Source organism: Psychromarinibacter sp. S121 (genome assembly GCF_049801035.1).
Lineage (GTDB): Bacteria > Pseudomonadota > Alphaproteobacteria > Rhodobacterales > Rhodobacteraceae > Psychromarinibacter.
The window spans coordinates 164,886-220,384 of the sequence record NZ_JBNAGE010000003.1; the positions used below are offsets into that span (position 1 = coordinate 164,886).

A 55,499-nucleotide genomic window follows, 5' to 3' on the forward strand; every position below is an offset into this window, starting at 1 on the left:
ACAAGATGATCCGCCACCCCGACTCGCCCAAGGGTCTGTTCTGGCTGTTCTGGGACACCCTGAAGAAGGGAGAGACGATTGGCGCATACGTCAAGAACCGCGCGCGTGACGGCTTGCACTATTGGGTGTTCGCCGTGGCGATGCCCTGTGCCGGCGGCTATCTGTCGGCCCGGATCAAGCCGACCAGCCCGATGCTGGAAACCATCGACAAGCTGTACACCGAACTGCGTCTGCTTGAGCAGAAAGAAGGGCTGAGCCCGGAAGACAGCGCGCAGTGGCTCCTCAAGAAGGTGCGCGGCCTCGGGTTCGAAGACTACGCCTCTTTCGCGACACATGCGCTAAGCGAGGAACTTCTTGCGCGGGACGACGGCCTGGACCTGCCGGTCGACGAACACATCGCGGGCTTCCGGAAGATGCGCAAGGCGGCCGACGCCCTGAAGGAAGAGACCGAGAAACTGGTCCGCGAATTCGAAATGACAGAGATCATTCCGCACAACATGCGGGTCATCGCCTCTCGGCTGGAACCCAACGGCGGCCCGATCTCGACGCTCTCGACCAACTACGGCGGCATGTCGCGCGAGATGTCGAGCTGGTTCGAAACTCACGTCGTGGGCGAGAACAGCAACTTCTCGAAGATCGGCATCACGGTGGGGCAAAGCATGTTCATCGAGTGCATGACGCGCATCCTGCGGGAATGCGCGCAGCAGCTGGATTCCGAACGGCGTCAGCTTGGCAGCGTCGATCTGGATCAAGAGCGGGGCTACCTGACCCAGCTTGTGTCCGAGTATCAGCGCATGTCCCGGCAGGGACAGGACCAGGTGTCAGAGGAAACATACCGTATCCTCGACGCCTGCAAGAAGATGAACCGCCACATCCTTGGCCTGTCGACCACGCGGGTCATGTGCAAGATCGAAGGCGCTCGGCTGACCGAAGGGCGCGAAAGCCTGACCGACATCATCGGCGAGTTGAACGGCATCCAGCAGCGCATCCGCGCCAACCTTGCCCGGATCGAAGATCTAAGCGGAACGATCCGGTCGCTGCTGACCTGATCGCCAGCCGGGTCAAAGCCCGGCCCGTCCCGGCGGCAAACTGCCCGAATTTGCAGCCGCCGCCCGGACATTCGGCGGCATGCACTGTCCCCCTGCGGCTCGGCTGGTATAACCCTGCGCGAACCCCTTCGTTCCGACACGCCGCAAGAGTGATTCCCGTCGATGGATACCTTCCTGTTCCAGGCCACGATCTATCTGGCCACGACCGTGATCGCGGTGCCGATCGCGGCGCGGCTGGGGCTGGGATCGGTTCTGGGATACCTGTTGGCGGGTCTGCTGATCGGGCCAATCCTAGGGCTGGTGGGCGCGAACGCGGACCTGCAGCATTTCGCCGAATTCGGCGTGGTGATGATGCTGTTCCTGATCGGGCTGGAACTGGAACCCCGCGCGCTTTGGGACATGCGGACAAAGCTGATCGGGCTGGGGGTATCGCAGATCGTGCTCACCATGGCGCTGATCGCCGGCGGCGCGATGCTGCTGGGCCAGCCCCCCGCCGCCGCGCTGGCCATCGGCATGATCTTCGCGCTGTCCTCGACCGCCATCGTGCTTCAGACCCTGTCCGAGAAGGGATTGATGCAAACCGCGGGTGGACGGTCGGCCTTTTCGGTTCTGCTGAGCCAGGACATCGCGGTGATCCCGATGCTGATCGTCCTGCCGCTGCTGCAAGGCGAGATGCGGACCGTGTTCAACCCCGATGGTTCGGTCAGTCGCCCGATCGATCAGGCCGTCCACGCCGCCGAGGATCATGGCCACGACGTCGCCCTGTCGCTGATCGAGGGGTTGCCGGGCTGGGGCGCGATGCTGGTGACACTCGCGGTGATCGCGGCGGTCATCCTGATCGGCGTCTACCTGATCCGCCCGTTGTTCCACTTCATCCACGCCACGCGTCTCAGCGAGCTGTACACCGCCTTCGCGCTGCTGATCGTGGTCGGCGTCGCCTTCCTGATGACCCTGGTCGGCCTGTCACCGGCGCTTGGGTCGTTCCTTGCCGGCGTGGTCCTGGCGAACTCGGAGCTGCGGCACGAACTGGAATCCAGCATCGAGCCGTTCAAGGGCATGCTGCTGGGCCTGTTCTTCATCACGGTGGGCGCGGGCATCGACATCGGGCTGGTGCTGGGCCAGCCGTTCCTGCTGCTTGGCCTGACGCTGGCGGTCATGGCGATCAAGGGCCTTGTGCTGTTCGGACTGGGCCGCCTGTTCCGCCTGAAGACCCGCGACCAATGGCTGTTCACGCTGGGTCTCGCGCAGGCGGGCGAATTCGGCTTCGTGCTCCTGTCCTTCTCGGCGCAGCAGGGCGTGCTTGCGCCGCAGACCTCGCAGAACCTGCTGATGGTCATCGCCCTGTCGATGCTTCTGACGCCCTTGTTCTTCCTGGCGCAGGATTACCTGTCGAAACGCGGTCGCGAGGCAGAGGTTCAGCATACGCCGGACGAGATCGGCGCAGAGGGGCCGATCATCATCGCCGGGATGGGGCGGTTCGGGCAGGCGGTGAATCGGATGGTGCAGATGGCCGGGTTCCGGACCACCGTGCTGGACAACAACCTCGCCACGATCCAGCTGATGCGCAAGTTCGGGTACAAGGGCTTCTTCGGCGATCCGACCCGCCCCGAGGTGCTGCGCGCCGCCGGGCTGAAGGAAGCGCGCGTATTGGTGGTGGCAATGGATGGGCGCGACGACGTCACCCGTCTGGTCGCCTTCGCGCGGCGCGAGCGGCCCGATCTGCACATCGTCGCCCGGGCGCGGGACCGGGTGCACGTCTACCAGCTGTATCGCGCAGGGGCGAATGACATCGTCCGCGAGATGTTCGATTCCAGCCTGCGGGCCGGGCGCTATGTTCTTGAGAACATGGGGCTGACCGACTTCGAAGCGGCCGAGATGGAGCGGACCTATTTCCAGTACGACCGTGCCGCGGTCCTGGCGCTGGCCGAGGTCTGGAAGCCCGGAGTGCCGGTCGACCAGAACCCCGACTATGTCGCGCGCACTCATGAACTGAACGCCGAACTGGAATCGGCGCTGCTGAAGCAATTCGCCGAGAACGAGAAGCGGAAGACCGACTAGCCTTCGGACACGCCCGCCTCGGCGAAGGTCGCCATGCCCGAGTGGCACGCGATGGCCCCCTTCAGCACGCCGATCGCCAATGCGGCGCCGGTGCCTTCGCCCAGCCTGAGGCCCAGCGACAACAGCGGCTCTAGCCCGAACTGGCCCAGCAGCCGCCCGTGCGCCGCCTCAGCCGAGCGGTGGCCCGCGACGCAGTGGTCAAGCCCGCCGTCCGCCATCCGGTGCAGCACCCCTGCGGCAGCGCAGCAGGGGAAACCGTCCAGCAGGACAGGCACGCCGTAGTGACGTGCCGCTAGGATCGCGCCGGTCATCGCGGCCAGTTCGCGCCCGCCAAGGCGACGCAGGCATTCGAGCGGATCCGACAGCGCCTTGGCATGAAGGGCCAGCGCCTCGTCCACCACCTGCGCCTTCAGCGTCAGCCCGGCGTCGTCGACCCCGGTTCCGCGCCCGACCCAGTCTGCGCCGGTGCCGCCGTACAGCCCGGCGGACAACGCGGCGGCGGCCGTGGTGTTGGCGATGCCCATCTCGCCCACGACCAGCAGATCCGCCTGCGGGTCCAGCGCGGTCCAGCCGGTGTGAAGCGCATCGTAAAGCTCGTCTTCGGTCATCGCGGCACCGGCGGTGAAGTCGGCGGTCGGCGTGTCCAGCGACAGCGCGTGCACGTCGATGGATGCGCCGAAGCAGTCGGCAAGCTGGTTGATCGCGGCGCCGCCCGCGCGGAAGTTGGCGACCATCTGCACCGTCACCTCGGGCGGGAAGGCCGATACACCGCGCGCCGCGACGCCGTGGTTGCCAGCGAAGACGATCACCTGCGGGCGGTCGACCGAGGGCCGCGCATCGCCGCGCCAGCCTGCGTACCATTGCGCCAGATCCTCCAGCCGACCCAGCGCGGCGGGGGGCTTCGTCAGTTGCGCATTGCGCGCGGCGGCTCCGGCGCGGGCGGCGGCGTCAGGCCCCGGCAGGTCGGTCATCGCGGTGCGGAAGGCGGGCAGGTCGGCAGGGCAGTGGGCGGCCATTCTTCTCTCTCGTTGCGGGATCTGCCCGTTGTCTCTATCCGGGAGGGCATGGAGAGAACAGACGGAATTGCGGGCGACATCGTCGCGGCGCTGGGCCTGCTGACGCGGCTGCCGTTGCCGGTCCGCGGGGTGGATCGCGGCGCAGGGGCGGCCTGGGCCTGGCCACTGGCGGGGCTGGTGGTGGCGTTGCTGGCGGTCGTGATCGCAGGCGTGGCGCACTGGGCCGGTCTGCCGGTGGTGCTGAGCGCGGGCCTTCTCGTGGCCTCTGCCGTAGTGATGACCGGCGCGCTGCACGAGGACGGGCTGGCCGATGTCGCGGACGGGTTCTGGGGCGGCTACACCGTCGCGCGGCGTCTGGAGATCATGAAGGACAGCCGGATCGGCAGCTATGGCGTGATTGCGCTGGTGCTGTCGCTGGGCCTGCGCTGGCAGGCGGTGGCGGTGCTGATGAGCGGCGCATGGGTCGGCCCGGTGCTGGCGGCGGCGCTGCTGTCGCGGGCGCCGATGGCCGTGCTGTCGCAAGAGATGGCGAACGCGCGCGGGTCGGGCCTGTCGCAATCGGTCGGGCGGCCGGGACAGGCCGTCGCGGCGACGGGTCTGCTGGTGGCGCTTGGTCTGTCGGTGCTGGTGGCGGGGCCGGGTGCGATCTGGGTGGCGCTGCTTGTGGCAGGGGCCGCGCTATGCGCGGCGGGCCTGGCGCGCGCCAAGATCGGCGGGCAGACCGGCGACGTTCTGGGAGCGACGCAGCAGGTGTGCGAGATCGTCGCGCTGTGCGCCTTCGCGGCCATGGTCTAAGCCGGGCAGGGCGCTACCAGGGCACACGAAAAGAAACCGCCGCCCGAAGGCGGCGGTGACTGTCCGAAATGTCCCGAAAGATCAGGCGGCGCGGCTGATCAGCACGTCGTCGACCTGCTTCTGGGCCGCGGTCTCGTCGGCACCGGAAACGGCGGCGACTTCGCGGGTCAGGCGTTCCAGCGCAGCTTCGTAAAGCTGACGTTCGGAATAGGACTGTTCGCGCTGATCGTCGGTGCGGTGCAGGTCGCGCACCACCTCGGCAATCGCGATCAGGTCGCCCGAGTTGATCTTCTGTTCGTATTCCTGGGCTCGGCGCGACCACATGGCGCGCTTTACCTTGGCCTTGCCCTTCAGCGTCTTCATCGCCTGAGACACGATATCGGGCGTCGACAGCGAACGAAGCCCGGCCTCAGAGGCCTTGTGGGTCGGGACCCGCAGCGTCATCTTGTCCTTCTCGAAGGAGATCACGAAGAGCTCCAGCTTGATGCCTGCGATCTCCTGCTCCTCGATCGACACGATCTGGCCGACGCCATGCGCCGGGTACACCACGTAGTCGTTCGGGCGGAATTCCATTTTCTTGGTCTTAGTCATGCAGCGTCCTTCCTCGAAGGTCCGAACGGACCTGAGACGGGCTCCCCGGGGCCACCGGCACCCCCAGGTCCCGGAATTTGGCGCCAAAAAAGCCAACCTCAGGAACGGGTCCCTGCGGACGGCTTCGGGTTTCCGGCGTCGATATCGCACCAATATAGCATCAAAAGCCCCCATTTGGAAGCTCGATGCGATTGGCAGCGCTGAAAAAGCCGCTAAAACAGCGACTTGACGCCGTCGATTTTACCTAATTCGGTTAACCCGACGTAACGTCATTCGTACGAAACCTACGAATCGCGCCTTAGCCGCCTTCGCCCGGTTTCTCAGAGAAGTACTTTTCCAACTTTCCAGGCTCACCATCCCGCTCGGCCGCGTCGGGCAGAGGATCTTTCTTGGTGATGATCACCGGCCAGATTTCCGAGTACTTGCGGTTGAACTCGACCCATTTCTCGGTGTCAGGCTCGGTGTCCGGCAAGATCGCCTCGGCCGGGCACTCGGGTTCGCAAACGCCGCAGTCGATGCATTCGTCCGGGTGAATCACCAGGAAGTTTTCGCCCTCGTAGAAACAGTCGACGGGGCAGACTTCCACGCAGTCGGTGTATTTGCAGGCGATGCAGTTGTCGGTGACGACGTAGGTCATGTGTAGTGATCCGGATCTTGGCTCGGGCCCGTAGCTAGCTTGACCTGCCGGATCATTCAAGGCCGTGTTGGCGCATCGCGTCGGACTTGCGGCGGTCTTTCTTGGTCGGACGGCCGCCGCCTTCGAATTTCGGCGCCGGTGCCGGACGGTCCGCCGGCTCTGGGGCAGGAGGCGAGAGGTCTTCGTACAGCGCCTGCGCCTCGGGCGCGGGGCCGCGCCGGGTGCCGGGCGCAAGGATGCGCACGACGCGGATCCTTTTCGCCTGCGGGAAGGTCAAAGTGTCGCCCGGGCCGACTGCCTGCGCGGGCTTGGACACCCGGGCCGAGTTGACCCGGACGTGCCCGGCCGAGACGGTTTTTGCCGCAAGGCCGCGCGTCTTGAAGAAACGCGCGTACCACAACCACTTGTCCAGCCGGATGGTGGCGCGGGGCTCGGTCAAGTCACTGCTTGTCCTTCAGCCCCATCAGCGCGGCGGCGAAGGGGTTGTCGGGGTCGATCTTGTCCTTCTTGGGCGGACGCGATTCATAGGTGCGGCTCTGGTTGCCGCCGCCCTTGTTGCCGGCATTCTGGCGCTTGCCCTTGCCGCCGCCCTTGCCTGATTTCGGCTTGCCTCCGCGCGGCTTGCCCTGACCCTTCTGGCCACGGTTGCCCGCGCCGCCACCCTCGCGGCGGCGGCCAAAGCCTGCCCACGTAAACGTGTAGAAGGTCTCGATCTCGGGGCCGGCGACATCCGCGTCGGGCGCGGTGCCCTGCGGTGTCTCGTCGTCAGAGGTCTGTGGGATGCCATCGTCGATTTTCTCGACATTGTCGGCGGTCTCGTCGACCGGCGCGATGCCTTCGTCCGCAATAGCCTCGACCTCGGCAGCCGGTGCGGGTTCCTCGGCGGGGGCAGGGGTCTCGGGCGCCTCGACGATGCCGCCTTCGGGCGGCGTGTCGGCGTCCATCACAGGCGTGTCCGCAGCGGGGGCGTCACCTTCGGCTTCCGGCACCACCTCGGTCACCGGCTTGACCTTCTCGCGCTCGCCCTTCTCGGCCTTGTAGCCAAGGCCTTCCATCAGGCCGGCGAACTGGTCCAGCGTCATGCCGGTGATCGACAGCATGTCGGCGGTCGCTTCGAACCCGCCACGGCTGTCTTCCGAGCGCAGCATGTCGGCCAGACGTTCCAGCATGTCGATGCGGATCGCGCGGTCGCCCGCTTTCCGGTAGCCGGCCATCGTGTGATAGGTCTCTGGCGCGGTCGGATCGGACGGAATGGTCACAAGACCCGGGGGCGGGCTTTCGGGGAATTCCTGCAGGTTCTGAGCCAGCGACCACAGCACCAGCCGCAGACGGGTCGGCGCGGGCTTCAGCAGCAGCGGCATGAAGATGGTGAACTGGCCGAAGCGGATGCCGTGTTTGCGCAGCGCGCCGCGCGCGTCCTGATCGAGATCCTTGACCTCTTGCGTGACCTGATCACGGGGTAGGACACCCATCGACTCGACCATGCGGAAGGCGAAGCCACGGGCAAGGCCGGTCATGGCCTCGTCGCGGGACATGGCCAGAAGCGGTTCGAACAGGGTCGCGATCTTGCGGTCGATGAAGTGCTGCAGGCGGCGCTGCACCTTCTGCGCGACATCGTGGCCGGCTTCCTCGTCGACGAAGGCCTGCGCTTCGGGTTTCAGAGGCTCGGAGCCGGCGACCAGCTTGCCGATCGCATGTTCGCCCCACATCAGGCCGCCCTGATCGGTAAAGTCGATCTCGGTATCGGGCGCGTTGTAGAACCGGTCGGCGCGCAGATGGAACTCGGGCTTGAGGGCCTGCAAAGAGGCCTGGCGCAATGTCTTCGCCTCGTCGGGGCTTGCCGCCTTGTCCTGACTGAAGCGGAATCCCTCCAGCCGGCCAATAAACTGGCCCTCAACCGTCACTTCGCCCTTGTCGTTCACCTCGGCCACAAGGCTCTCCTTCTGCTTGAGCCGCCGCAGCAATACGCTGGTGCGCCGGTCCACAAATCTTTGCGTCAGACGCTCGTGCAGGGCGTCCGACAGTCGGTCTTCTACCGCGCGGGTCGCCCCACGCCAATGGCTTTCGTCATCGAGCCAGCCGGCTCGCTGTGCGACATATGTCCATGTACGGATATAGGCCAGTCTTTTGGAAAGGGCGTCGATTTCGCCATCGGTGCGGTCGATCCGGCGGACCTGTGCCGACAGCCAGTCGTCCGGCACCCGCCCGAACTCGTGCAGATAGCCGAAGATCTTCTCCAGCAGGCCCGCGTGCTCGGCGTGACTGATGCCGCGGAAATCGGGGATGCGGCAGACATCCCACAGAAGCTTGACCGACTTCGGGTCGGTGGCGCGGTGGCGGATGCCGTCGACGGCGGACAGCAGTTTCAGCGCCATCAGGTCGTCCGCCTCGCGGCCACGGGTCAGCCACTCGTCGTCGGTGCGTTCCTCGAGCGAGGCGATCAGCCGGTCGGTCGTGCCGAAGTCCAGCCGCGAGTTGCGCCACTGAAGCTTGCGGATCGGGGCAAACCGGTGCTCTTGGATCGCCTCCGCCATGCCCTCGTCCAGCGCCGGCGCTTCGCCCGTGACGCCAAAGGTGCCGTCCTTGGTATAGCGGCCCGCACGGCCCGCGATCTGCGCCAGTTCGTTCGGCATCAGGTATCGCATCCGGCGGCCATCGAACTTGGACAACGACGAGAACGCCACGTGGTCGATGTCGAGGTTCAGACCCATCCCGATGGCGTCGGTCGCCACGAGATAGTCGACGTCGCCGTTCTGGTACAGATCCACCTGTGCGTTGCGGGTGCGGGGGCTGAGCGCGCCCATCACGACCGCCGCGCCGCCCTTCTGGCGGCGCAGAAGCTCGGCGATTGCGTAGACCTGATCGACCGAGAAGCCGACGATGGCGGATCGCCGGGGCATCCGGCTGATCTTCTTCTGCCCGATATAGGTGAGGTCCGAGAATCGCTCGCGCCGCACGAAGTTCACGCCGGGCACCTGCGCCGCGATGGCGCCGCGCATGGTGTCGGCGCCCAGCAGCAGCGTCTCGTGGGTGCCGCGTGCGCGCAACAGGCGGTCGGTGAACACGTGGCCACGTTCCGGATCGGCGCACAGCTGGATCTCGTCCAGCGCCACGAAATCGGCCATCAGGCCTTCGGGCATCGCCTCGGTCGTGCAGACCCAGTACTGGGTGCGGTCGGGAACGATTCGCTCTTCCCCGGTGACCAAAGCCACCACGGAAGGCCCGCGCATCGCGACGATCCGGTCGTAGACCTCGCGCGCCAGCAGGCGCAGCGGAAGCCCGATGACGCCGGTGCGGTGCGCCAGCATCCGTTCTATCGCGTAGTGGGTCTTGCCGGTGTTGGTCGGGCCCAGAACCGCCGTAACTCGCGCCTGTCCGGCCATCGTTCGCCTCTGCCTTCGGGTTGCGGGGTCTTCCGTGGAAGCCCGGCGTGCGGGATTGAGATCCCGAGCCACCCTCAGGGGCGGCTTTGACCCGGTCCTGTTTGTTTCACCTGTGCCTCATGTAGTGCAGCACACCGCACTTGTATAGGCAGCGGGGCCGCTCCGTCAGAGCGTCTGGCCGCCGAACTCGCGTTCCAGCCGGTCAAGCGCGGCCTTCGTCTCTGGGCGGTGGGGGTTGATCGCGGCCACCATGCGCCACGCTTCCAGCGCATCCTCGCGCATGCCGACCTCTTCCAGAATGACGGCAAGGCCGGCCAAGGCGTCGAAATGGTCAGGGTTCAGCGAAAGGGCGCGGCCGATGTCTTCCAGCGCCGGGCCGTACATCCCCAGCTGGAAGAAGGCGGTGGCGCGGTTGGTCCAGCCTTCGGCAAAGTCGGGGGCGTGGTCGGTCAGCGCGGTGAAGTGCTCGACCGCCAGCTTCCAGTCCTGCGCCTCCATCGCGTCGATCCCGCGCTGCAACAGCAGGTCCATCGACGCGGACCCGGACCGCTGCCACTCGGTGCGGATCCGGCGTTCCAGCTGCATCCAGTTGGTCGTGTCGGGGTTTGCCAGTTCGGCAAGCATCCCGTCGACATCCGCATCCTGTGCAAGCACCGGAGCGGTGGCGAGGAGATATGCCGCAACGACAGATTTGCAGAACCGTATCGATTTTTTCATAACGGAAGCATACTGCCGACGCAGCGAAAAGCGAGCCCTGCGCGGGTCACAAACGAAGGAGCCTTTCGATGAGTGAAGTTATCGACGCCGCTGTTGCGGCCCTGAACGAGAAAGACACTTCCGAGTTCGACGGAAAGGCAAAATTCCTGATCGAGGATGAGGGCGCGATCGTGCTCGATTCGGCCGGGGCGCGCGCCGCGGACGAGGATGCGGACGTGACGCTCAGCGCCGACGCAGAGACGTTTCAAGCGATCCTGTCGGGTGCGATGGACCCGACTTCGGCTTTCATGACCGGCAAGCTCAGCGTCGACGGTGACATGGGCATGGCGATGCAGCTGGGCGCGGTTCTCAGCTGACATGAGCACAGCCGCGCCGTTCTTTCAGGAGGTCTCGCGAGGGCCCGACAGTGTTCGTGCGCTTTGGGTGACCGCCCGCGACGGCGCGCGGCTTCGCATCGCGCTTTGGCCGGGCGGGTCGCAGGGGACGGTCCTGCTGTTTCCCGGCCGCACCGAATATGTCGAGAAGTACGGCGTGATGGCGGGCGAGCTGGAACGCATCGGCCTGTCCACCATCGCGATTGACTGGCGCGGGCAGGGGCTGGCCGAGCGGGCGCTGGAAGACACTGCGACCGGGCATGTCGTCGATTTCACCGACTACCAGCACGACGTTGCCGCCCTGTTGTCGACGGCGCAGGCAGAAGGGTTGCCAGAGCCCTATTTCCTGATCGCGCATTCGATGGGCGGCTGTATCGGCCTGCGGGCCGTGCTGGAACACCTGCCGGTCAAGGCTGCGGTGTTCACCGGCCCGATGTGGGGCATCAAGATCAGCCGCTCGCTGCGGCCCGTCGCTTGGATCATGTCGTGGTTCGCACGGCAGTTCGGGCACGGCTATCGCTATGTGCCGGGCACCAGTCCCGAAACCTACGTCAAGACCGCGCTGTTCGAGGACAACCTGCTGACCACGGATCGCGAGATGTTCGATTACATGATCGAACAGCTGCGCGAGCATCCCGAACTGGCGCTGGGCGGTCCCAGCCTGCATTGGCTGTACGAGGCGCTGGTCGAAACCCGCCATCTTGCGCGGCAGCCATCGCCGGATTTGCCTTGTCTCACCTTCCTCGGCACGAACGAGCGGATCGTCGATACCGCGGCGGTGCATGCGCGGGTGGCGATGTGGCCCAAGGGGCGGCTTCAGATGGTCGAAGGCGGCGAGCATGAGATCATGATGGAAGGCCCCGAGGCACGGCAGCGGTTCATCGCCGACCTTGAAGGCTTCTGGTTCGGTCAGGACTGACTGTCCGCCTCAGGCGATGCTGCGCGGTCCGGTGACGGGCCGCCTGCCGCCAAGAAACTGCAGCAGATCGCGGAAGGGCAGGGGCCCCGAGATCGCGTAGCCCTGTACCCTGTCGCACCGCAGCGACCGCAGCCGCGACAGCGCCGCCTCCGTCTCGACCGCCTTTGCGGTGACCGTCAACTGCAGTTCTGCCGCGATCATCTGGACCGCCCTCAGGATAGCCTCGGTGCTGGCGTCGGACAGGTAGGCGGTCATCGCCGGCGCCATGTTCAGGCCGCTGACCTCCAGCCTTCGCATCTTGGGCAACGCGGCGTGACCCGTCCCGAAATCGTCGATGGCCACGCCGAAGCCCCGCGTCGTCAGTTGCCGCACCGCGGTCTCGACCCTTCCGTCCGCATCGGTCGCGATTTCCGTCTCGCTGATTTCGAGCGTCAGGTCGGCAGGGTCCAGCCCGTGACCCAGAACCTCCCACAGCAGAGCCTCGGCAAGGTCGGGCTCGGCCAGCGTGTCGGCCGAAAGGTTCATCGACATTGCGGGCCGCGCGCAGCCAAGCGCCCGCAGATGCGCCGTTGCAGCAAGTCCCTTCGACCGGACGATGGCGTCCATGTGCCCCGACAGCCCGATCTCTGCGGCGGCGTCCAGAAAGGCGTCGGGCGTCAGCAGCCCCCGCGTCGGATGCGGCCAGCGCGCCAGAACCTCGATCCCAACGACGGTGTTCGTTGCAAGCTCGACAATGGGCTGGAAATGGGGTTCGAAACTGCGGTTCTCGACCGCTGCCCGCAACTCGGCATGCAGGGTGCGCCGCGCTTCGGCGGTTTCGCGCATCTGCGGGGTGAACGCCTGCACCCCGCGCCGCCCCCGCCGCTTGACCTCGTACAAGGCGAGGTCTGCGTTCGCGATCAGCCGTTCCGCCGTACCGTCCCCCGCAGCGGCCAGCGCCGTTCCGATGCTGGCAGGACAGGCAAGCGCGCTGTCGCCCCACGGGATCGGCGTTGCCAGCGCCACGGACAGGCTGTGCGCCAGCGCCGCGATGTCTTCGCCTTCGGGATCCGAGCGGGTGACGATCAGGAACTCGTCCCCGCCGATCCGTGCCACCACATCCGTCGGGCCAGCGGTTTCGCGCATGACCTTGGCCGCATGGCACAGCACCGCATCGCCGGCGGCATGGCCCAACCGGTCGTTGGTGTCCTTGAAATGATCGAGGTCCACGTGCAGCACCCCGATGACCCGCCCGAATGCGTCGGGGTCGTGCAGCACATCGGGCGCCTCCAGCACCCGCATTAGCCGGTTGCGGTTCGCCAGTCCGGTCAGCGGATCGGTCTCGGCCATGCGCACGTTGCGCCGAAGCTGTTGCATCAGCCGCGCCTGTGCACCGATCCAGCGCGCCGCCGCCATGACATGCCGCACCTGAAGGTCGGTGAATTTGTCGCGCGAGCGTCGTACCAACCCCACGACGCCGACCGTCTCGTTCCCGCTGCGCATCGGCGCCATCAGCACCCGGCCAAACCCCTGTTCGTGCAAGAGCCGCATCGCGGGGTCGGTTTCGCGCCCAAGTTCGGACCGCCCGATCTGAAGGACTTCACCGCCATCCAGCACCCGTGCCCGCGGTGAACCGGGGCTGAGCGGCACAAGATCGGCCTCAAGATCATGCACCCCGTCACGGCGGAAACTGCGGGCGATCAGCCGCCCCTCGTCAATGAAACTGAGCTTGGCGCGATCCGCCTCGATCAGCCGGGGCAGCCACGCAGCCGATACCGCCAGCACCTGTTCGATGCTGCCCGCGCTTGAAAGTTCCTCGATAAAGGCGACCGGCAACCGGATCGCCGCATATGCCGATTGGGTCATGGTGCCTGTCCTCGGGCACGGCTTAGGCGATCTTCGTTGAAGAAGCCTTTACCCGGACGGTCAGACGGTGCGCCTTACTTCGACTGCGTTCGCTCGGCCAGTTGTAACACCAGCCGCCGGGGCAGCAGCGGGATGATCCAGTTCAGTGCAAGGCTCAGGAAGGGTGAATTGATCTTCACCAGCCGCCCTTCCATCATCGCGTCATAGCCCATCTTGGCGACGGATGCCGCATCCGCCCCGCCCGCCTTGACCATCGCGGTGCCTTCCATGTCGGCGGCTTCGGCAAAGCCTGTCTCGACATAACCCGGCGCCAGAACGGTACAGGTCACGCCACGCGGCCGAAGTTCCTGGTCGATGGCCTGAGAGAACGAGTTCACGAAGGCCTTGGTCGCAAAATAGGTGGCCTGCTGCGGCCCCGGCATGAAGCCGGCGGTCGAGCCGACGTTCAGGATCCGCCCGCTGCCGCGCCCGGCCATGTCGCGACCGAACAGGTGCGTCAGGACCATCAGCGCCTTGATGTTCAGGTCGATCATCGCAAGGTGCCGCGGAAGGTCGCGCTCGATGAATTTTCCCTGCCCGCCGAAACCCGCGTTGTTGATCAGGATGTCCGGGGTCAGCCCGGCGGCGCGCACGTCGGAATACAGCGCCTGCGCCGCGCCCTCTTGCCCGAGATCGGCGGGAAAGACATGCGCGTCGATCCCGTGCCGCCCCTCCAGTTCGCTTTTCAACTCGTGCAGTTCGGCCTCGCGCCGGGCGGTCAGAATGACCGTGCCGCCGGTCGCGGCATGTATCCGTGCGAATTCCTTTCCAAGGCCGGAAGACGCTCCGGTGACGAGCGCTGTGGCGGGCATGGTGTTTCCCTTCGGGGTTCGGTTGCGTGAATCCAGCTAGCCCGCGTCGCGCGCAGGCAAATCAAATGTGATCGCGCGCCGGAGAGACCGGCGCGCGCAACGCGTCAGGCGGACGCTTTCGCCAGCGCCTGATCGAGATCGCGGATCAGGTCGTCGGCATCCTCGATCCCGATCGACAGGCGCACCACGTTCGGCGCTGCGCCTGCGGCGACCTGCTGCTCCTCGGACAACTGCCGGTGGGTGGTCGAGGCCGAGTGGATCACAAGGCTTCGCGTATCGCCAAGGTTGGCGACGTGGCTGAACAGGTCGAGACTGTCGACCAGCTTTACGCAGGCGTCGTAGCCGCCTTTCAGGGCAACGGTGAACAGCGCGCCCGCGCCCTTCGGATACAGCCGCTTAACCCGGTCGGCGTAGGGCGAACTGTCGAGCCCGGCATAGGTCACCGCCTCGACCGCGTCATGTGCCTCGAGCCAGGCGGCGACCGTCTTGGCATTCGCGACATGCCGCTCCATCCGCAGCGACAGCGTTTCGATCCCCATCAGCGTGTAATGCGCCGCCTGCGGGTTCATCGTCATCCCGAGGTCGCGCAAGCCGACGGCGATCGAGTGGAAGGTAAAGGCGAGGGGGCCGAAGGTCTCGGCGAACTTCAGGCCGTGATAGGCGGGCTCGGGTTCGGACATCGAGGGGAACTTGCCCGACGCAGCCCAGTCGAACCGGCCCGAATCCACGATGGCGCCGCCGGTCACGGTGCCGTTGCCGGTCAGGTATTTCGTGGTCGAATGCACGACCAGCGTCGCCCCGTGCTCGATCGGGCGGCAGAGGTACGGCGTGGCCGAGGTGTTGTCCACGATCAGCGGCAACCCGGCCGCGTCCGCGATGGCCGCCATCGCTTCAAGGTCGGTGACATAGCCGCCGGGGTTGGCGACGGATTCACAGAAGATCGCACGGGTGTCGTCGTCGATTGCCGCCTTCACGGCGTCGAGATCGTCGGTGTCGACGAACTTCGCCGACCAGCCGAACCGTTTGATGGTCTGGCTGAACTGGGTGACCGTGCCGCCGTACAGCCGTGTCGAGGCCACCACGTTGCGGCCCGGAGCCATCAGCGGGAACAGCGCCATGATCTGCGCCGCGTGGCCCGACGAACAGCACACCGCACCCGCGCCACCTTCCAAGGTGGCGATCCGTTCCTGCAACACGGCGACGGTTGGGTTGGTGAGGCGAGAATAGATGAACCCCACTTCCTGAAGATTGAACAGCGCGGCGGCATGGTCCGCATCGCGGAACACATAGGCGGTGGTCTGGTAAATCGGGGTCTGCCGCGCGCCGGTCGCCGGATCGGGCCGGGCGCCTGCGTGAACCTGCAGCGTGTCGAAACCGTAAGTCGGGGTGTCGTTCATCATTGCCTCCCTGAAATGAACTCTGCTGCCATCTGTAGGCGAGTAAGGCGGGGGCTGTCCATCTTTGGGGCCTGCGCCGGCCCGGATGGCAAACGAAGTCAACTATGCGAAATCGTTGATGTTTGGCCCGGTGACCGCGGGGCGTCGCGCGTCAGTCGGGTGCGGAACCCAACAGGCGGAGGACATAGTCGCGGATGTCGCCGGGCCATTCGGCCATATGCACTGCCATCCCGGCGGCGTCGCCCGCGAACAGCGCGCGCATCGCCTCCTCATAGCCCGGACGGTCCCCGGCAAGCGCGGTGGCGGCGCTATAGGCCGCGTCCTGCCTCTGCCTCGGCGTCGCTGCATCGGCGCGCATCGCGTCCTCGACCAGCCGCCGCAGCATGGCGGACGCCCCCCCGCGCTGGCCCGCAAGCCAGTCCCAATGCCGCGGAAGAAGCGTCACTTCGCGCGCCTTGACCCCCAGCTTCGGACGTCCGCGCCGGGGCGGCGTGTCCGCGCCCTGATGACGCGCGGCCACTTCGGCCGGTGCGCCGCGCAGATCGAGATCGACAACCCTGCCGGTTGCATCGTCGAACGCCAGCACATCCCCGCCACGCGCGGCGGCGGCCTGCATTTCGGCGGCGACCTCGGCCACCGTGCCCTGCGCCAGAAGGCGCGCGCTTTCGAATACGGTCAGTTGCATAGGCGCCTTTTACACCCGGGTAAAAGTATGTCAATTAAAACCCGGATAAAAAAGAATCGCAGCGCGGAGTGACAGCGATGGACCGTCGGGCCGTAAAGGCGGAATGGAAGGACAGGGCGCCGGACGCGGGCGTCTACGCGGTGCGCATGGGCCCCACGCTCTGGATCGGCGCGACGATGCGGCTTGGCGCGGCAGAACAGCGGCTGCGCTTCAGCCTGAAGACCGGCGGCGCGCGCCCGCTGGCCCTGCAGCAGGCCTATAGCGGCGAGATGGCGTTCGAGGTTTTGGAGCAGTTCGAGGACGACATCTCGCAAATGGCGCGCGAGCGGTTGTTGAAAGAGCGGCTGGCGCACTGGGTCGAAAAGACCGGCGGAATCGCGTTGTAGCAGGGGGCTCCGCCCCCGTCGCTTCGCTCCCCCCGAGGTATTTGGAAAGAGAAGAAGGACGGGGCGCCTTTGCCGCTTCTTCTCTTGAGCAAATACCTCGGGGGAGACGCGCCGCAGGCGCGGCGGGGGCAGAGCCCCCCTGTGTCAGTGGCCCAGATGCGCGGCGGCGAGGCCGGCTAGGGTCATCGCGTCGCCGTCTGCGGTCAGCGGAGTCAGGCCCTGCGCCTCGAGCGCCTGCGCGTAGAGCTGCGACAGCGCCGGCGCGCCGATCAGCACCACGGGCTGGCCCAGCCAGTAGGGGCGGGCGGCGGCGAGTTCCATGCCGATCAGCCAGCCGGACAGGCGGGCGCGGGCGGTGTCCGCCGGAAGCTTTGCCAGCAGCCCTTCGGCGCGCAGCGAGAAGGCGCGGGCGGCGAAGCTTTCCGGCCGCGAGAGCGATTCCGACACCGCCTCGAGAAAGGCGTCGCCGTCGAAGCCCTCGGTCGTCACGCTGTGGCGCAGGACCGACTGGCCCGCGATCAGCGCGAAAAGTTCGCCCGACATGAAGGTGCGGAAGCTGACGACCTCCCGCGCGCTGATGTGGGCCCACTTGGTGTGGGTGCCGGGCAGGCAGAGGATGCCGTCGTATTCGGGATTGGCCGCCACGAAGCCCGCGATCTGTGTTTCCTCGCCGCGCATCACGTCGGCGGGGGACGCTTGCGACAGGCCGGGGATGATCCGCACGTCGAGACGTTCGTCATGCACCAGCGCCCGGATCAGGCCGCCGCCGGCCGGCGCGCAGGGCACCGGGCGATAGGGCGCCTCGACCCAGCCCTGCCTGGCGCCGACCATGCCGCAGGCGACGACCGGCGTGGCGCCTTCCGGCTTCAGCCACGGCTCGACCAGCTTCAGCAGCGCCGGTTCGAACGCCTCGGGCGACAGGCGGCCCATGCCGTCCTCGCTGTGGGCCGAGGCGCGGATCTCCGGCCCCGTCATCGCCCACGCCCTCAGGTGGCTGGTGCCCCAGTCGACCGCGATCCAGTCGTCGCTCATGTCCGTTCCTTACTCCTGATGTATGCCGTCCGCCGTGAAGCCGCCGCCCTGATAGACCACGTCGGGCGCATCCGCCGCGGGCTTTTCGCATTTGGCGTTGACCGCGTCGCGGTAATCCTCGGCATTGTCCTGCGGTTTCCAGCCGAGCCATGCAACCTTGGAATTGTCCCAGAAGTTCGCGGTGTTGGCGGAGTTGCCATAGATCACCGGGCAACCGAGCCGTGGCACATCCAGGCAGCGGCGGATCAGGCGTTCGAGATCGTCGAAGCTAAGCCACGTGGTCAGCGCGCGGTGGTTCGCCGGTTCCGGGAAGCACGAGCCGATGCGGATCGAGGCGGTCTCGATCCCGAACTTCTCGAAATACATCGAGGCGAGCATCTCGCCGAACACCTTGGACACGCCGTACAGGCCGTCTGGCTTGGGGTAGACCGTGTTGTCGATCACCTCGTTTTGCTTGAAGAACCCGACCGCGTGGTTCGAACTGGCGAAGACGACGCGCTTGCAGCCATGGATGCGGCAGGCCTCGTACAGGTTGTACATCCCGTCGATGTTGGCGTTCTTCACGACGCTCCACGGCGCCTCGACCGGCTGGCCGCCGAAGTGGACGATGGCGTCGCAGCCTTCCACCATCTTCGACACCGCCTCGGCGTCGCCAAGGTCGCAGGTCACGACCTCTTCGTTGTCGCCCGCCGGGTCCATGCCGCCGCGGTCGGCCAGGCGCACAATCTCGGCAAGGTCGCCCAGCCGGGCGCGCATCTGGCGGCCGAGGTTGCCCCCGGCGCCGGTGATCAGCAGTCGTTTCATGGTCTCACTCCCTGTTCAGTTGAAGTCGTGGTGCCCGCGCGCGGCGGCGCGGGCAAGGAAATCCAGCACGGCGACGCGCATCGGCGCGGTTTCTCCGTGCCCGGCGTCCGGGTCGATGGCGCAGGTCAGTGCCGGGTCGTGGTTGGCATAAGCCGCGCGCAGCCGGGTCAGCGCCGCGTCGCGGGCAGCGGGCGGCGTCAGGTGGTCCTTGCCGCCGTGGCAGGCAAACTGCGGGCGGGGCGCGATCAGGCCGGCGACGTCGCCCGCCTCGGCGAGGTTGAGGAAACCGGGCACGGACAGGTAGAAGCCGTGGCGCGCGTGGGTGCCGTCCTCGATCAGCGGGGCGATGTCGGCCAGCATGCACAGGTGCGCGCAGCCCGCCACACGCGGTTCCAGCGCGGCAAGCCAGTAGGCATGCGCCGCGCCCATCGACAGGCCCAGCGTGAAGATGCGGGACGCGTCTATATCGGCGCGCTGGGCGAGATAGCCGAAGGCCGCGCCAAGGTCGTTCAGCATGTGGCCGAACAGGCTTTCGCCCCGCCAGAACAGCGCCTTGGCCATGTCGTTCTCGTCGCCCTCGTCGCGGCGGTCGCCGAAGCCGGCCATGTCGACGCAAAGGGCGGCGAAGCCGGCGTTGGCCAGCGCCGCGCCGTAGCCCGGGGCCTGCAGGAACCGGCTGCCCTGCATCATCTCGCGGCGTCCAAGGCGATAGTCGCCGCCATGGGCATGGCAGTACAGCACCGCGGGGCAGGGGAGGCGCCGGTCCGGCAGGATAAGCGTCGCGGGCATCGGGCCGCGCGGGCCCCGCAGCACGAGTTCTTCCAGCGGCAAGCCGCCGTCGGAGCGTGACGCCTTTTGCGACAGCAGCGTGGCCGGGCGCGGCGACCAGCCGGTCAGGTCCTGAAGCCGGGAGCGAAGCGCATCAGCCGTCATGGGAAGGCGATGGACCCGTCGGGGCGTTTGGGCAGTTTGCGCTCCCAGTGCACGTAGCGGTCGGTCTTCAGGTAATCCTCGTCGATCTCCACGCCCCAGCCGGGACGGTCGGGGCGAAGGTCCAGGTGCCCGTCGACCGGCAGGTAGGGATCCTTGACGTAAGCCGCGCTTTCGTCGCTGTCCGACAGCCCGTGCCCGGTATAGGCGGCACCGTGCGGCAGGCGGTATTCGAGGATCTTGAAGTTGGGGCAGGCGGCAGAGAAGTGCAGGTTCACCGCCGTCGCCAGCGGTCCCATCGGGTTGTGCGGCGCGACGTTCACGTAGAACGCCTCGGCCAGCGCGGCGATCTTGCGCATTTCGTAAAGCCCGCCCACCACGCAGATGTCGGGCTGCACGATATCGGCGCCCCCGGCCTGTAGCAGCCGCAGGAATTCCCAGCGGTTGTACAGCGACTCGCCCGTGGCAAGCGGCACTTTCAGTTGCTTCTTGAGAGCCCCCCACGCGTCGATGTTTTCTGGTCGCATGGGTTCTTCGTAAAACAGCGGGTGGTGCGGGGCCAGCACGTCGCCCAGTTGCGCGGCCTGCCACGGTTCCCACAGCTTGGCGTGGGCGTCATAGGCGAACTCGAAGTCCGGACACAGCGCGGCGGTTTTCTCGACCCAGTCGCCGGTGGCCTTCAGCACCTTGCCCCAAGGTTCCGCGTGGATATCGTTGCGGTAGGGGGACAGTTTGAACGCCGTCAGCCCGTATTCCTCGTTCTTCGCGGTGCAGAAGTCACGGATGTCCTCGGGCTCGGGCGCCGAGTAGACGCCCAGGTAGACCCGCACCCGGTCGCGGACGTGGCCGCCCAGCAGCCGGTAGACCGGCACGCCAAGCGCCTTTGCGTTCAGGTCCCACAGCGCATGATCGATGCCCGAGATCGCGGCCAGCCCCATGGCGCCGGGCGGAAAGCGCGACTGTTGCAGCAGCTTGAGGATCAGCCGTTCGATGCAGGTGGCGTCCTCGCCTTCGATCTGGAGGTAGAGGTAGTCCAGCAAGGGCGGCAGCGCGCGGTCGGGCCCGTGGTTATAGCACTCGCCCCAACCTGTGATGCCCTCGTCGGTGTCGATGGCGACCAGAACGCGCGGGCGGTCGCGATCGGCGGACATATAGCTGCGAAGGCCGGTGATCTTCATTGGAAATGCCTTTTCGGGTTCTGAACGGGGCCGGGGATGGCCCGCGGTGCTGGCGCGGCGTCCCGGAATGTCTGGTCAGGTCAAGGCAGCCGGGGGCTGCGGGCGTCGTGTGGTGAACCGGCCCCGTGCGATGGCAGAGGGCCGGGGACAAAGTTTCAGCCGGGGAAGCGGGCCTGCGGGACGCCCTGACAGCCGGTGCCGGTGACGGCGAACAGGCTGCCGGCCTCGGGCTGTTTCGGGTCGTCCGCCGCACCGATGGACGTGACATAGAGGATATCGAGGTTCGCGCCGCCCCACATCGGCTTGGTGGGCCGTTCCACCGGCATGTCGATGGTCATGTCGACCGTCCCGTCCGGTGTGATGCGGTACAACTGCCAGCCGCCGACGCCCGCTTGCCAATAACAGCCATCGGCATCGACCGTGCCGCCGTCGGGCCGCCCCGGCACGACGCGGGTGTCGAAGAACACGCGCGGCTCGCCCGGCGAGCCGGTATCGGTGTCGTAGTCGGCGGCCCAGATCGTGCGGACGTCCGGGTTGGAATCGGAGAAGTACATCGTCCGGCCGTCGGGCGAGAAGGCGAGGCCGTTGGTGGTGAAGATGCCGTCCTTCCACTTGGTGACCGAGAAATCCGGGTCCATGCGGTAGAACGCGCCCTGCGGTGCAGGAGGGCCGCCATCGTCTTTCATCGTCCCGGCCCAGAACCGGCCCTGCATGTCGGTGGTGCCGTCGTTGAACCGATTGCCGGGAAGATCCGCCTCGGGGTCTGTCAGCTCGGACCGTTCGCCGGTGTCCGGGTCAAACAGCCAGAAGCCGCTTTTGGCCGCGACCACCATCCCGCCCTGTTCGCGGATCGCGAAACAGCCGACCGGTTCGCCGAAGTCGAAGGTGATGTTGGCGCCGCTTTCCTCGGTGCGGTGAATCAGGCCGGCCTTTATGTCGACCCACCACAGGGCCTGCCCGCGATCATCCCACACGGCACCCTCGCCAAGCTGCGAACGGCTTGGCAGCACGCATTCTACCTGCATGTCTCCTCCCTAGACTCCCTTGAATATCCTCTCGCGCGAGGCGGCGAGGTGCTGGTCCATCGCCCGTTCCGCGGCCTTGCTGTCGCCGGCCTCGATCGCGTCGACGATTCCGTAGTGTTCGTTCCGCATCCCGGCCTTGCCACGGGCATATCCGGACGCGGTCAGGCGGCGCAGGAAATGGCCCATGAACATGGTGTGCGGCCGCAGCATGTGCAGCGTTTCCAGCAGGAACCGGTTGCCCGCGATCTCGGCGATGCGGATGTGGAAATTCACGTCTTGCTCGACCGTGGCGACGCCCGCCTCGATGTCCTTGTCCATCTGCGTCAGCCGCCGCCGCAGATCGGCCACCTGCTCGGGCGAGGCGCGGCCAGCGGCCAGCGCGGCGGTGCGCGTCTCTATCATCCGCCGGTAGTCGAAGAAGGCGGTCATGTCGTCGATCGACCCGATCGGGGTGAACCCGCCCTCGGAGTCCGAATCCCCGGAACTGACGAAGCTGCCCGCGCCCCGGCGCGAGGTGACCAGTCCGGCGTCCCGAAGCCGGGCCAGCGCCGCGCGCACGACGGGGCGCGACACGCCGAATTCCGACGACAATTCCATCTCGGACGGCAGCCGTTGCCCAAGCCCATAGGTGCCGGACTGGATACGTTCGAGAAGTGATTGATAAATCTGTTCTTCCAGACGCGGCCCGGCCCCCGCGCCGCTGTCGCGCGCGGTCTCTCGCAAGAGGTTCCTGGCTTCTTCCGTTGTCCTGTCGCCGGTGTCGTTCAATTGTCTGTCCCGCTTTTGCGTGACCTCCCCGCGTTCGGCATAGCGCAGATCCGGTCTGACAACCACATTACAGCATCGTTTTAATTGTTTGACAACTGATGACAACTGGTGGCACGGTTTGACCCGGCGGGACCTCAACGAGTCCCGGCAATGGGAGGAAAATCTGATGACAGTATTCTGGCGCGGACTGCGCCCATTGACGTTTGCCGGTGCGGCTCTTGGCGTGATGCTGAGCCCGCTATCGGCCCTTGCCTATCAGGAGGCCCCCGCTCTGGCAGAGCGTGTCGCGGCCGGGGATCTGCCGCCGGTGGAGGAACGGCTGCCAGAGAGCCCCGAGGTCGTGACGCCGTTCGAGTCGGTGGGCACCTATGGCGGCAAGATCCGCCGCGTCCTTGGCGGTTCGAATGACCACAACTCGATCCTGCGGTTCATCGGCAACCAGGGCCTGACCCGCTGGAAGCCCGACTTCTCGGAAGTGATCCCGAACGTTGCGGAAAGCTGGGAGGTCAACGAGGAGGGCTCCGAGTTCACCTTCCACCTGCGTGCGGGCATGAAGTGGTCGGACGGCGAGCCGTTCACCGCGGACGACATCCTGTTCTTCGTCAACGACCTGCTGCACAACGAAGAGTTCTATCCGAACCCGCCGGCGCGCTTCGTGGTCAACGGCGAGGCGATGACCGCCGAGAAGGTCGACGATTACACCGTCATCCTGAAGTTCGCGGCGCCCTACGGCACCTTCCTGACAGAGCTGGCGACCCCGCTGGCGCAGGAGCCGGTCCTGTGGGCCAAGCACTATTGCGAGCAGTTCCACCCGACCTACAACGCGGACGTTCAGTCGATGGTCGACGAGACCGAGGCCGTCGAGGACTGGCCGGCCCTGTTCCGCCTGAAGTGCGGCGAGGTCGAGGCTCCGAACCGCTGGGCCAACGCCGAGCGTCCGACGCTGGACCCGTGGGTCGTCGTCGAAGGCGGCGAGTACAACGCCGGCGCCACCCAGGTGGTGATGGAGCGCAACCCGTATTTCTGGCAGGTCGATACCGACGGAAACCAGCTTCCCTACATCGACGCGGTCGAGCAGAACGTGGCGCAGGACAATGAAACCCTCGTTCTCGAGGCGATTGCCGGCAACATCGACATGCAGCGTCGCCGGATCTCGGGACTGGCCAACAAGCCCGTCTTTGCCGAGAACGCCGAGAAGGCGGGGATCAACATCCTGGATATGGTGAACTCGAACTCGAACACCATGGCGATCCACTTCAACCACACCCACAAAGACCCGGTGATGCGCGAGATGATCCGCAACAAGCTGGTCCGCGAGGCGCTGTCGCTGGCGATCGATCGGGAAGAGATCATCGACATCGTGTACCAGGGCCAGGGCATTCCGTGGCAGATCGGGCCGCGCCCCGACCACGGGCTCTACAACGAGCAGCTTGGCACCCAGTTCACGGATTACGATCCCGACCGCGCCAACGAACTGCTGGACGAGGCCGGTTATGCCGAGCGTGACGGCGACGGCTATCGCCTTCTGCCGGACGGCCGCCGGTTCACCTTCAATGTCCAGTACACGGGCATCGAGCAGCCGGACTGGGGCGACTCGCTGGAGATCATCAGCGAGCAGTGGGAAGAGATCGGCGTCGAGCTGAACATCTCGTCCGTCGAACGGTCGATCTACTACTCGCGCGGCGAGGCCAACGAGCATGACTTCATGGTCTGGGGCGCGCCGGGTGGTCTGGACCCGACCCTCAGCCCGCGTGACGTGCTGGCGGTTCACCCGCAGGCCTCGTGGTTCGCGATCCCGTGGACCCGCTGGTACCTGTCCGGCGGTGCTGACGGCGAAGAGCCCTCGGAGTCGATGAAGAAGCGTCTCGAACTGTACGACGCCTTCAAGAAGGAAGCCGATCAGGACAAGGCGCTGGATATCTTCCGCGAGATCCACCAGATGGCGGCGGACGAGATGGAGATCATCGGCATCTCGCTGGCTCCGAACCTTGTCGGCGTCGTGAAGAAGGATCTGGGCAACGTGCCGCCCTCGATCCCCGCTTCGTGGATGTATCCGGACCCGGCGCCGACGCTTCCGGCAACCTACTACTGGAAGAAGTAAGTCTTACAACTTCCAAAGGGTGCGCGCATAGCGCGCACCCTACGAGTTGGGGTTCGCTGGGTGCGGCCACGCGTGTCCACCCATCCTGCCCGTAGGGTGCGCCCCCGCGCGCACCGTTACGAGCCGGGCGTGTCACCACCCCTTCCTGTCCGTAGGGTGCGCGCCTGCGCGCACCATCCGCAGAAAGCCACGCCATGCTGTTGCGCTATATCCTGAAGCGGATCTTCTGGATGATCCCGTTTCTCTTCGCCGTCTCCATCGTGGCGTTCCTGCTGATCCAGGCGCCTCCGGGCGACTATCTCACGACCTATATCGCCAAGCTGGGTGAATCGAACGAGGTGCTGGATCAAGCGTCGATCGAGAACCTGCGCGAACGCTTCGGGCTCGATAAGCCGCTGTACGTTCAATACTTCCGCTGGGTCGGCAACCTGCTGCAGGGCGATTTCGGCATGTCGTTCGAATGGCGGCAGCCGGTCAGCGATCTGATCTGGGGCCGCATGGCGCTGACGGTCACGCTGTCTTTCGCGACGCTGTTGTTCACCTGGGCCGTCGCCTTTCCGATCGGCGTCTACTCGGCCGTTCGCAAGTATTCCATCGGCGACTACGTCGCCACCACGCTGGGCTTCATCGGCCTCGCGACCCCGAATTTCCTGCTGGCGCTGATCCTGATGTACATCGGCGTCGTCCACTTCGGCGCCGACGTCGGTGGCCTGTTCTCGAACGAATACAAGAACGCCCCGTGGAGCTGGGCCAAGGTCTGGGACCTGATCCAGCATCTTTGGCTGCCGGTGATCGTTCTGGGCACCTCGGCCACCGCTTCGCTGATCCGCATCATGCGCGCCAACCTGTTGGACGAACTGCACCGTCCCTACGTGGACACCGCCCGCGCCAAGGGTCTGTCCGAATTCTGGCTGATCATGAAATACCCGGTCCGAGTCGCGCTGAACCCGTTCATCTCGACCATCGGCTGGGTGCTGCCCAACCTCGTCTCGGGCGCGGTCGTCACCGCCATCGTGCTGTCGCTGCCCACGGCGGGGCCGCTGATGCTGCAGGCGCTGCTGGCGCAGGACATGTACCTTGCCGGCGCCTTCGTGCTGCTGCTGTCGTCGCTGACGGTGGTGGGCATGCTGATCTCTGACATCCTCCTCGTCCTTCTGGACCCGCGGGTGAAATATGACTGACACGACCGAAGCCATGGGCGAGACCGCCGCCGACACCGCGGAAATCGCAGCAGAGACCGGCCACCGCGGCCGCGATGTCGCCATCGCAAGCCAGTGGCAGCTGATCTGGTGGGCGTTCCGGCGGCACAAGCTGGCGATGATCGGGCTGTGGGTGATCGGCCTGATGTACCTGATCGCGCTGTTCTGCGAGATCGTGGCGCCGAACGATCCCACGCAGCAGAACCGGCGCGGCGTCTACCACCCGCCGCAGATGGTCCACTTCATCGACCGCAGCGAAGACGGCTGGCGGATCAAGCCCTACGTCTGGGAGATGGACCGCGAGCGCGACCCCGAGACGCTGGCGATCACATACGTGCCGTCGGGCGAGAAGACGTACCTCACGCTGTTCGGGCGCGGCGAGGAATACCGGATGTGGGGGCTGTTCGACTGGGACGTGCACCTGCTGGCGACCGAGAAGCCGCGCGACAACTTCTACATCTTCGGCGCCGACCGGCTGGGCCGGGACATGTTCAGCAGGGTCGTCTATGGCACCCGCGTGTCGATGTCGATCGGCCTTGTGGGCGTGGCCATCGCGATGGTGCTGGGCATCGCGCTGGGCGGGGCGTCGGGCTATTACGGCGGTCGCGTGGACGCGGTGATCCAGCGGCTGATCGAGTTCGTTCTGTCGCTGCCGACCATCCCGATCTGGCTGGCGCTGGCCGCGGCGCTGCCGCCGTCATGGCCGGTCTACCAGCAGTATTTCGTGATCACCCTGATCGTGTCGCTGGTGGGCTGGACCGAACTGGGCCGGGTGGTGCGCGGCCGCTTCCTTGCGATGAAGAACGAGGATTTCGTGATCGCCGCCCGTCTCGACGGCGCGAGCGAGCGGCGGATCATCGTGCGGCACATGCTGCCGTCGCTGACCTCGCACATCATCGCCTCGCTGACGCTGGCGATCCCGCTGATGATCCTTGCCGAAACCTCGTTGTCGTTCCTCGGCCTCGGCCTGCAGCCGCCCGCGATCTCGTGGGGGGTCCTGCTGAAAGAGGCGCAGAACATCCGCTCGATCAGCCAGGCGCCCTGGCTGTTCATCCCCGGTGGCTTCGTCGTGGTGGCGGTGCTGGCCTTCAACTTCCTCGGAGACGGAATGCGCGATGCGGCAGATCCCTACAGTCACTGACCGGCCGGCCCGCCCGGCGATCCGAATGGCGTGGGCGTCGGAGCGAGGGGCGCCGCCCCTCGCGCTCCCCGGAGGTATTTGGAAAGAGAAGAAGCAGGGAGGGCGCGCGCGATGAGCCGGCCTGTCATCCAGATCGAGAACCTGAACGTCGGGTTCAACGTGCGGCAGGGGATGCTGGACGTGCTGCACGGGATCAGCTTCGACCTGCACCGGGGCAAGACCACCTGCGTCGTCGGCGAAAGCGGGTCAGGAAAGTCGGTCACCGCGCGGACGATTTTGAACATGGTGCCGCGCCCGGGTGTCATCAACGGCGGGCGCATCCTGTTCAACCCCGAGAGCGGCGAGACCATCGAGCTGACCGCGCTGGACCCGCGAGGCCGCGAGATCCGGGCGATCCGGGGCGGGCGCGTCGGCATGATCTTTCAGGAGCCGATGTCCTCGCTGTCGCCGGTGCATACCATCGGCAGCCAGATCGTCGAGGCGATCCGACTGCACCGCGACGTGTCGAAGAAGGACGCCAAGGCGATGGCGGTCGAAAGCCTGCGGCAGGTGGAGATCCCGAACCCGGAGAAGGCGGTGGACCGTTATGCGTTCGAGTTCTCCGGCGGGATGCGGCAGCGGGCGATGATCGCGATGGCTCTGGCTTGCCGGCCCGAGGTGCTGATCGCGGACGAGCCGACCACCGCGCTGGACGTCACCACGCAGGCCGAGATCCTCGACCTGATGCGGCGGCTGCAGGAAGAACTCGGCATGGCGATCATGTTCATTACCCACGATATGGGGGTGGTGGCCGAGATCGCCGACGAGGTGGTGGTGATGGAGAAGGGGCACGTGGTCGAGAAGGGCGACGTGAACCGGATCTTCTATCACGCGGAGCACCCGTATACGCAGAAGCTGCTGGGCGCGGTGCGGCGGCTGGAGGAGCCCGCGACCGCCAAGGTCCGGCCCGCGCAGGATGCGCCGGATATCCTGAAGGTGCGCGACCTGCAGCTGCATTTCGAGAAGCGCGAGGGTTTCTTGCAGCGGGTGACGGATGTGACCCGCGCGGTCGACGGGATCAGCTTTGACCTCAGGAAGGGCGAGGCGCTGGGGATCGTCGGCGAAAGCGGCTCGGGCAAGACGACGGTCGGGCGCTGCATCGCGCGGGTCTACGATCCGCAGGCCGGGTCGGTGGATTACGCAGGGCGCGACCTTGTCACCGCCGGGAAGGAGGAACTGCGCGACACGCGGCAGCAGATCCGGATGATCTTTCAGGACCCGTTCGCCAGCCTTAACCCGCGGATGACCGTGAAGCAGCTGATCGCGGAGCCGCTGATCGTCAACGGCATCGCGCAGGGAAAGGAACTGGACGAGCGGGTCGCGAAGCTGTTGACCGAGGTGGGGCTCGACCCAGGGATGATGGAGCGCTATCCGCACGCGTTCAGCGGCGGCCAGCGCCAGCGCATCGTGGTGGCGCGGGCCATCGCGCTGGAACCGAAGCTGGTGATCGCGGACGAGCCGACCAGCGCGCTTGACGTGTCGATCCGGACGCAGGTGCTGGACCTGCTGTTGAAGCTGCAGGCCGAGATGGGGCTGTCCTTCATCTTCATCAGTCACGACATGGCGGTGATCCGGTACTTCTGCGACCGCGTCGCGGTGATGTACCGAGGCAAGATCGTCGAGATCGGAGAGACCGAGCAGATCATCACCGACCCGCAGCATCCCTACACCAAGGCGCTGCTGTCCTCGGTTCCGATCTCGGATCCGTCGCAGCGCGGCACACGGCAGCGGCATCGCTACGTGGAGACGGCATGAAGATCACCGGGGTCAACACCTACCTGATGCAGGCGGGCGCACGGCCCGACCTGACACGCGCCATGGGGGCGGACGCGGACTTTCGCGGCTCGCGCTGCTGGCTGTTCGTCGAGATCGAGACCGACGAGGGGATCACGGGCGTCGGCGAATGCTCCGGCTGGCCGCGGGTGGTCGAAACCGCGGTGCGTGACCTCGCCACGGTGATGGTGGGCGAGGATCCCTCGTCGATCGACCGGCTGTGGGGCGTGCTGTACCGCGCGATGATGGGGCACGGGCTGACCGGCACGGTGGGCTCGGGCGCTTTGTCCGGGATCGAGATGGCGCTGTGGGACATCAAGGGCAAGGCGCTGGGCGCGCCGGTCTGGCAGTTGCTGGGCGGCGCGATCCGCGAGCGTATCCCTGTCTATGGCCACGCCCATACCGCCGACGAGGCGCTGGCGCTGAAGGGCATGGGCTATACCGCGCTGAAGACGCCGTTCACCGGCATCGTCGATTTCGATCGCATCGCGATGCTGCGCGACACGGTGGGGCCGGAGATGGACATCGCTGTCGACGCGCACGGGCCGTCGTGGATGAATGTCTCGGACGCGATCCTTGTGGGGCGTGAACTGGAGGCGTTCGATCTTCTGTTCTACGAGGATCCGGTGCCGCCCGAGAACCTGGACATGCTCGCACGTCTGCGGGACCACGTGGCGGTGCCTCTGGCGGCGGGAGAGCGGGTCGGCACGGTGCACGGGTTGCGGCCCTATATCGAGCGCGACCTTGTCGACGTGGTTCAGCCCGACACCGGGCGGGGCGGCGGCATCACCCAGATGCGCAAGATCGCCACCATGGCAGAGCCGCACGGCATCATGCTTGCGCCGCACTCCGGCTCGTTGGGGCCGGTGGCGGAGTTCGCGGCGTTGCACATCATGGCCACGGTGCCGAATGCGCTGCTGCTGGAACGCATCGAGTTCGACTGGGAGGGTCGCTACGACGTGGTGACGCCTGTCCTGAAGGTCGAGGATGGCTGCCTGCCGATCCCGACCGCGCCGGGGCTGGGGGTCGAACTGGTCAAGGACGAGATCGCGAAATACCCCGTGATCCGCAACGTGGCGAAGGCGCCGGCGGACAACGGTCGCGCCTATGTGCCCGGCACGGCCGCCGAGGCGGTGCATGTACAGACCCGGCGGGGCCGGGCAAGGAGCCTTCGCGCATGACGGAACAGATGGCGCTGGCGCCCGGCATGGCCGCGACGCTGGCAGAGGAAACGCGCCTGAAGGCGCTGAACGACCCCGATGCGACGGCGGCGTACTGGGCCGAGGGTGCGCCCGGCGTCGCCGCGGTCGAGGACCTGACCTATCCAGGCGCCGCCGGGCAGACACAGGCGGCGCGGCTGTACCGGGGTTCGGACGCGGCGACGGCGCCGGTGCTGCTGTACCTGCACGGGGGCGGCTGGACCGGGGGCAGCATCGCGTTGAACGAGGCAGCCTGCCGCGCGCTTGCCGCTGAAAGCGGTTGGGCCGTGATGTCCGTAAGCTACCGGCTGGCGCCCGCCGACCCCTATCCGGCGGGTCTGAACGACGCGCAGGCGGCGTTGGCGTGGCTGGCCGACAACGCCGCCTCGCTTGGGCTGGATCCGGCGCGGATTGCGATTGGCGGCGCGTCGGCAGGAGCCAACCTTGCGCTCGCCTGTGCGCTGTCGCGTCCCGGCGCCACGGTTGGGCTGCTGCTGGTTTACGGCGTGTACGACCGCGATTTCGGTCGCGACAGCTATCGCCGGTTCGGCGAGGGTCCGGGGCTGAGCGCCGCGCGGATGCAAGAGCTGTTCTCAATGTACGCGCCCGACGCGGGTAACGAGCCGCTGGTCGTGCCGCTGCATTCCACCGATCTGTCCACGCTTCCGCCCGCCTGCCTGATTGCCGCCGAACTGGACGTTCTGGCCGATGAAAGCGCCGACATGGCCGAGGCGCTGCGCAAGGCGGGCGTCGACACCGATTACCACCAAGAGCCGGGGGTAACCCACGGCTTCATCAACCGCGGGCGCCATCTGCCCGCCGCCCGCGCCTGCCTGTCGCGCGGGGCCGATTTCCTGCAACGCCTGTCCGGGGACCACACCTGATGAAGATCGAAACCGTCGAGGCGATCACCTTTCGCCATTCCACCAACACCGTCCGCGACAGCGACGGTCACGGCCACCCCGGCCCGGTCAGCCAGACCACCAGTTCGCTTCTGGTCATCACCTGCGATGACGGCACACAGGGAATGGTCGCCTGCCGGGGCGGCGATGTGCGCGAGTATCTGCTAGAGCGGTTCGTCCGCCCCAACCTGATCGGCAAGGACCCTCTGGCGACCGAGAAGCTGTGGTACGGGGTCTACAAGTGGCAGCGCCTGTCCGGGGGCGAGTTGACCGACCGCGCGCTGGCGGCGGTGGATCTTGCGCTTTGGGACCTCAAGGGCAAGGCGGCGGGCATGCCGGTCTGGAAGATGCTGGGCGGGTATCGCCCGAAGATCCTTGCCTATGGCTCGACGATGTGCGGCGACGATCTGGAGAACGGGCTGGCGACGCCCGAGGATTACGCGAACTTCGCCGAGTGGATGGTCAAGCGCGGCTACAAGGCGATCAAGCTGCATGGCTGGATGCCGCCGGTTCCCGGCGCGCCCGACGTGCGGATGGACTACAAGGCCTGCGCCGCCGTGCGCGAGGTGGTGGGGCCGGACTTTCCGCTGATGCTGGATCCGCATCACTTCTATTCACGCACCGACGTGCTGTGGCTGGCCGAGAAGCTGGCGGACCTGGACTACCGCTGGATGGAAGAGCCGATGGAAGAGGCGTCGATGTCCTCTTACAAGTGGCTGACGTCGAACTCGCGGCTGAACATCCTTGGCCCCGAGACGATGACCGGCAAGCACTGGACCCGCGGCGAGTGGGTCAAGCACGACGCCTGCGACCTTGTCCGGTCCGGTGTCTGGGACGTGGGTGGCATCTCTCCGGCGATGAAATGCGCCAACATGGCGGAGTGCTTCCACATGTCCTGCGAGATGCACGGCACCGGGGCGGGCAACCTTGCCGTGGCGCTGGCGATCCCGAACACGTCCTTCTACGAGCGCGGGCTGCTGCATCCGTTCATCGACTACGACGAGCCCAAGGAATACCAGAACCGGATCGACGACGAGATGGATGCCGACGGCTACGTTCATGGCCGCGACGAGCCGGGGCTCGGGCAGGATCTGAACATGGACTACATCGAGGCGAACCGGGTGAACGGGTGAACCGATCACAGATAAGGAGCGAAGCCGTGGCTGCGCCGACCTGCGGGGTGGCGCACCGACATCGCCACGGATCGCTTTATATCGGCCAAGCTTGGACGACCTCTGGCGCTGCCTGTGCCGCCAGACAAGCGCCGCCCCGGGGGGCGGGTCGGCGCTGGCGCGGCGGCCCTGCGGGCCTTGTTTCCGCGCCGTGGAACCCGCCGGGCCTAGCAACAGCATAGAGAGCAAGAATGACCGACCTTCGCATCGCCGACATTCGCGTGACGCCGATCGCCTTTTACGACCCGCCGCTGCTGAACAACTCGGGCTGCCACCAGCCCTATGCCCTGCGCTCGGTGATCGAGGTCGAGACAGAAGACGGCGTCATCGGTCTTGGCGAAAGCTACGGTACCGAGGATGTGCTGGCCGGGCTGGCCGCGCTTGCTCCTGCTTGCCGGGGACTGGCCGTTACCGACCTGAACGGACTGTGGGCGCGGACCGCCCATGCGCTGCCCGATGCCCCGACGCGTCTGCGTCTGCGGGTTGGCGGTGCGGTCGAGGTTGCGATGTGGGACGCGCTGGGCAAGGCGACGGGGCAGCGCGTGGTGGATCTGCTGGGGGGGCAGGTGCGTCCGTCGGTGCCGTTCTCGGCCTATCTGTTCTACAAGTTCGCGGGCCACGCGAACGAACAGCCTGACGACTGGGGCGAGGTTCTGTCACCCGAACAACTGGTCGACGAGGCCCGAAGCCTGGTCGCCGCCTACGGGTTCAAGGCGATCAAGCTGAAGGCCGGCGTGCTGGAACCGCTGGCCGAGATCGCGGGGCTCGAGGCGTTGCGCGACGCCTTCCCCGACGCGCCGCTGCGGATCGACCCGAACGGAGGCTGGCATGTCCACACGGTGCTGGACCTGCTGCCCCGGCTGGAAGGGCTGGTGGAATATCTGGAAGACCCGACGAAGGGCATCGACGGCAACGCGGTGATTCAGGCGGCGACCGACGTGCCGCTGGCCACAAACATGTATGTCGTCGAGCCGTCCCACCTGCCGCCCAACATGAAACACGATGCCTTCCGCGTGATCCTGTCGGATCACCACTATTGGGGCGGGCTGAAGGCGAGCCGCGATTTGGCCGAGATCTGCCGGATCTGGGGGCTGGGCCTGTCGATGCACTCGAACTCGCACCTTGGCATCTCTCTGGCGGCGATGACGCATCTGGCGGCGGCGACGCCGAACCTGACCTACGACTGCGACACGCACCAGCCGTGGCAGACCGACGAGGTGATCGAGGGCGGCAAGCTGCCCATCGTGGACGGGGCTGTAAAGGTGCCGGAGGGGCCGGGGCTGGGCGTCACGCTGGACCGGGCGGAACTGAAACGGCTGAAAGCGAATTTCGAGGCGCTGGAGTATCGCACCCGCGACGACGCGACCGAGATGCGCAAGCACTGGCCCGACTGGAAGTTCGGGCGGCCGAAGTTCTGACCGTGGTCGCGAGATGCGCCACGAAAAAGGCCGCCGGGATGTCCGGCGGCCTTTTGCATCTGGATCGACTGGATCAGAGGATCTTCTGACCCGTCTTTTCCCAGTCCTTCATGAAGGCATCGAGCCCCTTGTCCGTCAGGACGTGGTTCGCCATCGCCTTGATCACGGCGGGCGGCGCGGTGGCCACGTCGGCGCCGATCTTGGCGGCTTCGGACATATGGTTGGCCGAGCGGATCGAGGCCGCAAGGATCTGGGTCTCGAAGCCGTAGTTGTCATAGATCTCGCGGATGTCGGCGATCAGTTCCATCCCGTCGAGGTTCAGGTCGTCGAGGCGGCCGATGAAGGGCGAGATGAACGTCGCGCCGGCCTTGGCCGCCAGCAGCGCCTGGTTGGCCGAGAAGCACAGGGTCACGTTGACCATGTTGCCTTCGCCCGACAGCACCTTGCAGGCCTTCAGGCCGTCCCAGGTCAGCGGCACCTTGATCGTGATGTTGTCGGCGATCTTCTTAAGCTCGCGGCCTTCGGCGATCATGCCTTCGGCGTCCAGCGCCACGGTCTCGGCGGACACGGGGCCGTCGACCATGTCGCAGATTTCCTTGGTGACTTCCTTGATGTCACGGCCGGACTTCATGATCAGCGAGGGGTTGGTGGTCACACCGTCGACCATGCCGAGCTCGTGAAGCTCGCGGATCGCATCGACGTCTGCGGTGTCTACGAAGAATTTCATCTGGGCCTCCTAGGGGGACGCTTGCGGTTGGGGCACTGTTAGCGCATGCCAACGGAGTGTTAAAGTAGAACCGGGCCGTCCACCGGCGAGAGGGCGCATCATGGACATCTACCGTCTGGCCGGACTGGCCCTTGCCATGGGCGGGAAGGCATGGTTCGTCGACCGCATGGTCTGGCTATACGAAGACATGACGCGCGAGGGAGACGCGTGAGCGAACTGCCGTCGCATTTCGAGGAGGGCGCACTGGTTGGCGTGCTGACCACGCAGCCGCTCGACCGCCTGCTGGACTACAAGGCGCCCGAGGGCGGATGCTTTGTCGGCGCCTTCGTAGAGGTGCCGCTTGGACCCCGCAAAGTGCTGGGCGTCGTCTGGGGGCCGGGCCGCGGCGACTTTGACATATCGAAGATTCGCAGCGTGATCAGGGTGCTGGACGCTGCCCCGATGCTTGACGAAATGCGACAATTCCTTGGGCGGGCGGCGGACTACACGCTGACCCCGATGCCCGCGATGCTGCGGCTGGCGACGCGCTCGCCCGGGCTGGGCGATCCACCCTCGATGCGCAAGGTCTACCGGTTGGGGCAGTCCGAGCCCGACCGCATGACTGACGCCCGTCGCCGCGTGCTGGAGGTGCTGAAGGAATACGGCGGGCTGTCCTTCACGCTTGGCGAACTGGCAGAGACGGCGGGCGTGACATCGTCGGTCGTGAAGGGGTTGGTGAAACAGGGCGCCGTGTCAGAAGAGGAAAGCCCGCGCGACCTGCCGTACCCGCTATTGGACCCCGAGCTGCCGGGCAAGGAACTGACCGGCGATCAGGCCGCGGGGGCCGAGGCGCTGGCAGCCGCGATCCGGTCGGGGGCCTACGGCACAACGCTGCTGAAGGGCGTAACCGGCTCTGGCAAAACGGAAGTCTACCTTGAAGCCGTGGCCGAATGCCTGCGCCGGGGGCGGCAGGCGTTGGTGCTGCTGCCCGAGATCGCGCTGACGGCGGAGTTCCTGAAGCGGGTCGAGGCGCGGTTCGGTGCGATGCCGACCGAATGGCACTCGGGCGTAACGATGACCGAGCGGCGGCGGGCGTGGAAGATGGTGGGCGAGGGCGGCGCGCAGCTTGTCGTCGGCGCGCGCTCGGCGCTGTTTCTGCCCTTCCGCGATCTTGGATTGATCGTCATCGACGAGGAACACGATACCTCGTACAAGCAGGAAGATGGCGTCCTGTACAATGCCCGCGACATGGCAGTGCTGCGCGCGTCCATCGCGTCCGCGCAGGTGATCCTTGCGTCGGCCACCCCGTCGCTGGAAAGCTGGGTCAATGCCGAAAGCGGGAAATATACAAGGCTAGAGCTGAAATCACGCTTTGGGGCGTCCGAATTGCCGGATATGTCCGCGATCGACATGCGGGACGAAGAGCTTCCTTCCAGCCGCTGGGTGTCGCCGTCGTTGCAGGCAGCGGTGCGCGAACGGCTTGAGGCTGGCGAGCAATCGCTGCTGTTTCTGAACCGGCGCGGCTATGCCCCGGTCACCATCTGCCGGGCCTGCGGCCACCAGATTGCCTGCGACCACTGCGACGCCCGGATGGTCGAGCACCGGTTTCTGAAGCGGCTGGTGTGCCACCAGTGCGGCGAGACGAAACCTATGCCCACGGTCTGCCCGTCTTGCGAGGCGGAAGACAAGCTGGCCCCGGTCGGCCCCGGCGTCGAGCGATTGCACGAGGAAGCGGCGGAACTGTTCCCCGACGCGCGGATCGCGGTGCTGTCGTCGGACCTGTTCGGCTCGGCGCGGGCTTTGAAAGCCAAGGTCGAGGAAATCGCGTCCGGCGCGGCGGATATCGTGATCGGCACGCAATTGGTCGCGAAGGGCCACAACTTTCCGCTGCTGACCTTGGTCGGCGTGATCGACGCCGACCTCGGGCTTCAGGGCTCGGACCTGCGCGCGGCAGAGCGGACGTTCCAGTTGATGCGGCAGGTGGCGGGCCGGGCAGGGCGGGCGGAAAGAGCGGGCATCGCGCTGTTGCAGACCTTCCAGCCCGAGCATCCGGTGATCCGGGCGATCCTGTCGGGCGACGAGGAAGGCTTTTGGCGCGCAGAGGCGGCCGAACGAAAGGCAGCCGGCGTGCCGCCCTATGGCCGGATGGCCGGTATCGTGCTGTCCTCCCCCGACGCGCAAGAGGCTTTCGACGTCGGCGGAGCCTTGTCGCGGGCTGACGGGCCGCTGCGGCGGATCGGGGCGCAGGTCTACGGCCCGGCCCCGGCGCCGATTGCCCGGATCCGGGGACGGCACCGGGTGCGGCTGCTGGTGAAGGCCGAGAAAACCGCGCCGTTACAGGCGGCGCTGGCGCAGTGGGTGGCGCAGATCAGGCTGCCCAACAACCTGCGCCTGTCGATCGATATCGACCCGCAAAGTTTCTACTGATCGCGCCTTACTGCGCCGCCATCGCCATCGGCGCCCAAGCGCGCTGGGTCGGGACGAACAGAGCAATCTCGTCGCCGACGGCCAGCGGACCCTCGCGTTCGACCCAAGCCGTCACGCCGCGCAGGCCTTCGGCCGAGGGCTTGAACGCCTTGCCGTGGCCGGGCCGTTCCTTTTCGATCTCTTTCGCCGGAAACTGGCACGGCCCGTTTTCAAGGTCGATGGTCAGAACGGTGCCTGCGGGCGTCTGAAGTCGCGAACCGGGCGGAACGTGGCTGAAGTCCGGGATGCCCTCCACCACCATGGACGCGCCCAGAAGGGCGGGGTCCAGTGCCTCCAGCCCCATCTTCGACGCGATCAGGGCCAGTTCCTCGACGGACAGGATAGAGATCTGCCGGGTGTTTCGGATCTCGGTGCCGCGTTCGTATAGCATGGTGAACCGCGAACAGGAGGGCCGCGTCAGCCCGCCGTGCGCCTCGCCCTCGAAACCGGTCATCGCGGCGTCGACGCGATCCAGCGGTTCGGCGCGCAGGCTGGCGTCGCGGTTGGGCACGCGGCCAAGCCACGCGATTTTGGCGGTAAGATCGGAGCGGACAAGCGCGGGCATCGGGCGGGTTCCTTGGGCTGATTTCCGGCTGCAGTCTGCCACCGCCGCCCGCCAGCGGCAATCCGCAGCCGCCCAAAGAAAAACCCCGCGCCGGGGCGCGGGGTTTTCCAGATCTGGTCAGAACCGGGATCAGGTCGGTTCGGGGTTCATCCCGCCGTCGCCGGAAGGCTTCGCCTTGGGTTTGGTCTTGGGGATCGCCGTGACGCTGGCGGTGCCGCCCTTGTCGTCGCGGTGATCGTCCTCGTCGTCGCCACGGTTCAGCGGTTCGCCGGCGATCACCTTGGTGATCTCGTCGCCGGTCAGCGTCTCATACTCCAACAGACCCTGTGCCAGACGATGCAGATCCTCGTTCCGTTCGGTGAGGATGCGCTTGGCCACTTCGTAACCCTCGTCGATCAGGTCTTTCACCTTCGCGTCGATGCGCTTTTGCATGTCGTCAGAGTGGTTGGTGCCGCCACCGTAAGCGCCAAGATAGGACTGCTGTTCGTTGGCATAGTCGACATAGCCCAGTTCCTCGGCAAAGCCGAACTGGGTCACCATGGCTCGCGCAATCTTGGACACCTGCTGGATGTCCGAAGCGGCGCCCGAGGTCACGTTCTCCTTGCCGAAGATCAGCTCTTCCGCGACGCGTCCGCCCATCGCCATGGCGATCTTGGACTTGTACTTGGTCAGCGTGACCGACAGCTGGTCGCGTTCCGGCAGCGACAGCACCAGACCCAGCGCGCGGCCGCGCGGGATGATGGTCGCCTTGTGGATCGGGTCATGTTGCGGGACGTTCAGGCCGACGATCGCATGGCCCGCCTCGTGGTAGGCGGTCAGCTTCTTCTCGTCGTCGGTCATGACCATCGAGCGGCGTTCGCTGCCCATCATAACCTTGTCCTTCGCGTTCTCGAAGTCTTCCATCGTGACGAACCGGCGACCCACGCGAGCGGCCATCAGCGCCGCCTCGTTCACGAGGTTCGCAAGGTCGGCGCCCGAGAAGCCCGGCGTACCGCGCGCGATGATGCGCAGGTCCACGTCGGGACCCAGCGGCACCTTGCGGGCGTGGACCGACAGGATCTTCTCGCGGCCCTTGATGTCCGGGTTCGGCACCTGCACCTGACGGTCGAAACGGCCGGGACGCAGCAGGGCGGGGTCCAGCACGTCGGGACGGTTGGTCGCGGCGACGATGATGATGCCTTCGTTGGCCTCGAAGCCGTCCATCTCGACAAGCAGCTGGTTCAGCGTCTGCTCGCGCTCGTCGTTGCCGCCGCCGTAGCCAACGCCACGCGACCGGCCAACGGCGTCGATTTCGTCGATGAAGACGATGCAGGGCGCGTTCTTCTTGGCCTGCTCGAACATGTCGCGGACACGGCTGGCGCCGACGCCAACGAACATCTCGACGAAGTCAGAACCGGAGATGGTGAAGAACGGCACGCCCGCTTCGCCCGCGATGGCGCGGGCAAGCAGCGTCTTACCGGTACCCGGAGGGCCGACCAGAAGCGCGCCTTTGGGGATCTTACCGCCAAGACGGCTGAACTTCTGCGGGTTACGCAGGAATTCGACGATCTCTTCCAGCTCGTCCTTCGCCTCGTCGATGCCGGCGACATCGTCGAAGGTGACGCGGCCATGCTTCTCGGTCAGCAGCTTGGCGCGCGACTTGCCGAAGCCCATCGCGCCGCCACGGCCACCGCCCTGCATCCGGTTCATGAAGTAGATCCAGACGCCGATCAGCAGCAGGAAGGGCAGGAAGGTCATCAGGATCGTCTGGAACCCGGACTGTTCCTGCGGTTTCGCGTTCACCGTCACGTTGTTGGTGATCAGCATGTCGGTGATGTTCGCGTCGTCGGGGCGGACGGTCATGTAGTCCTGTCCGTCGTTCCCGCGGAACAGGACACGCTCGCCGTCGATGGTGACCGAGCTGACCTCGTCATCCTGCACGCGCTCGACGAATTCGGAATAGCTGATCGAGCGGGTCGTCATCGTGGACTGACCGCCGCTGAACAGGTTGAACAGCGCAAGGATCAGCAGGAACAGCACGACCCAAAACGCGATATTTCTGGCGTTACCCAAAAGTGGACCTCCAAGAATTGCCCGACGCCGGAGCCTGCGCGGACCTGCTGGACTAAAATAGGCATCGGAGCGGGATCTTCAACGAGAAAGGCCACCTGAAACGCCGGTGTGCGGAAGGGTCACGGCAGGGTTGTCGCCGTCAGGCCGACACCAGCGCCGCGGTGAACCTCTGGACGTCGCCGGCAGAGGCGCAGTTCCAGTCCTCCTGCGCCTTCGGGTCTCCGACCGGGGCGAAGGGGCAATAGACCAGCACGTCGCCGCGCCAGACCGATGGCGCGGCCAGCATGGACCGGCGCGGCAGGGTGCCGGCCTTCCAGTCTGGATCAAGCCGCGCGGCACCAGCCTCGCCAAGCGCGCGGATCACCGTGTCGGGGCTGTGCGCGCCCTCCACGGTCCAGCGATTGTCCCATGTGTCGCGGGTGCTTACGGCGGGCGGGGTGGCTGCGGCCTCGCGCCCGATGCGAAGCTGGGCGGCCTCGGCGCCGATAGCGCACCCGGCCAGCGTCGCCGGTCCCGGATCGCCGGTCCAGTCGCGGTTGACCATACGCATCAAAGCCGCGCCGCGGGGGGCATGCTGTGCAGCCGTGTGGAACCGCAGCGCCGCCGTAAGGGTGCGGCGGCGGAACTCGGCGGTCAGCTGCGACCACGCGCCGAGGTCGATCACAATATCGGGACCATCAAGGCGCCAATGCCCTGAAAGGCGATGCAGCAATTCCTCGCCGATGTCGCGGCGGGTCGCGGCAAGGTTGCCTATGGATTGGGCAATCGAGGCGTCCGGCAGGTCGAGCGCCGCCAAGGCCGCGCGGATTCGCGCGCGGTCATACGAGGTGTCGCTGTTCGTCGGATCCTCTGCCCAGTCCACGCCGCGCGCCCGCAGGTCGTCGCGCAGCGCTTCGCGCGACGCGCCAAGCAAGGGGCGGTGGAAGGCGACGCCGTCCCGGTCGAACACCGGGCGCATGCCGCACAAACCGTCAAGGCCAGCGCCGCGCGACAGGCCCATGAAGAAGCTCTCGACATTGTCGTCGCGGGTGTGGCCGAGCGCGCAGGTCATCAGTCCTTCGGCGCGGCACCATTCGGCCAGCGCGGCATAGCGACCTACGCGCGCGGCTTCCGACAGGTTGCCGTCGCCGTCCCAGCGCCAGTTGAGCGTGGCATGGCGGACCCCGAGCCTGTCGCAGATGCCTGCGACCATGCGCGCCTCGTCGGTCGCCTCGGGGCGCAGGCCGTGGTCGACGGTCAGCGCCGCGGCCACGAGACCCCGGTCGTGCAGCAGATGCAGCAATGCGAGGGAGTCACCGCCGCCCGAGACCGCGACGGCCATTGGGGTGGATTGGGAGAACGCCGCGAGATGCGCCTCGAGCGCCGCCCCGGCGGGCTGGGTCACTGGCAGGCCAGCGACTGCGACCGGGCGACGGCGTTCTCGGCCTGCGCCGTGCCGGGGAAACGCTGGCCGACCTGAGCAAGCATCACGCAGGCTTCCTCGACCTGACCCAGTTCCCCCAGCGAGACGCCGAGGTTCAGCAACGAGGCCGGGGCACGGGTGCCGTCCGGGCTGCTTTTGAAGCTGTCGAGGAAAGCGCGCGCCGCACCTGCGGTGTCGCCGGTGGACCGCAAAGCCTCGCCCCGCAGGTAATGCGCTTCGGCGTTCAGTGGGCCGCCGGGGTAGGTGTCGGTAAAGCCACGGAACAACTGCGCCGCCTGCGCGAATTCGCCTGCGTCATAGGCCGCCTTCGCGTTGTCGAAGTCGGTCTGCTCGCTCATCGCAAGCTCGCCGCCGCCGGTGGTCGGCTCGCCGGTCGGAGCGGCGGGCAGGGTGGCGTCGACCTGAGGAGCCGCCGCCGGTCCGGTTTCAACCCCGCCAAGCGTCGAGGTCTCGCCCAATGTGCCGATGTCGCAATCGGCCTCCAGCTCGCACAGGCGGAATTCCAGGTCGCCGATGCGGTTGGTGCCGTCGGTGACCACGCGGTTGACCTTCATTTCCATCTGCTCGGCCTCGGCCGTCAGGCGCTGAAGCTCTGCCTCGATCCGGTCAAGCCGTTCGATGGCCGTGGCGCCGCCAAGCGCCACGTTGGGGTTTCCGGTGGTCGACAGTTCGCGCTTCAGACGCTGGATCTCGACATACAGGATCGACAGCTCCTGCCGGATATCCGCCAGGGTGCTGTCCTGCGCCGCCGCCGGAACAGCCGCCAACAGCGACAGGGCCAGCAATCCCGCTTTCGTCACGCGCTTCACGTCGTTTCCTCCGTCAGTCCGGTCAGACGCCCGTGCCGACCGCCAGAACGGTCACGGCACGGCGGTTCTTCTGGTAACACGCCTCTTCCGAACAGATCTCCAGCGGGCGTTCCTTGCCGTAAGAGATGGTCTGCAGGCGGTTCGCCGCAACCCCTTGCGAGATCAGGTACTCGCGAACAGAGTTCGCGCGCCGTTCGCCGAGGTTGAAGTTGTAGACCCGCGTGCCCTGCTCGTCGGCGTGGCCTTCGATGGTGGCGGTGTATTCGGGGTTCGCGTTCAGCCACTCGGCCTGACGCGCAAGGATCGCCGTCGCGGTCGGGTTCAGGGTGCTCTGGTCGACCTCGAACAGCACGCGGTCGCCGACCGTTGCGGTGAAGTAGGCCGGAGACGCCGGGTTCGACGGATCGCCCGCGTTCGGGTTGTTCGGATCGTAGGCGTCGGGGTTGGTCAGCGGGTCGTCGCCCGCGCCATAACCGTAGGGCTCGTTCTGCGAACAGGCCGCAACGGCGGCCAGCGCCAGCGCGCCGATGGCAATCCGGAAGGGGGTCATTTGGTCATGCCTCGTTGGGTCATTGGGTGCTCGATGCCATTATCCTAGCATCTCGCACGGGGATTGGGAATCTCTGGCGTTTACTGCAGCAACGGCGACCACGCGGGGTCCGACGCGGCGCCGTCAAGCGGGACCCGGCGCAGGTTGCGGCCCGAGATGTCGACCGAGTACAGCGACGGCGCACCGCTGGCACCCTGGCTTTCGCGGGTGAACATGATCACCCGGCCATTCGGCGACCAGCTGGGGCTTTCGTCGAGGAACGAGGCGGTCAGCAGCCGTTCCTCGGACCCGTCGGTGCGCATCACGCCGATGTGGAAGCGGCCGTTGTTCTGCTTCACGAAGGCGATCATGTCACCTCGCGGCGACCAGACGGGCGCACCGTATCGGCCCGCGCCCGAGCTGATCCGCGTCGCCTCGCCGCCCGAGGCCGGCATGACGTACAGCTGCTGGGTGCCCGAACGGTCGCTTTCGAACACGATGAACCGGCCGTCCGGCGACATGCTGGGCGAGGTCTCGATCGACGGAGCAGAGGTCAGCTGGCGGGTCTGGCCGCTGGCCATGTTCAGCTCGTACAGGTCCGAGTTGCCGCCACGCGCCAGCGAGTAGATCACGCGGCTGCCGTCGGGGCTGAAGGCTGCGCCGACCGACATGGCCCCGGCTTCGTTTTCAAGCACACGACGCTGCACGGTGTTCACGTCTAGCACGTGGATACGAGGGCTGCCCGTTTCGTAGCTGGTGTACAGCACCCGGTTGCCGTCGGGCGAGAAGCGCGGCGCAAGCACGATGGAATTGCTGTCGGTCAGGTATTCGAGGTTCGCGCCGTCGTAATCCATGATCCCAAGGCGGGTGCGGCGGTCGTCCTTCGGGCCGGTCTGGCTGACGAAGACGACGCGGCTGTCGAAATACGCGCCTTCGCCGGTGATGCGGGAATAGACCGCGTCCGCCACCTTGTGCGACATGCGCCGCCAGCTGTCCTGGCTGGCCACGAATTGCAGGCCGTCGCCCATCTGGCTTTCGGCGAACACGTCGAACAGGCGGAACTTCACGATGACCTGGTTGCCCTGGATCGAAACCGCTCCGGTGATCAGCGCCTGCGCGTTGATCGCTTTCCAGTCGGAATATTGCACCGGGCTTTGGAAGCTGGTGACACCCGAGATGTAGGCGCCCTGCGGGATCTCGCGGAACAGGCCGGTATTGGTCAGGTCGGCGGACACGACACGGGTGATCTGGGCGGCCATCGCCTCGGCTCCGGGCGTCTCGGCCACGAAAATCGGCGCCGCGAAGGGCAGCGGTTCGATCACACCCTCGGTGATCTCGATCCGAAGGGGCCCCGGGCTTTGCGCCGCGGCGGGGGTCAGGCCGGTGAGTGCCAGAAGGATGGTCAGCACGATCAGGCGGGTCATTTGATCCTCGTCGTCTCCGGTTGGGTCCGCGTCATCCGCGGTGCGGCAGCGCCGCAGGGTACAGTGTAGCCCGGTTGCGCCTTTTGCACAGCGGCGCGCCTTTGGCTGGGCAGGGGAGTGCCGGAAGCGCGGTTCATCGCAGTCGCATCCCTTCCGGGTTGAACGTCATCTCGATATCGCGCCAGTGCTCGTACTTCGCTTCGGGCAGCGGGAAGCCCCGCGCGCCGCAGCGGATGATGGCGCGTCGGGCCGCTTCATAGGCTTGCGTGACGCTTTGATCCGACCCGCCCTCGGAGGAAATCAGGCGGATTGAGTTGCTGTCCGGCGTGCCATCGCGATTCATCGAAACGCCGACGATCACGGTCGTTCGCAGAGCATCGGTCGAGGACGCGCCGAGGTTCCAGCATTGCTGGACGGCAACGCGCAGCCCTTCGCGTTCGCTGTTGTTCAACGGCGGACCGGCGGGCGTACTGCTGGCCGGCGGTGCAGACGGCGCTTCGGAAACCGCGTCGGCCACGGCGCCGGCAATGGCGTCGGCCAGTGGGTCGGCGTCGGGCGCAGGCGTTTCGGCCGGGGCCTCTTCCGGAGTTTCAGACTGCGTTTCCGCAGGCGGTTCCGGGGCGTCCGTCACCTCGACGGGTTCCTCGACGGCCTCGGTCTCCGGCGCGGGGGCAGGCGGCGGGGCAGGGCGCGCGGTCGGGGCCGGGGAACTTGCCGGTGCGCGGTTCGCTTCGGTCGCGATCTCGGTGGTCGCCTCTTCCGGCGCGGCCTCGGGCTGTTCTTCGGCCTGCTGGTCGCTGTCGGCGTTCTCGTCCACGCGCGGGGCGGGGGTGTCGGCGATCTCGGGCACGTCGGGGGCTTCGGGCACGGGGATCGGCGCAACGCGCGGAATGTCGCGCGGCGCGGCTTCCTCGGCCGGGGGCGTGATGTCGGGGATCGCGGTGTCTTCGACCGGCGGCGCGATTTCTTCGGGCGGAGTATCTGTCACCTCTGCCTCGGGGGCCGGCGGTTCCTCGGCCTCGACCGGGGTATCCTGCGGAGGTTCGGGGACTTCAGGCGCAGGCGGTTCGGGCTGTTCGACGGGCGCTTCGGGTCGCATGGTCGGGGCCGGCGAGTCCTCGACCACCGGTTCTTCCGGTTCCGGCACCGCAACGGTCGCTTCCGGCGCATCGGCCTCGACCTCGGGGCGCTGGAGGGCTGCGAACTCTTCGGCCGAGATCAGCGAGACGTCGGCCGCGTTGAACTCAGGCTCCTCGTCGCGGGGCTGCAACAGCCCGCCGAACATCAGGAAAGCCAACAACAGGCCGTGGCCTGCGCCGGATATGGTTGTCCCAGTGTCCAATTCGCGTCAGCCGCCCGTGGAATCCATGGTCGGGCCACCGGTTTCGGTGACCAGCCCGATGTTCTTGAACCCGCCCGCGTTCAGCGCGCCCATCAGTTCGGCGACCCGCGCGTAGGGAATGTTGCCGTCGGCCCGCAGGAAGATCTTGTTGCTGGTCCGCTCTGCCGCGATCGCGCGCAGGCGACCGATCAGCTCGTCCCGCGCGATTTCGGTGGTCTGGATCATGATCGTGCCTTCGGCGTCGATGGTCACCGTCAGCGGCTCCTCCTGATCGACCGGCAGCGCCTCGGCCGCCGTCTCGGGCAGCTCGATCGGCACGCCGACGGTCAGCAGCGGCGCGGACACCATGAAGATGATCAGCAGCACCAGCATGACGTCCACGAACGGCGTCACGTTGATCTCGGACATCGCGGCCGAGTGGCCACGGCGCACGCGCCGCCCGCGGCGCTTGCCGCCACCGCCGCCCTTGATGACCCCGGCACCCATGTCAGGCGCCCAGCTGGCGGCTGAGGATGGTCGAGAATTCGTCGGCGAAGCTTTCGTAGCCCGCGACGATCTTGTCGCTGTCGGCGGACAGCTTGTTGTAGGCGACGACCGCCGGGATGGCCGCAAGCAGGCCAAGGCCGGTCGCAAGCAGCGCCTCGGCGATACCGGGCGCCACGACGGCAAGCGAGGTGTTCTGCTGGCCCGCGATCTCGATGAACGAGTTCATGATGCCCCAGACCGTACCGAACAGGCCGACGAACGGAGCGGTCGAGCCAACCGTTGCAAGGAAGGGCAGGCCGGCGGTCAGGTCTTCGGCTTCCTTGTTGATGGCGACATCCATGGACCGGTCGATCCGGGCCTGCGCACCTGCGATAAGCCCGCCGTCCTGCCGGTGGCTGCGGCGCCACTCCAGCATGCCGGCGGCGAAAATCTTCTCGGACGCGCCGTCCGGGGCGGTCCCGATCTGGTCGTACAGTTCGTCCAGCGGCTCGCCGGACCAGAATGCCCCGTCGAACGCCGCTTGCTCGTTGCGGGCGGCGCGATAGGCGATGGCCTTGCGGATGATGATCGCCCAACCCCAAAAGGAGGCCGCGAGCAGAAGGATCATCACCATCTGCACGACAAAAGACGCGCGCCAGAACAGCGCGAAGAAGGAAAAATCGGCTTCCATAGGTCCTGCTCTTTGTTCGGCCCGGGTTGTCAGGCTCTTTCTTGCCTTCGTCCTTACCGGATTATCAGGTCAAAATCCAGAATCAGTGGAAGGTGAAAACACGAGCGCGTGTTCAAGGCAGAAGTTGGCGAAGAACCGCCGGAAGCCGGGCCGGCCGCCCGGCGGCGGTCAGCGCAACAAGCGTTACTTTGGCGGAAAACAACAGTGTTTCTTCACGTTTCACGTCCTGTTGCAACACAAGCCGGGCGGCGGTGACCTCGACCGGCGCGGTCTCGACCGTCAGCGTGTCGCCGAAATGCGCGGGCGCAAGGTAATCCGCCTCGACCCGGCGGACCGCGAACACGGTGCCCGAGTCTGCCTTCAGCGCGCGCTGGTCGATGCCAAGCCCCTCGACCAGTTCGGTCCGGGCCCGTTCGATGAACTTCAGGTAATTCGCGTAGTAGACGATGCCGGCAAGGTCAGTGTCTTCATAGTAGACGCGGACGGGAAAGCTGTGGGTCATGGGGTCCTCAAACCCTGTCGGGATCGCGCGGCGCTGGCCCGTGGGTGTGTTCCCACAGATGCCCCAGCCGCCCGGCGCCGCGCAAGGTGGTCTCGAAGAACGCGCCGCGCATGGTTTCGTGAACGATCGGTAAATCGTGCGGATGGCCCGCGGGCAGGGCAAGACAATCGCCTGCCGTGACGTCGTGGTGCGTGTCGCCCACGACGCCGACCGCAGAGCCTTCGAGGACGAACCAGTATTCGTCATAGTCGTGATAATGCCGGTCCATTCGTGTCCGCTTTGGATAATCGACCGGGTCGCCCGCGTCGGTGGCGTCGGGGTCGTCCATCACGGTCCATATGCCACAGCCCGCGACATGGTCGCCCCACGTTCCGCAAAGCCACAGGAATTCCGCGTCGTTGGTGGTCGCGGTGGCCGTCAGGCTGTCAAGCGTTTCGGGCAGGTCCAGATATTGCCCGGCCCGCAGCACCGCGCTTTGCGGGCCGGTCCCGACCTGACACCGCCCGCGCGTCATCAACAGCCGCGCCCGCACGTCCGAACGGATAACCGTCGCCGTGTGTCCAAGTGACGGGGCATGGCGCGCGAAGCTTCGAAGCTCGCACCAGTCCGGCGGGGTGTCGTTGCAGGTAAACCGGGTCATGCGGGGGTGGTAGCATCGCGGCGGCGGACCGGGCAATCGCTGGTCTATGCTCCCGCGACCATCCTTGCATACAGCCGCAACGCATGGCTCGGATCGTTCGCCACCGCGGGCATCACCGGATCGTAGCCCGCCGCGATCACGCCAGCGATTTCCGGATGCAGGATCACCTTGCCGCCCGCCACCGCCAGCGGAGACCGTTCGGAGAAGGCGGTGTCGGACCACAGAAGCACCGACTGGGCAACCTGGCTTAGCGCCAGTTCGTCCGCAGGCACAGCCGACATCGCGGCATCCATCCGCAGGAACACAAAGCACGCCTTCACCGCGCCGTCCGCGTCGAAGCGGAACACGCGGTACTGGTTCGCGTCCGCCGCGACAAGGCGTGCGACCAGCGGTTCAAGCCCTTCGATCATCCGCCCAAGGTCGGGGACCTGCAGCAGTTCCTCCCACTCGCGGAAGAAGAAGAACATCAGGTTCGCGCCAAGTTCCGGGTCGGTCTCGGCCATCTTGTGACCGGCCAACGCCACCACGGCCTCGCACGCGCCTTTGACCACCTCCAGCGTCGCGTCCTCGACGCCGAAGACGATGGGCGCGATGGGGCGGCCCCAGCGCGCGAACAGGTAGGATCCGTCAGAGCGGGTGAAGAGGGCGGCGATGGCTTCGGGCGTCATGTCCATGGCGCGGGGCTAGCGCGACGGGCGCGGGACGGCAAGCCCGCGAGGCGGCGCAACGGCTATTCGAAGAGGTCGGTTTGTCCCGGAGCTTTCGGCGCGTCGAGGCCAAGGTGCGCCCATGCCTTCGCCGCCAGCATCCGCCCGCGCGGGGTGCGCTGGATCAGCCCTTGTTGCAGCAGGTAGGGTTCGATGACCTCTTCGATCGCGTCCCGGCTTTCGCTGAGCGCGGCGCTGATCGTCTCGACCCCCACCGGGCCGCCGCCGTAGTTCTCGGCGATCATCCGAAGGTAACGCCGGTCCGCACCATCCAGACCAAGGTGGTCGACGCCCAGCCGGGTCAAGGCTCCGTCGGCGATCTGCTGACCGATGCGGCCGTCCCCTTCGACCACGGCGAAGTCGACCACGCGGCGCAGGAGGCGTCCGGCGATCCGGGGCGTGCCGCGCGCGCGCTTGGCGATCTCGGACACGCCTTTCGCGTCGGCGTCGATCCCCAGAAGGCGTGCGCCGCGCGCGACGATCTCGGCCAGTTCGCCCGGCGTGTAGAATTGCAGCCGGACCGGGATCCCGAAGCGATCCCGAAGCGGCGTCGTCAGCAGGCCAAGCCGCGTCGTCGCGCCGACAAGCGTGAAGGGCTGCAATTCGATCCGAACGGTCCGCGCGGCCGGGCCTTCGCCGATCACGAGGTCCAGCTCGAAATCCTCCATCGCGGGGTACAGCACTTCTTCGACGACCGGGTTCAGCCGGTGGATCTCGTCGATGAACAGCACGTCATTGCGTTCGAGGTTGGTCAGGATCGCCGCCAGATCGCCCGCCTTCGCCAGCACCGGGCCAGACGTCATGCGGAAGTTCACGCCCAATTCACGCGCGATGATCTGCGCCAGCGTCGTCTTGCCCAGACCGGGCGGGCCGTGGAACAGGGCGTGGTCCATGGCCTCGCCCCGTCTACGGGCGCTTTCGATGAACACGCGCAGGTTCGCCCGCGCCTCGGCCTGCCCGATGAACTCGGACAGCCCCTGCGGCCGCAACGCGCGGTCGACATCCTCGGGCCGGCGGTCTGGGCGCAGGGTGGGATCGGGTTCGCTCATCGCCTCAGCCCTTCGGTGCCAGCAGTTTCAGGGCGGCGCGGATCAGGCCTGCGGTCTCGGTCTCGTCCTGCGCGGCTTCGGCAACGGCTCCGGCGGCTTCGCCGGGCGCGTAGCCGAGGTTGGTGAGGGCGCTCAACGCTTCGGCCTGCGCCGCGGCGGCGCCAGAGGCGCGTTTGGGAGCGGGACGATGCGCCTTCGTCCCCGCTGGCTCGATCACTTCCGCCAGTTCGGTGGTGCCGGACGGGACGGCGCCGCCCATGGCCATCACCGTGTGGGCCTTGTCTTTCAGCTCGTTCACCACGCGCTGCGCGATCTTCGGCCCGACGCCGGGCGCCGCCTTGATCGCGTTCCAGTCGCCAAGAGAGATCGCGCGGCTGACGCCATCGGGGCCCAGCGTGCCAAGGATCGCCATCGAGGCCTTCGCGCCGATGCCTTGCACCGACATCAGCATGCGGTGCCATTCCTTTTCCAGGGGTGTGGTGAAACCGAATAGCTGCAGCAAGTCCTCTCGCACCAGCAGGTCGGTATAAAGCGCCACCGCCTCGCCGGGGCCGGGCAGGGCGGCGAGGGTTCGTTCCGAGACGTGGACGACATAGCCGACTCCACCGACGTCGATCAGCACATGGTCGGTTCCGCGATAGTCGAGCCGCCCGGCGATGCGCCCGATCATGCGGCGCCCCGTGCGGTTTTGGCGTCCGACATGCGCAGCGCGGCCTCCAGCCGGCCCGAGGACCGGGCGTGGTGCGCATGGCAAAGTGCGATGGCAAGGGCGTCGGCAGCATCGGGGCCGCTGATCTCGACACCGGGCAGTTGCAGGCGAACCATGTGGTCGATCTGTTGCTTGGCGGCATGGCCGACGCCGACCACCGTCTTCTTCACCTGGTTCGGGGCGTACTCGCCGACCGCCAGCCCAGCCTGCGCCGGGACCAAAAGCGCAATGGCGCGGGCCTGGCCCAGCTTCAGGGTGCCGGCGCTGTCCTTGTTGACGAAGGTATGTTCGACCGCCGCCGTGTCTGGCGCGAACCGCCCCAGAACCTCGGTCAGTTGCTCGTGCAGGCTAAGCAGGCGGGTCGCCAGTTCGTCGCCGCCCTCGGATCGGCAGACGCCGTTTGCGACATGCGAAATCCGTGTTCCGGCCACGTCGATGATTCCCCAGCCCATCATTCGAAGGCCCGGGTCGATCCCCAAAACACGCATCTGCCTAACCTGCTCGCTCATTTGTTTGTGAAAACTTAGCACGAAACGCGAACATTCGCCAAGCCCGGTTCAGAACGTCGGGTCACAATGTGGACGCTTTCGTTGCCTGAAATCGTCGCCCGGAATGTCGTTTGCGACACTTGCCGGCCCTCGGTAATCGTATAAATAACAGGCTGTTAACAAATCGCCCAAGATATGTGCATGGTGCATGGCATCCATGCAAAAAACTGTCTTGCTCGGTCTCTTCGCGATCTCTAACTGCCGACGGACGACGCATGATGCGCCGCTGAAAAGTGCAGCCTTAGAGGAGATCGCTGATGGCTCTTTATGATACCGCCCGCCCGACCGTCGACGGTCGCCCCGCCATGCGCCCGAACGGCCTGTTCGGCCAGTTCGTCGGCATTTTCGCCGCTTGGAACGACACCCGCGTGACCCGCAATGCGCTGTCGCGCCTGTCGGATCACGAGTTGGACGATCTTGGTCTGCACCGCGGCGACATCGATACGATTTCGCGTCGCGGCCGGTACTGACACCGACGGCATTCCCGGCGGGATCGAAAGGTCATTCGCCGGGTCGGAATAAACGAAGGGCCACGTTCCGGAAATTGGAACGTGGCCCTTTTTTCGCTCTCTGTGGCCCCCACCTTCTCAGAGAGCGAACCTGATTGTATCCACAACCTTCTTGGACACGGGATCCAACGCCATAGCCCCCGCGGCGATGCGTCCGAACGTGCCGCTTTCCGCCAGATCGTGCCGCTTCTCCGCATAGGCCACCGGGCCCATCTGGAGGAACAGGAAGATCTTGAACGCGAAAATCGCGAGCATGAATTGCAGGAACTTTCCCACCGGGAACGTGCGGCGGTACTTTTTCCGACGGGCAAGTTCGAGACCGTCATGGTTGAAACTTTCAACCGAGTGGTCGTGGCGGTTCAGGACAGCGTGTTTCATGGTTCACTAGCAGCAGATAACATTTACAGGGGTCGAACGCGGCAGCGTCGCTCGACAAAGGCAAAATCTTGTCGAAATGGGGCGAAAATGTGGCAACCAGAGCGTGTTGCCCGAATCCGGACGCATTTACACGCATAGCGGGAATTTAACGAATTTATAAGGAAACAGTTTAAAAGTTACCTGAAAACTGTTCGCTACAATTGCGGATAATCGGCGATTGACCCAATGACTCGCCTCTTGGAAATGGGGCGAAAAAAAGACCGCGACACTTGCGTGGCGCGGTCCAGTCCGAACGAAGAGTCTACTCCTCGGGAGTATTCGTGAATTCCTGTCGCATCGCTGCAGAGCCGGATCTGGCGTCCGGCTTGGTCTGCGGGCCTCCTCTGCCCGTGTCCGGCGTCGCGGCGGAATGCTGCGGTTGCGACCGTGTTGTGCGCTACATTGAATTCAAATGTGGCCAGAATTTGACGCAAACCCCAGGCGGGCGGAATTCCGCCCTAATCCTGTCAGCCGCGACGCAGAATCAGGGTCGTCCAGTCAACGATCTCTTCTCGGTTCTCGGCATTGAAGCCGTTCCGGGAATAAACCTCGATAACCTCGTCGGCCTGCTCGTTCAGGATGCCTGAAAGGATCGCGACGCCGCCGGGGGCGGTGGCCTTTGCGATAGAGGGCGAAAGCTCGATCAGCGGGCCCTTCAGGATATTCGCGAAGATCAGGTCGTAGGGCGCGGCGGCCGCCAGCGCCGGGTGATCGAGCCCCGCGGCCTCGTGGCAGGCAACGGCGCCGGCCATGTCATTGGCGGCAAGGTTCGCCTCGGCCACCTCGACGGCGACGGCGTCGATATCGCTGGCCAGAACCTCGGCGTCGGGGAAGGCGCGCTTGGCGGCCATTGCGAGAACGGCGGTGCCGCACCCGAGGTCCAAAGCGGTTTTCGGGGCGAGGCCTGCGTCGATCAGCCGGTCGAACGCGCGAAGGCAGCCCAGCGTTGTTCCGTGGTGCCCGGTGCCGAAGGCCATCGCGGCCTCGATCAGCAGAGCGATCGAGCCATCGGGGATCTTGTCGGCGTCGTGGCTGCCGTAGACGAAGAAGCGCCCGGCGACGACAGGCGCCAGTTCGCGGCGGACCTTGGCGACCCAGTCGGTTTCCGGCAGTTCCGAGATCGCGAATTCGCCCGCTCCGAACGCGGCGGACAACAGGGCGAGGCTGGCCTCGTCGGGCTGTTCGACGAAATAGCCGCCGACCTCCCACAGGCCCGAGCCGTCTTCGACCTCGAAGACACCGACGCCTGTCGGTTCCGGCTCCAGCCGTTCCATAGCTTCGCCAAGCGCCTCGGCGCGGTCCTTGCCCTTGAGGGTCGTCAATGCGGTCCAGGTGGTCATGGCGCCCTATAGCGGCAGCGCAGTCCCCTCCGCAAGCGGCGATCAGATGGGCCGCGCCGGGACGCCCGCAACCTTGCCGTTCGCCGGAACGTCGCGGCTGACCACGGCTCCGGCGGCGATCAGTGCGCCGTCTCCGATGGTGATGCCCGGAAGGATCACGGCACGGCCGCTGATCCAGACGTCGGCCCCGATGATGACGGGCAGGGCACGTTCCAGGCCCTCGGCCCGTTTGTCGGCGTCGTGGTGGTGGTCGGCGCAGTAAATATGCACGCCGGGGCCCAGCAACGTGCGCTCCCCGATTTCGACGCGCGCGGTGTCCAGAATGGTGCAGAACGCGTTGAGATAGGCCCCGTCGCCGATGTGGATGTTCACGCCATACGCACAGTGAAACGGTGCTTCGATCATCGCGCCTTCGCCGAACCCGCCCAGCAGACCGCGAAGACGCGGGCCACAGGCTCCGCGCTGGCCGGGGTCCATCGCAGAATGCTCGCTGACCGCCCTGCGGGCCGCGGCGCGCAGGGCTTCCAGTTCGTCCGTCAGACAGGAATACCAGGCGCCATCCTCGACGCCCGGCAACGCGTTCATCAGGCGCCGGTCCCGATCGGGCAGGTCACGCCCGTGCCGCCCAGCCCGCAATAGCCGCCGGGGTTCTTGGCGAGGTACTGCTGGTGATAATCCTCGGCATAATAGAACTCGGGCGCCGGCAGGATCTCGGTCGTGATGCCACCAAAGCCCGCCTTGGAAAGGCGCGGGGCGAAGTCGGCCTTCGTGCGTTCGGCCGCGGTCTTCTGCGCCTCGGTGAAATAATAGATGCCGGACCGGTATTGGGTGCCCATGTCGTTGCCCTGACGCATGCCCTGCGTCGGGTCGTGGCCCTCCCAGAACACCTGTAGCAGTTCGTCGTAGCTGATCACCTTCGGGTCGTAGATCACCCGCACCACTTCGTTGTGGCCGGTCATACCGGTGCAGACCTCTTCATAGGTCGGGTTCGGCGTGATCCCGGCGGCATAGCCCGCCATGGACAGCCACACACCTTCGGTTTGCCAGAACTTGCGCTCGACGCCCCAGAAACAGCCCATTCCGAAGATCGCTTCTTCCATGCCTTCGGGCACGGGCGATTTCAGGTCGCGGCCGTTGATGAAGTGGGTCTTCGCCGTCGGGATCGGGTTGGGCCGGCCCGGCAGCGCGTCGGCCTCGGTCACCATTTCGGTCTTCTTGCGCTTCAGCGTGAACATGCGTGTCTCCCTTCCTGGGTATCCCGCCCAATATAGGGCACGAGACGCGCGGCTGCTACTCTGCCGGGGCGGCGAGGGGGGTGGCGAACACCGTCTCGTGACCGGGCGCGGGATAGCGCGGGATCATCAGGGCAAGGCACAGCGAGGTGACGGCCATGCAGGCCGCCAGCACAAAGACGCCGCCCGGCGATACGATCCAGAGATAGCCAAGCAGCGCCGGCAGGAAGACCGCTGCGATATGGTTGATCGTAAAGGCGACGGCGGCGGTGGGGGCGATGTCGCCGGGGTCGGCGATTTTCTGGAAGTACGTCTTCAGCGCGAAGGCGAGGGCGAAGAAAATGTGGTCGATCACGTACAGCGTCGCTGCCAGAACCACGCCCCAGCCGAACCAGTAGATGCCGCCGTAGGCAAGGAACACGATGGTCAGCCCGACGTACTCGAAAGTCAGCGCGCGCCGCTCGCCCCAGCGTGCGACGGCGCGGCCCATCAGCGGCGCGAACAGCATGTTGGCAAGGAAGTTGATCAGGAACAGCGCCGTGACCTCGTGTACCTCGAAGCCGAAGCGTTCCACCATCATGAAGGCCGCGAAGACGACGAAGATCTGCCTCCGCGCGCCGGACATGAATTGCAGCGCGTAGTACAGCCAGTACCGGCGGCGCAGCACCATCTTCTTGATCTGCGGGTTCGGCGCTTCGAACTGCGGGTAGGCGAAGAAGCAGAACACAGCGATCAGCGCCGTCACGCCGCCCGAGGCGAGGTAGACGAAATTGTACGACAGATCGAAGGTCTTCCACGTCAGCACCAGCAACCCGTAGGCCAACAGCGACGCGCCGGACCCGATGCCGACGATCCAGCCCAGCAACTGCGGCGCCTTGCCCTTTTCGATCCACTGAAGCTGCAACGACTGGTTCACCGTCTCGAAATAGTGGAACCCGATCGAACTGAGCATGGTGATCGTCAGGATGCCGCCGAGGCTGGGAAACCAAGCCGTCACGGCGGTCGATACGCCCAGCATCAAAAGAGCGACGACGCCCAGCACCTGCTCGCGCATGAACAGGATCAGGGCGATGACGCCGACGGCGAAAAAGCCGGGGATCTCGCGCACAGTGTGAAGCCAGCCGATCTCGACCCCGGTGAAGTCCGCCACCTCGATGACGAAGTTGTTCAAAAGCGCCGACCACGTCGCGAACGCGATGGGCATGGCGAAGGCCATCAGGAACAACAGAGAAACGGGTCGCTGCCAAACGGGCAGGTCGCGGGCGTCCGCGAGGGGAAGGATGCGCATGGCACGTTTCTTAGGAGCATTCCCGCAGCTTGGCGAGAGGGATTCGTGCTGCAGCGCGGCGTCAATTAGGCAGGCGTTAATTAGGAAAGGGCGCGCGCTGCATGCTCGGCGATCTTCTCTGCCTCGAACGCGGACTGCCGTAACTGACCGTTCGGCGAGGCGTGGTACGAGCAGAAGTAAAGCCCCGCACGCCCGCTTGGGCCGCCCGAGACTTTCGGACGCCCCGCCGCGTCCAACACGTCCGGCACGTCTGGCAGGAAGGCGCTGAGGTCGACGCGATAGCCGGTCGCGGTGATCAGCGAGTCGTAGGCGCCTTCGGTGCCATCGGCGAAACACACGCTGGCCCCGTCGAACCGTTCGATCCCCGGGTGTACCGCGACCCGCCCCGCCTTGATCGCCGCCAGAACGCCCACGTCGATCATCGGAACGCGCCCGTCCTCGACGACCTGCCGCACAGGCCCTTTCGCGGCTTTCCGCAGCCCGTAATCCTCGGGTCGGCCCACCAAAGTCTCGATCACCGGCGCGGTCATTCGGTCGGCGGCAGCCGGTCCCAGCGCGCGGCGCAGAAGGCTAAGCGACGTCACGGGGATGCCAAGGATCTCTTGCGGGACGATGTTCACAGGGCTTCTGACGGACAGGCCGGTGACGATGCCCGCGCCCGACAGGTCAGTGGCTATGTCGGCGCCGGAGTTGCCGAAGCCC

55 protein-coding genes (2 of these 55 cut by a window edge) are annotated in these 55,499 nt (G+C 66.3%); 17 read left to right on the top strand and 38 right to left on the bottom strand.

The features are described from left to right. Both ACP156_RS14540 and ACP156_RS14545 read left to right on the top strand, forming a co-directional pair. Window positions 1-1,049, top strand: the 3' portion of a protein-coding gene (locus ACP156_RS14540) for a PAS domain-containing protein (protein ID WP_425052079.1). Its footprint begins 244 nt before the window's first position; the window shows 1,049 of its 1,293 coding nt (coding positions 245-1,293); the start codon falls outside the window, past its left edge; its stop codon occupies window positions 1,047-1,049. Window positions 1,050-1,211: 162 nt separating this feature from the next. Further along, a complete protein-coding gene (locus ACP156_RS14545) occupies window positions 1,212-3,107 on the top strand; it encodes a cation:proton antiporter (protein ID WP_425052080.1) in 1,896 nt (631 codons plus the stop codon). Here the strand turns inward: ACP156_RS14545 and cobT are convergent. Beyond that, the gene (cobT, locus tag ACP156_RS14550; RefSeq protein ID WP_425052081.1) at window positions 3,104-4,123 is read right to left on the bottom strand and encodes a nicotinate-nucleotide--dimethylbenzimidazole phosphoribosyltransferase; all 1,020 of its coding nucleotides are present in this window, start codon (window positions 4,121-4,123) and stop codon (window positions 3,104-3,106) included. The two genes, ACP156_RS14545 and cobT, sit on opposite strands and share 4 nt — an antisense overlap. A 48-nt stretch (window positions 4,124-4,171) precedes the next feature. Between cobT and ACP156_RS14555 the strand changes: the two genes are divergently transcribed. Beyond that, window positions 4,172-4,918 (top strand): adenosylcobinamide-GDP ribazoletransferase, encoded by a 747-nt coding sequence (locus ACP156_RS14555; protein WP_425052082.1) that lies wholly within the window; start codon window positions 4,172-4,174, stop codon window positions 4,916-4,918. Between the two features lie 81 nt (window positions 4,919-4,999). Here ACP156_RS14555 and ACP156_RS14560 read toward each other — a convergent pair whose 3' ends face one another. The 5 genes from ACP156_RS14560 to ACP156_RS14580 form a co-directional block, all read right to left on the bottom strand. Then, window positions 5,000-5,509: a CarD family transcriptional regulator gene (locus tag ACP156_RS14560; RefSeq protein WP_425052083.1), complete on the bottom strand. Its 510-nt coding sequence runs from the start codon at window positions 5,507-5,509 to the stop codon at window positions 5,000-5,002. Window positions 5,510-5,807: 298 nt separating this feature from the next. Then, entirely contained in the window at window positions 5,808-6,146 is a 339-nt protein-coding gene (gene fdxA, locus ACP156_RS14565; protein WP_425052084.1) for a ferredoxin FdxA, read from the bottom strand. Window positions 6,147-6,198: 52 nt separating this feature from the next. After that, the gene (locus ACP156_RS14570) at window positions 6,199-6,585 is read right to left on the bottom strand and encodes an RNA-binding S4 domain-containing protein (protein WP_425052085.1); all 387 of its coding nucleotides are present in this window, start codon (window positions 6,583-6,585) and stop codon (window positions 6,199-6,201) included. Between the two features lies 1 nt (window position 6,586). Continuing rightward, complete coding sequence (locus ACP156_RS14575; protein WP_425052086.1) at window positions 6,587-9,529, bottom strand: helicase-related protein; 2,943 nt, start codon at window positions 9,527-9,529, stop codon at window positions 6,587-6,589. 165 nt (window positions 9,530-9,694) lie between these two features. Further along, a complete protein-coding gene (locus ACP156_RS14580) occupies window positions 9,695-10,246 on the bottom strand; it encodes a tetratricopeptide repeat protein (protein ID WP_425052087.1) in 552 nt (183 codons plus the stop codon). A 68-nt stretch (window positions 10,247-10,314) separates the two neighbouring features. Here ACP156_RS14580 and ACP156_RS14585 point away from each other — a divergent pair, with 68 nt between their 5' ends. Further along, window positions 10,315-10,602 carry an SCP2 sterol-binding domain-containing protein gene (locus ACP156_RS14585; protein ID WP_425052088.1) on the top strand — a complete coding sequence of 96 codons (288 nt, stop codon included), beginning with the start codon at window positions 10,315-10,317 and terminating at the stop codon, window positions 10,600-10,602. Between the two features lies 1 nt (window position 10,603). Further along, window positions 10,604-11,539 (top strand): alpha/beta hydrolase, encoded by a 936-nt coding sequence (locus ACP156_RS14590; protein WP_425052089.1) that lies wholly within the window; start codon window positions 10,604-10,606, stop codon window positions 11,537-11,539. A gap of 9 nt (window positions 11,540-11,548) precedes the next feature. On the opposite strand, the gene ACP156_RS14595 is transcribed toward ACP156_RS14590, so the two are convergent. The 4 genes from ACP156_RS14595 to ACP156_RS14610 form a co-directional block, all read right to left on the bottom strand. Next, the gene (locus ACP156_RS14595) at window positions 11,549-13,384 is read right to left on the bottom strand and encodes a putative bifunctional diguanylate cyclase/phosphodiesterase (RefSeq protein ID WP_425052090.1); all 1,836 of its coding nucleotides are present in this window, start codon (window positions 13,382-13,384) and stop codon (window positions 11,549-11,551) included. A 74-nt stretch (window positions 13,385-13,458) separates the two neighbouring features. After that, complete coding sequence (locus tag ACP156_RS14600; protein ID WP_425052091.1) at window positions 13,459-14,235, bottom strand: SDR family NAD(P)-dependent oxidoreductase; 777 nt, start codon at window positions 14,233-14,235, stop codon at window positions 13,459-13,461. A 104-nt stretch (window positions 14,236-14,339) separates the two neighbouring features. Continuing rightward, window positions 14,340-15,632 carry an O-acetylhomoserine aminocarboxypropyltransferase/cysteine synthase family protein gene (locus ACP156_RS14605; protein WP_425052092.1) on the bottom strand — a complete coding sequence of 431 codons (1,293 nt, stop codon included), beginning with the start codon at window positions 15,630-15,632 and terminating at the stop codon, window positions 14,340-14,342. A gap of 151 nt (window positions 15,633-15,783) precedes the next feature. After that, entirely contained in the window at window positions 15,784-16,317 is a 534-nt protein-coding gene (locus ACP156_RS14610) for a DUF2239 family protein (RefSeq protein ID WP_425052093.1), read from the bottom strand. A gap of 77 nt (window positions 16,318-16,394) precedes the next feature. On the opposite strand from ACP156_RS14610, the gene ACP156_RS14615 reads away from it, so the two are divergent. Then, window positions 16,395-16,703, top strand: a complete 309-nt coding sequence (locus ACP156_RS14615; RefSeq protein WP_425052094.1) for a GIY-YIG nuclease family protein — start codon at window positions 16,395-16,397, stop codon at window positions 16,701-16,703. A 144-nt stretch (window positions 16,704-16,847) separates the two neighbouring features. On the opposite strand, the gene ACP156_RS14620 is transcribed toward ACP156_RS14615, so the two are convergent. The 6 genes from ACP156_RS14620 to ACP156_RS14645 form a co-directional block, all read right to left on the bottom strand. After that, window positions 16,848-17,735, bottom strand: a complete 888-nt coding sequence (locus ACP156_RS14620) for a 2-dehydro-3-deoxygalactonokinase (RefSeq protein ID WP_425052095.1) — start codon at window positions 17,733-17,735, stop codon at window positions 16,848-16,850. 9 nt (window positions 17,736-17,744) lie between these two features. After that, window positions 17,745-18,539 (bottom strand): NAD-dependent epimerase/dehydratase family protein, encoded by a 795-nt coding sequence (locus ACP156_RS14625; protein ID WP_425052096.1) that lies wholly within the window; start codon window positions 18,537-18,539, stop codon window positions 17,745-17,747. Window positions 18,540-18,554: 15 nt separating this feature from the next. Next, the gene (locus ACP156_RS14630; RefSeq protein WP_425052097.1) at window positions 18,555-19,472 is read right to left on the bottom strand and encodes a dienelactone hydrolase family protein; all 918 of its coding nucleotides are present in this window, start codon (window positions 19,470-19,472) and stop codon (window positions 18,555-18,557) included. After that, entirely contained in the window at window positions 19,469-20,647 is a 1,179-nt protein-coding gene (locus ACP156_RS14635; protein WP_425052098.1) for a mandelate racemase/muconate lactonizing enzyme family protein, read from the bottom strand. Before ACP156_RS14635 ends, ACP156_RS14630 begins: the two co-directional genes overlap by 4 nt. 155 nt (window positions 20,648-20,802) lie before the next feature. Beyond that, the gene (locus tag ACP156_RS14640) at window positions 20,803-21,672 is read right to left on the bottom strand and encodes an SMP-30/gluconolactonase/LRE family protein (protein ID WP_425052099.1); all 870 of its coding nucleotides are present in this window, start codon (window positions 21,670-21,672) and stop codon (window positions 20,803-20,805) included. Between the two features lie 9 nt (window positions 21,673-21,681). Then, entirely contained in the window at window positions 21,682-22,395 is a 714-nt protein-coding gene (locus ACP156_RS14645) for a FadR/GntR family transcriptional regulator (protein ID WP_425052100.1), read from the bottom strand. Window positions 22,396-22,606: 211 nt separating this feature from the next. On the opposite strand from ACP156_RS14645, the gene ACP156_RS14650 reads away from it, so the two are divergent. The 8 genes from ACP156_RS14650 (at window position 22,607) to ACP156_RS14685 (ending at window position 33,384) form a co-directional block, all read left to right on the top strand. Beyond that, on the top strand, window positions 22,607-24,541 hold the full coding sequence (locus tag ACP156_RS14650; protein ID WP_425052101.1) for an ABC transporter substrate-binding protein: 1,935 nt from the start codon (window positions 22,607-22,609) through the stop codon (window positions 24,539-24,541). A 194-nt stretch (window positions 24,542-24,735) separates the two neighbouring features. Continuing rightward, window positions 24,736-25,722: an ABC transporter permease gene (locus ACP156_RS14655; RefSeq protein WP_425052102.1), complete on the top strand. Its 987-nt coding sequence runs from the start codon at window positions 24,736-24,738 to the stop codon at window positions 25,720-25,722. After that, window positions 25,715-26,881: an ABC transporter permease gene (locus ACP156_RS14660; protein ID WP_425052103.1), complete on the top strand. Its 1,167-nt coding sequence runs from the start codon at window positions 25,715-25,717 to the stop codon at window positions 26,879-26,881. The genes ACP156_RS14655 and ACP156_RS14660 overlap by 8 nt, the downstream gene beginning before the upstream one ends. Window positions 26,882-26,992: 111 nt before the next feature. Continuing rightward, on the top strand, window positions 26,993-28,675 hold the full coding sequence (locus ACP156_RS14665; protein ID WP_425052104.1) for an ABC transporter ATP-binding protein: 1,683 nt from the start codon (window positions 26,993-26,995) through the stop codon (window positions 28,673-28,675). Next, a complete protein-coding gene (locus ACP156_RS14670) occupies window positions 28,672-29,874 on the top strand; it encodes a mandelate racemase/muconate lactonizing enzyme family protein (RefSeq protein WP_425052105.1) in 1,203 nt (400 codons plus the stop codon). The genes ACP156_RS14665 and ACP156_RS14670 overlap by 4 nt, the downstream gene beginning before the upstream one ends. After that, window positions 29,871-30,776: an alpha/beta hydrolase gene (locus ACP156_RS14675; RefSeq protein WP_425052106.1), complete on the top strand. Its 906-nt coding sequence runs from the start codon at window positions 29,871-29,873 to the stop codon at window positions 30,774-30,776. The genes ACP156_RS14670 and ACP156_RS14675 overlap by 4 nt, the downstream gene beginning before the upstream one ends. Then, on the top strand, window positions 30,776-31,927 hold the full coding sequence (locus ACP156_RS14680) for an enolase C-terminal domain-like protein (protein WP_425052107.1): 1,152 nt from the start codon (window positions 30,776-30,778) through the stop codon (window positions 31,925-31,927). Before ACP156_RS14675 ends, ACP156_RS14680 begins: the two co-directional genes overlap by 1 nt. 230 nt (window positions 31,928-32,157) lie before the next feature. Next, complete coding sequence (locus ACP156_RS14685; protein ID WP_425052108.1) at window positions 32,158-33,384, top strand: enolase C-terminal domain-like protein; 1,227 nt, start codon at window positions 32,158-32,160, stop codon at window positions 33,382-33,384. A gap of 73 nt (window positions 33,385-33,457) precedes the next feature. Here ACP156_RS14685 and fsa read toward each other — a convergent pair whose 3' ends face one another. Beyond that, window positions 33,458-34,111: a fructose-6-phosphate aldolase gene (gene fsa / locus ACP156_RS14690; protein ID WP_425052109.1), complete on the bottom strand. Its 654-nt coding sequence runs from the start codon at window positions 34,109-34,111 to the stop codon at window positions 33,458-33,460. 100 nt (window positions 34,112-34,211) lie between these two features. Between fsa and ACP156_RS14695 the strand changes: the two genes are divergently transcribed. Continuing rightward, a complete protein-coding gene (locus ACP156_RS14695) occupies window positions 34,212-34,322 on the top strand; it encodes a DUF6653 family protein (protein WP_425052110.1) in 111 nt (36 codons plus the stop codon). Continuing rightward, window positions 34,319-36,517, top strand: a complete 2,199-nt coding sequence (locus ACP156_RS14700) for a primosomal protein N' (protein ID WP_425052111.1) — start codon at window positions 34,319-34,321, stop codon at window positions 36,515-36,517. Before ACP156_RS14695 ends, ACP156_RS14700 begins: the two co-directional genes overlap by 4 nt. Before the next feature lie 7 nt (window positions 36,518-36,524). Here ACP156_RS14700 and ACP156_RS14705 read toward each other — a convergent pair whose 3' ends face one another. The 15 genes from ACP156_RS14705 to ruvC all read right to left on the bottom strand — a co-directional run bounded on the left by ACP156_RS14705 (window position 36,525) and on the right by ruvC (window position 49,951). Beyond that, window positions 36,525-37,121 carry an MOSC domain-containing protein gene (locus ACP156_RS14705; protein WP_425052112.1) on the bottom strand — a complete coding sequence of 199 codons (597 nt, stop codon included), beginning with the start codon at window positions 37,119-37,121 and terminating at the stop codon, window positions 36,525-36,527. A 129-nt stretch (window positions 37,122-37,250) separates the two neighbouring features. Continuing rightward, on the bottom strand, window positions 37,251-39,173 hold the full coding sequence (ftsH, locus tag ACP156_RS14710) for an ATP-dependent zinc metalloprotease FtsH (protein WP_425052113.1): 1,923 nt from the start codon (window positions 39,171-39,173) through the stop codon (window positions 37,251-37,253). Window positions 39,174-39,312: 139 nt separating this feature from the next. Further along, window positions 39,313-40,557, bottom strand: a complete 1,245-nt coding sequence (tilS, locus tag ACP156_RS14715; RefSeq protein WP_425052114.1) for a tRNA lysidine(34) synthetase TilS — start codon at window positions 40,555-40,557, stop codon at window positions 39,313-39,315. Further along, window positions 40,554-41,405: a tol-pal system protein YbgF gene (ybgF, locus tag ACP156_RS14720; RefSeq protein ID WP_425052115.1), complete on the bottom strand. Its 852-nt coding sequence runs from the start codon at window positions 41,403-41,405 to the stop codon at window positions 40,554-40,556. The genes tilS and ybgF overlap by 4 nt, the downstream gene beginning before the upstream one ends. A gap of 22 nt (window positions 41,406-41,427) precedes the next feature. Continuing rightward, window positions 41,428-41,955: a peptidoglycan-associated lipoprotein Pal gene (pal, locus tag ACP156_RS14725; protein ID WP_425052116.1), complete on the bottom strand. Its 528-nt coding sequence runs from the start codon at window positions 41,953-41,955 to the stop codon at window positions 41,428-41,430. A gap of 80 nt (window positions 41,956-42,035) precedes the next feature. Continuing rightward, window positions 42,036-43,358 carry a Tol-Pal system beta propeller repeat protein TolB gene (gene tolB / locus ACP156_RS14730; protein ID WP_425052117.1) on the bottom strand — a complete coding sequence of 441 codons (1,323 nt, stop codon included), beginning with the start codon at window positions 43,356-43,358 and terminating at the stop codon, window positions 42,036-42,038. A 133-nt stretch (window positions 43,359-43,491) separates the two neighbouring features. Continuing rightward, a complete protein-coding gene (locus ACP156_RS14735) occupies window positions 43,492-44,658 on the bottom strand; it encodes an energy transducer TonB (RefSeq protein ID WP_425052118.1) in 1,167 nt (388 codons plus the stop codon). 48 nt (window positions 44,659-44,706) lie between these two features. Beyond that, the gene (gene tolR / locus ACP156_RS14740) at window positions 44,707-45,186 is read right to left on the bottom strand and encodes a protein TolR (protein ID WP_425052119.1); all 480 of its coding nucleotides are present in this window, start codon (window positions 45,184-45,186) and stop codon (window positions 44,707-44,709) included. 1 nt (window position 45,187) lies between these two features. Continuing rightward, the gene (gene tolQ / locus ACP156_RS14745; RefSeq protein ID WP_425052120.1) at window positions 45,188-45,856 is read right to left on the bottom strand and encodes a protein TolQ; all 669 of its coding nucleotides are present in this window, start codon (window positions 45,854-45,856) and stop codon (window positions 45,188-45,190) included. 112 nt (window positions 45,857-45,968) lie between these two features. Then, window positions 45,969-46,358, bottom strand: coding sequence for a tol-pal system-associated acyl-CoA thioesterase (gene ybgC, locus ACP156_RS14750; RefSeq protein ID WP_425052121.1), 390 nt, complete (start codon window positions 46,356-46,358; stop codon window positions 45,969-45,971). A gap of 7 nt (window positions 46,359-46,365) precedes the next feature. Next, window positions 46,366-46,998 carry a cupin domain-containing protein gene (locus tag ACP156_RS14755; protein ID WP_425052122.1) on the bottom strand — a complete coding sequence of 211 codons (633 nt, stop codon included), beginning with the start codon at window positions 46,996-46,998 and terminating at the stop codon, window positions 46,366-46,368. Between the two features lie 44 nt (window positions 46,999-47,042). Next, window positions 47,043-47,666, bottom strand: a complete 624-nt coding sequence (locus tag ACP156_RS14760; protein WP_425052840.1) for a hypothetical protein — start codon at window positions 47,664-47,666, stop codon at window positions 47,043-47,045. A gap of 62 nt (window positions 47,667-47,728) precedes the next feature. After that, window positions 47,729-48,754, bottom strand: a complete 1,026-nt coding sequence (ruvB, locus tag ACP156_RS14765) for a Holliday junction branch migration DNA helicase RuvB (protein WP_425052123.1) — start codon at window positions 48,752-48,754, stop codon at window positions 47,729-47,731. 4 nt (window positions 48,755-48,758) lie between these two features. After that, entirely contained in the window at window positions 48,759-49,424 is a 666-nt protein-coding gene (gene ruvA, locus ACP156_RS14770; RefSeq protein WP_425052124.1) for a Holliday junction branch migration protein RuvA, read from the bottom strand. Further along, on the bottom strand, window positions 49,421-49,951 hold the full coding sequence (gene ruvC / locus ACP156_RS14775; RefSeq protein WP_425052841.1) for a crossover junction endodeoxyribonuclease RuvC: 531 nt from the start codon (window positions 49,949-49,951) through the stop codon (window positions 49,421-49,423). The genes ruvA and ruvC overlap by 4 nt, the downstream gene beginning before the upstream one ends. A 365-nt stretch (window positions 49,952-50,316) precedes the next feature. Between ruvC and ACP156_RS14780 the strand changes: the two genes are divergently transcribed. Then, window positions 50,317-50,481 (top strand): DUF1127 domain-containing protein, encoded by a 165-nt coding sequence (locus tag ACP156_RS14780; protein WP_425052842.1) that lies wholly within the window; start codon window positions 50,317-50,319, stop codon window positions 50,479-50,481. A 117-nt stretch (window positions 50,482-50,598) separates the two neighbouring features. Here ACP156_RS14780 and ACP156_RS14785 read toward each other — a convergent pair whose 3' ends face one another. The 6 genes from ACP156_RS14785 to ACP156_RS14810 form a co-directional block, all read right to left on the bottom strand. Then, a complete protein-coding gene (locus tag ACP156_RS14785) occupies window positions 50,599-50,898 on the bottom strand; it encodes a hypothetical protein (RefSeq protein ID WP_425052125.1) in 300 nt (99 codons plus the stop codon). A 506-nt stretch (window positions 50,899-51,404) separates the two neighbouring features. Next, window positions 51,405-52,277 carry a 50S ribosomal protein L11 methyltransferase gene (locus ACP156_RS14790; protein WP_425052126.1) on the bottom strand — a complete coding sequence of 291 codons (873 nt, stop codon included), beginning with the start codon at window positions 52,275-52,277 and terminating at the stop codon, window positions 51,405-51,407. A gap of 42 nt (window positions 52,278-52,319) precedes the next feature. Beyond that, window positions 52,320-52,862 carry a sugar O-acetyltransferase gene (locus ACP156_RS14795; RefSeq protein WP_425052127.1) on the bottom strand — a complete coding sequence of 181 codons (543 nt, stop codon included), beginning with the start codon at window positions 52,860-52,862 and terminating at the stop codon, window positions 52,320-52,322. Next, window positions 52,862-53,512, bottom strand: coding sequence for a peptide-methionine (S)-S-oxide reductase MsrA (msrA, locus tag ACP156_RS14800; RefSeq protein ID WP_425052128.1), 651 nt, complete (start codon window positions 53,510-53,512; stop codon window positions 52,862-52,864). Before msrA ends, ACP156_RS14795 begins: the two co-directional genes overlap by 1 nt. Before the next feature lie 55 nt (window positions 53,513-53,567). After that, window positions 53,568-54,797 carry an MFS transporter gene (locus tag ACP156_RS14805; RefSeq protein WP_425052129.1) on the bottom strand — a complete coding sequence of 410 codons (1,230 nt, stop codon included), beginning with the start codon at window positions 54,795-54,797 and terminating at the stop codon, window positions 53,568-53,570. Between the two features lie 80 nt (window positions 54,798-54,877). Further along, on the bottom strand, window positions 54,878-55,499 hold the 3' portion of the coding sequence (locus ACP156_RS14810; protein ID WP_425052130.1) for a flavin-containing monooxygenase. Its footprint extends 500 nt past the window's final position; 622 of the gene's 1,122 nt are visible here — the last part of the coding sequence; its start codon lies off the right edge, out of view; it ends in the stop codon at window positions 54,878-54,880.

Excerpts from the sequence above, each read along its gene's own strand:
- ACP156_RS14545 (WP_425052080.1), top strand. The coding sequence starts at position 1,212 with ATGGATACCTTCCTGTTCCAGGCCACGATCTATCTGGCCACGACCGTG.
- cobT (WP_425052081.1), bottom strand. The coding sequence starts at position 4,123 with ATGGCCGCCCACTGCCCTGCCGACCTGCCCGCCTTCCGCACCGCGATG.
- ACP156_RS14555 (WP_425052082.1), top strand. The coding sequence starts at position 4,172 with ATGGAGAGAACAGACGGAATTGCGGGCGACATCGTCGCGGCGCTGGGC.
- ACP156_RS14560 (WP_425052083.1), bottom strand. The coding sequence starts at position 5,509 with ATGACTAAGACCAAGAAAATGGAATTCCGCCCGAACGACTACGTGGTG.
- fdxA (WP_425052084.1), bottom strand. The coding sequence starts at position 6,146 with ATGACCTACGTCGTCACCGACAACTGCATCGCCTGCAAATACACCGAC.
- ACP156_RS14575 (WP_425052086.1), bottom strand. The coding sequence starts at position 9,529 with ATGGCCGGACAGGCGCGAGTTACGGCGGTTCTGGGCCCGACCAACACC.
- ACP156_RS14580 (WP_425052087.1), bottom strand. The coding sequence starts at position 10,246 with ATGAAAAAATCGATACGGTTCTGCAAATCTGTCGTTGCGGCATATCTC.
- ACP156_RS14585 (WP_425052088.1), top strand. The coding sequence starts at position 10,315 with ATGAGTGAAGTTATCGACGCCGCTGTTGCGGCCCTGAACGAGAAAGAC.
- ACP156_RS14590 (WP_425052089.1), top strand. The coding sequence starts at position 10,604 with ATGAGCACAGCCGCGCCGTTCTTTCAGGAGGTCTCGCGAGGGCCCGAC.
- ACP156_RS14595 (WP_425052090.1), bottom strand. The coding sequence starts at position 13,384 with ATGACCCAATCGGCATATGCGGCGATCCGGTTGCCGGTCGCCTTTATC.
- ACP156_RS14600 (WP_425052091.1), bottom strand. The coding sequence starts at position 14,235 with ATGCCCGCCACAGCGCTCGTCACCGGAGCGTCTTCCGGCCTTGGAAAG.
- ACP156_RS14605 (WP_425052092.1), bottom strand. The coding sequence starts at position 15,632 with ATGAACGACACCCCGACTTACGGTTTCGACACGCTGCAGGTTCACGCA.
- ACP156_RS14610 (WP_425052093.1), bottom strand. The coding sequence starts at position 16,317 with ATGCAACTGACCGTATTCGAAAGCGCGCGCCTTCTGGCGCAGGGCACG.
- ACP156_RS14615 (WP_425052094.1), top strand. The coding sequence starts at position 16,395 with ATGGACCGTCGGGCCGTAAAGGCGGAATGGAAGGACAGGGCGCCGGAC.
- ACP156_RS14620 (WP_425052095.1), bottom strand. The coding sequence starts at position 17,735 with ATGAGCGACGACTGGATCGCGGTCGACTGGGGCACCAGCCACCTGAGG.
- ACP156_RS14625 (WP_425052096.1), bottom strand. The coding sequence starts at position 18,539 with ATGAAACGACTGCTGATCACCGGCGCCGGGGGCAACCTCGGCCGCCAG.
- ACP156_RS14630 (WP_425052097.1), bottom strand. The coding sequence starts at position 19,472 with ATGACGGCTGATGCGCTTCGCTCCCGGCTTCAGGACCTGACCGGCTGG.
- ACP156_RS14635 (WP_425052098.1), bottom strand. The coding sequence starts at position 20,647 with ATGAAGATCACCGGCCTTCGCAGCTATATGTCCGCCGATCGCGACCGC.
- ACP156_RS14640 (WP_425052099.1), bottom strand. The coding sequence starts at position 21,672 with ATGCAGGTAGAATGCGTGCTGCCAAGCCGTTCGCAGCTTGGCGAGGGT.
- ACP156_RS14650 (WP_425052101.1), top strand. The coding sequence starts at position 22,607 with ATGACAGTATTCTGGCGCGGACTGCGCCCATTGACGTTTGCCGGTGCG.
- ACP156_RS14655 (WP_425052102.1), top strand. The coding sequence starts at position 24,736 with ATGCTGTTGCGCTATATCCTGAAGCGGATCTTCTGGATGATCCCGTTT.
- ACP156_RS14660 (WP_425052103.1), top strand. The coding sequence starts at position 25,715 with ATGACTGACACGACCGAAGCCATGGGCGAGACCGCCGCCGACACCGCG.
- ACP156_RS14665 (WP_425052104.1), top strand. The coding sequence starts at position 26,993 with ATGAGCCGGCCTGTCATCCAGATCGAGAACCTGAACGTCGGGTTCAAC.
- ACP156_RS14670 (WP_425052105.1), top strand. The coding sequence starts at position 28,672 with ATGAAGATCACCGGGGTCAACACCTACCTGATGCAGGCGGGCGCACGG.
- ACP156_RS14675 (WP_425052106.1), top strand. The coding sequence starts at position 29,871 with ATGACGGAACAGATGGCGCTGGCGCCCGGCATGGCCGCGACGCTGGCA.
- ACP156_RS14680 (WP_425052107.1), top strand. The coding sequence starts at position 30,776 with ATGAAGATCGAAACCGTCGAGGCGATCACCTTTCGCCATTCCACCAAC.
- ACP156_RS14685 (WP_425052108.1), top strand. The coding sequence starts at position 32,158 with ATGACCGACCTTCGCATCGCCGACATTCGCGTGACGCCGATCGCCTTT.
- fsa (WP_425052109.1), bottom strand. The coding sequence starts at position 34,111 with ATGAAATTCTTCGTAGACACCGCAGACGTCGATGCGATCCGCGAGCTT.
- ACP156_RS14695 (WP_425052110.1), top strand. The coding sequence starts at position 34,212 with ATGGACATCTACCGTCTGGCCGGACTGGCCCTTGCCATGGGCGGGAAG.
- ACP156_RS14705 (WP_425052112.1), bottom strand. The coding sequence starts at position 37,121 with ATGCCCGCGCTTGTCCGCTCCGATCTTACCGCCAAAATCGCGTGGCTT.
- pal (WP_425052116.1), bottom strand. The coding sequence starts at position 41,955 with ATGACCCCCTTCCGGATTGCCATCGGCGCGCTGGCGCTGGCCGCCGTT.
- tolB (WP_425052117.1), bottom strand. The coding sequence starts at position 43,358 with ATGACCCGCCTGATCGTGCTGACCATCCTTCTGGCACTCACCGGCCTG.
- tolR (WP_425052119.1), bottom strand. The coding sequence starts at position 45,186 with ATGGGTGCCGGGGTCATCAAGGGCGGCGGTGGCGGCAAGCGCCGCGGG.
- tolQ (WP_425052120.1), bottom strand. The coding sequence starts at position 45,856 with ATGGAAGCCGATTTTTCCTTCTTCGCGCTGTTCTGGCGCGCGTCTTTT.
- ybgC (WP_425052121.1), bottom strand. The coding sequence starts at position 46,358 with ATGACCCACAGCTTTCCCGTCCGCGTCTACTATGAAGACACTGACCTT.
- ACP156_RS14755 (WP_425052122.1), bottom strand. The coding sequence starts at position 46,998 with ATGACCCGGTTTACCTGCAACGACACCCCGCCGGACTGGTGCGAGCTT.
- ACP156_RS14760 (WP_425052840.1), bottom strand. The coding sequence starts at position 47,666 with ATGACGCCCGAAGCCATCGCCGCCCTCTTCACCCGCTCTGACGGATCC.
- ruvB (WP_425052123.1), bottom strand. The coding sequence starts at position 48,754 with ATGAGCGAACCCGATCCCACCCTGCGCCCAGACCGCCGGCCCGAGGAT.
- ruvA (WP_425052124.1), bottom strand. The coding sequence starts at position 49,424 with ATGATCGGGCGCATCGCCGGGCGGCTCGACTATCGCGGAACCGACCAT.
- ruvC (WP_425052841.1), bottom strand. The coding sequence starts at position 49,951 with ATGCGTGTTTTGGGGATCGACCCGGGCCTTCGAATGATGGGCTGGGGA.
- ACP156_RS14780 (WP_425052842.1), top strand. The coding sequence starts at position 50,317 with ATGCGCCCGAACGGCCTGTTCGGCCAGTTCGTCGGCATTTTCGCCGCT.
- ACP156_RS14785 (WP_425052125.1), bottom strand. The coding sequence starts at position 50,898 with ATGAAACACGCTGTCCTGAACCGCCACGACCACTCGGTTGAAAGTTTC.
- ACP156_RS14790 (WP_425052126.1), bottom strand. The coding sequence starts at position 52,277 with ATGACCACCTGGACCGCATTGACGACCCTCAAGGGCAAGGACCGCGCC.
- ACP156_RS14795 (WP_425052127.1), bottom strand. The coding sequence starts at position 52,862 with ATGAACGCGTTGCCGGGCGTCGAGGATGGCGCCTGGTATTCCTGTCTG.
- msrA (WP_425052128.1), bottom strand. The coding sequence starts at position 53,512 with ATGTTCACGCTGAAGCGCAAGAAGACCGAAATGGTGACCGAGGCCGAC.
- ACP156_RS14805 (WP_425052129.1), bottom strand. The coding sequence starts at position 54,797 with ATGCGCATCCTTCCCCTCGCGGACGCCCGCGACCTGCCCGTTTGGCAG.